The organism is Cellulosimicrobium sp. EB106-03-01-XG111 (assembly GCF_058792115.1).
In genome coordinates this window covers 1-56,587 of record NZ_JBYTEQ010000017.1, presented here as the reverse complement: position 1 = coordinate 56,587, position 56,587 = coordinate 1, and the positions used below count along the sequence as shown (strand labels likewise).

The following is a 56,587-nucleotide window of genomic DNA, read 5'->3' as shown; positions in this document are numbered from 1 at the left end:
GAGCTGCTCACCGAGCAGGGCGACGGCGTCTACACGCTGTCCGCGCTCGACACGCCCGGCGTCGAGATGCTCGTCCTCGACCCCGGCCGCTGGGTGCCCGGGTACTCCCCCGCGATCCCGTCGTCCGACCTCGCGCGCATCGGCGCCGAGGAGACCGACCCGCTCGTGCTCGTGGTCGCGAGCGTGCGCGCCGGCGGCGTGCACGCGAACCTCCTGGCGCCCGTGCTCGTGCACCCCGAGACGGGCGCCGCGGTCCAGTCCGTGCTCGAGGGGCAGGGGCTCGACCTGCGGCGGACCCTCGTCACGGCCTGACCTCGCGGAGGGCCTGTCCCCACCCCGACCACAGCCACCCCGGCGCCGCTCACGGCACCGGGGTGGCTGTCCGTCGTCGGCCCGGGCCGGGCCGACGACGAGAGGCCGGGCCCGGGGCATGCGCCCCTGGCCCGGCCTCCGCGCGGGTCGGTCCCGGTCGTCGTCAGGCGAGGACGACCGTCAGCGCCCCGCCGCCGTAGCCCGCGATGTCGATCTCCGCGTCGAGGCGGCGACCGGTGCTGCGCAGGAACGACACGGGTGCGCCCGGGAGCGGCCCGCGGGTCGAGTCGAACACCTCGGCGAGCTTGAGGTGCGGCGCACCCTCGGCGTTGAAGAGGGCGGCCGTGACGTTGAGGACCTCGGACAGGTTCTCGAGCAGGACGTCGCTCAGCGCGCCGTCGGCCGCCGCGTCCTGGGCGGGACCGGGCGGCACGAGGCCGATCGAGGCGCCGAGGTGGGCGCCGAGCGGGACGTCGACGGCGACGACCGCCTCGACCTGCGCCCGGTGGCTGACGTAGGTCGCGGCGATGACGCCCGGCCTCGTCTCGGGGGTCAGGAGCGCGCTCGCACGCACGGCCGTGCACCCGCGGCCGACCAGTCCCGCGTACAGGTCGCGGATCTCCTTGAGCTCGGGCAGGGGGGTCGTGGTCACAGGGGGTTCCTCCGGAGGGACGTGCGTCGGGTCAGCGGACGTGCGGACGCAGGACGTCCTCGAACGTGTCCGCGTCGAACGGCTTGGCGATGAGGAACAGGGCGCCCTCGGCGTCCGCGAGCTCGCGCATCTGCGGCGAGCCCTCGGACGTGACGAAGCCGAAGGGCACGGTCGACCCCGCGGCGCGCAGCGCGCGCAGGACGTCGATGCCGTTCATCTCCGGCATGTTCCAGTCGGACAGCACGAGGTCCGGCTGCTCCGCCTGGGTGAGGGCGAGCGCCTCGGCACCGTCCCCGGCCTGCAGGATCTCCCAGTCCTTGAACCCCGCCTGACGCAGGGTCCGGACGACGATCTGCCGCATCACGCGGCTGTCGTCCGCGACGACGACTCTCACAGCTGTTCTCCGTCCTTCGAGGTCCACAACGAGATGACGAGGGGTTCGCCGCGCCACAGCAGCGCCTGCGTGTGGTCGGCCGCCCGTGCGACCGCCGGCCCCGTGGTGTCGACCACGGGCAGGGTGAGCGACGAGCCGCCGTCGAGCATGCCCTTGAGGTTGCCGCCGACGACGTTGGCGACCTCGCCGAGCGCATCGCGCACGTCGTCGAGGCTCACGGTCTCGCCGTCGTCCAGCTGGAGGAGCGCGCGCGCGATCCGGTCCGCGGTCGGGCGGGCGGTCACGACGAGCGTGCGCCACGACGTCGGGCCGACGATGTCGACCCACGCGTGCACGGGGTCGGCGATCGGCGCCCCGAGGGCGTCGACGGGCTCGAGCAGGCCCGGCTCGCCGTCGACCATGGCGGCGAAGAGGTCCTGGGCGATGGGCAGGACGCTCTGGGTGAGCGTGTCCCGGGTGTCGATCATGCGAGCTCCTTGGTCGGCAGGAGCCCGAGCATGTCGAGCTTGCCCATGAGTGCGTCCGGCGTGAACGGCTTGATGAGGTACTCGTGGGCCCCGGCGGCGAGCGCGCGCACGATGCGCGACTGCTCGGACTCCGTGGTGATCATCACGAGCGTGAGGTCGCGCCACTCGCGGCGCGCGCGGACGGCCTGCACGAACTGCAGCCCGTCCATCACCGGCATGTTCCAGTCGACGCACGCGAGGTCGAAGCGCTCGCCCGCCTCGAGCAGGTCGAGCGCCTGGCGTCCGTCACCCGCCTCGGCGGTCTCGAAGCCGAGATCCCTCAGCGTCGTGGCGACGATGCGGCGCATCACGCGGGCGTCGTCGATGATCAGCGCTCTCATGCGCTGCCTCCTCGGAGTCGGTAGATGGAGCCCTGCGTGACGTCGACCCGTTCCCACGCGGGATCGACGCCGACGGTGGTCTCGGCGGCCCCCAGCAGGAGGAAGCCGCCCGGCCGCACCCGGCTGCGGAGCCGGGCGAGGATCGACTGCTTGGTCGGCATGTCGAAGTAGATGAGCACGTTGCGCAGGAAGACGATGTCGAACATCCGCGGCCCGGGCGGGGCCGTGAGCAGGTTGTGCTGCTGGAACGTGAGGTTCTCCCGCAGCGCCGGGTCGACCTCCCACTCGGCGCCCACGCGCCGGAAGTTGCGCACGAGCATGGGCGCGGGCAGGCCGCGGTTGATCTCGAGCTGGCTGTACCGGCCCGTCCGGGCCCGCTCGACGACCCGCGCGTTGATGTCCGTCGCGAGGATCCGGTAGCTCCGTACCCGCTCCTCGCGCAGGACCATCGCGATGCTGTACGGCTCCTGGCCGGTCGAGCACGCCGCGGACCAGATGCTGAGGTCCGCGCCCGCGAGCTCCGGCAGGATCGCTCGGCGCAGCGCGGTGAACGGCGAGGTGTCGCGGAACCAGGACGTCTCGTTGGTCGTCATGGCCTCGACGACGCGCACGGTCTCCGCCGGGGAGCCGCCCCGCAGGTAGCGGCGGACGTAGCTGTCGACGGCGTCGGGACCCTGCAGGCCCTTCTCGCGCGCGAGCGGCCCGAGCCGGGCCTCGACGAGGTACTCCTTGCCCGGCGCGAGCTGGATCGCGCTGTGCTTGCGGACCAGGTCGCTCACGTACGCGAACGACTGGGTGGAGACGGTCATGCGTGCGCTCCTTCGGCCGCGCCGACGACGGCGCGCGCGACCTGGTCGAGGGGAAGGACCGCGTGGGCGTGCCCCGCGGTCGTGACGGCTCCCGGCATGCCCCAGACGACCGAGCTCTCCTCGTCCTGGGCCAGCACGTGGCCGCCGGCGCGGGCGATCTCGCCCGCGCCGTCGCGGCCGTCGGACCCCATCCCCGTGAGGACGACGGCGAGCAGGTCGCCGCCCAGCGTGCGGACCGCGGAGCGGAACAGGACGTCGACGGCGGGCCGCGTGAAGTTCACCGGGGGCCCGTCCGTGACGAGGGTCGTCAGGTCCGCGCCCTGGCGGGCGAGCTCGAGGTGCCGGCCGCCGGGCGCGAGGTACGCGTGGCCGGGCCGGAGCACCTCGCCCCCGGCGGCCTCGACCACCGTGGTGGGGCCCGCGCGGTCGAGGCGCTCGGCCAGCTGGCGGGTGAAGACCGGCGGCATGTGCTGGACCACGAGCATCGGGACCGGCAGGGGCGTGGTCAACGACGACAGCACCGTCCGCAGCGCCTCCGGCCCTCCGGTGGAGGAGCCGACGACGACCGCGCGCACGGGTCGTGCCGGGGCGGGGCGGCGGGCCGGGGCCGCCGTCCGGGCGCTCCTCGCTGCCGGGACGCCGGGAGCGCGCGGGACGAGCGCCTTGATCTTGGGCGTGAGCTCCTGGCCGACGCGCTCGAGCGCCGTCTGGACCGAGCCGCTGCCGCTCGGCTTGGTGACGTAGTCCGTGGCGCCGGCCGTCAGGGCGTCGAGGGTCGCGGACGCCCCGCGCTCCGTGAGCGTCGAGAACATGACGACGGGCATGCGCCGGCCGGCCGCGCGGAGCGCCCGCACCGTCTCGATGCCGTCCATGACGGGCATCTCGATGTCGAGGGTGACGACGTCGGGGTCGAGCTGCTCGACCTTCGCGAGGGCGAGGCGGCCGTCGGCCGCCGTGCCGACGACGGTGATGTCGGGGTCCCGGTCGAGCGTCTGCGCGACGAGGCGGCGGATCACGACGGAGTCGTCGACGACGAGCACGCGGATCACCGTCGGCCTCCTCGGGCGCGGCACGCGCCGGCCGCGCGGGGTGTGGGCGTCATGGTCGGCGGTCTCAGAGCCGGAACCGCGAGACCTGGGCGTCGAGCTGCTCCGAGACGTGGGCGAGCTCGCCGACCGCGACGTTGAGCTGCTCCATCGACCGGGCGCTCTCCCGCGCGCCGGCGGCGATGCCGGTGATGTTGCCCGCGATCTCGCTCGACCCCGTCGCCGCCTCCTGCACCCCCCGCGACATCTCGTTCGTCGTCGCCGTCTGCTCCTCCACCGCCGACGCGATCGTCAGCTGGTAGTCGTTGATCCGCCCGATGATGTCCGCGATCTCCCCGATCGCCTCCACCGCACCCACCGTGTCCCCCTGGATCGCCTCCACCCGACGCGCGATGTCCTCCGTCGCCTTCGCCGTCTCCTGCGCCAGCTCCTTCACCTCGCTGGCCACCACCGCGAACCCCTTGCCCGCCTCACCCGCACGAGCCGCCTCGATCGTCGCGTTCAACGCCAACAAGTTCGTCTGCTCCGCGATCGACGTGATCACCTTGATCACGTCACCGATCTCCTGCGACGACGTCCCCAGCTTCTGCACCGTCTCGTTCGTCGCCGCAGCCCGCTCCGTGGCCTTGTTCGCCACCTTCGCCGCCTCGTTCGAGTTCTGCGCGATCTCCCGGATCGAAGCCCCCATCTCCTCCGCACCCGCAGCCACCGTCTGCACGTTCTGCGACACCTGCTCCGCCGCCGACGCCACCACACCCGACTGCGCCGCCGTCTCGTCCGACGACGCCGAGAACTGCGCACCCGCCGCAGACAGCTGCTCCGTCGCCGCAGCCACCGCCTCCGACGTCCCCGCCACCTCCGCGATGATCCCCCGCAAGTTCTCCTGCGCACTCGTCAACGCCGCAGCCATCTGCCCCAGCTCGTCACGACCCACCACCTCGGCCCGCACCGTCAGGTCACCGTCGCCCAGCGCCGTCAGGCTCCTCGACACGGCCCTGATCCGCAGGGCGATCCCGCGCGCCACGACGTAGGACAGCGCGGTCGCCGCGAGGGCGCCGAGCACCGCGACGAGGATCGTGGCGAGCAGCGCCCGTCCCGCGAGCGTGTCCGTCTCCTCGGCGAGCACCGCCGCCTCCTCGCCCTGGGACGCCGTCTCGACCTGCATCGCGTCCATGACGCCCGTCGTGAGGGGCCGGACGGTGTCGTCGAAGTACGCGGCGAAGCCCGCGGTGTCGCCCGCGTCGGCGAGCGGGAAGAGCTCGCCCTCGGCGGCCGCGTAGTACGCGTCCAGGGCGGCGACGAGCGCGTCGACGTCGGTCTGGCTCACCGCCTGGGGACGGTACGCCTCGATCTGGGCGTCCAGGTCGGCCTTGCGCTCCACCAGCTCGTCGAGGAGGCTCGCCCGGGTCTCCGCGTCCGCGATCCCGTACTGGATGACGCGGGCGCGGTCGCCCTGGAAGGCGCGCTGGATCTCCGTGAGCTGCTGCAGCGGCGTGACGTTGCTGCGGTACATCTCGTCGGCGTCCGAGCGCAGCTGGCGCATCGAGACGAGCGCGACGGTCGTGATGACGACGGTCACCACCACCATCACGAGGACCGACGTGAGGATCTTGACGAGGACGGGGCGGTCCCCCCACAGGCGTCGGGGCGCGTCCTGCTGCTGGTTCGTGGGCATCGTGGTCGTCTCTCTGCGTGGGTGCGCGGGTGCGTGGGGGTCAGGGGTCAGGGGGTCAGTAGGTGAACCGGGAGGCGCGGCTGCGGAGCTCGGCGGCCATGCGGGCGAGCTCGGCGATCGAGCCGTTCATCTGCTCGACGGCCTCCGCCGTCGACGACGCGCCGGCGGCGATGCCGGTGATGTTGCCCGCGATCTCGCTCGACCCCGTCGCCGCCTCCTGCACCCCCCGCGACATCTCGTTCGTCGTCGCCGTCTGCTCCTCCACCGCCGACGCGATCGTCAGCTGGTAGTCGTTGATCCGCCCGATGATGTCCGCGATCTCCCCGATCGCCTCCACCGCACCCACCGTGTCCCCCTGGATCGCCTCCACCCGACGCGCGATGTCCTCCGTCGCCTTCGCCGTCTCCTGCGCCAGCTCCTTCACCTCGCTGGCCACCACCGCGAACCCCTTGCCCGCCTCACCCGCACGAGCCGCCTCGATCGTCGCGTTCAACGCCAACAAGTTCGTCTGCTCCGCGATCGACGTGATCACCTTGATCACGTCACCGATCTCCTGCGACGACGTCCCCAGCTTCTGCACCGTCTCGTTCGTCGCCGCAGCCCGCTCCGTGGCCTTGTTCGCCACCTTCGCCGCCTCGTTCGAGTTCTGCGCGATCTCCCGGATCGAAGCCCCCATCTCCTCCGCACCCGCAGCCACCGTCTGCACGTTCTGCGACACCTGCTCCGCCGCCGACGCCACCACACCCGACTGCGCCGCCGTCTCGTCCGACGACGCCGAGAACTGCGCACCCGCCGCAGACAGCTGCTCCGTCGCCGCAGCCACCGCCTCCGACGTCCCCGCCACCTCCGCGATGATCCCCCGCAAGTTCTCCTGCGCACTCGTCAACGCCGCAGCCATCTGCCCCAGCTCGTCACGGGCCTCCACCTGCGCCCGCACGGTGAGGTCGCCCGAGGCGAGGGCGCCGAGCGCGTGCTGCACCGTGCCGGCGGAGCGCCGGATGCCGTTCGCGACGCGCACGCCCACGACGACCGCGAGCAGGAGCCCGACGGCGGCGACGACGATCATGAGGAGGAACGCCCGCGTGGCCTTCGCCGCGGCGTCGTCCGCGACGGTGTCGAGGTAGGCGTACACCGCGTCGCCGGACGCCGCCAGCGAGGTCCGGTACGACGCGATGATCTCGTCGTTGGCCGCCTGGATCTCGGGCGTCACCGCCTTGGCCTCCACGGCAGGCATGAGCGTCGCGTCGCGGAAGGCGAGCCACTCGGCCCAGCTCTCCTTGAACGCGTTCCAGTTCGGCTCGTCCACCCCGTCGGCGGACAGCACCGCGTCGATCACGCCGATCTGCTCCTCGACGAGGGCGTCCGTCGCGGCCATCTGCTCCACGGTCTGCTCGCGGGCCTCGCCCTGGACGATGTCGTACTGGTAGGTGAGCCGCCACGCCTCCTGGGCACCGTGGTCCACCTCCGCGTTGCTGCGCAGGAGCGAGCTCGCCACGCTCGCGACCGACGCCGTGTCGTCGGACGTCGACCGCAGGCTCTGCAGGGCGAAGGCCACGACGAGGACGAGCACGACGGCGAGCACGCCGAGCGCGGTGAGGATCTTCGTGCGGACGGAGAAGTCGGCGAAGCGACGCCGGCGCGTGGGCCGGGGGGTCTCGAGCGTGGACATCGGTGGCTCCTGAGGGGACGAGGGTCGAGAAGAGGGAAGGGCGAGCCCGGCGGGCTCAGGACGCCGCGGCGTCGACGTCGAGCGCGAGCAGCAGCCGGTCGGGGAGCTTGTACGCGCCGCGGATCACGGCGCGCAGCTCCTCGGGGAGCGTCTGGGGCGGCGTCTCGAACTGGTCGGCGTCGACCTCGAGCACGTCGCCGATCGTGTCGACGAGCAGGCTCACGGTCTCGTCGCCGACGAAGACGACGACCATCATCTGGTCCGCGTCGTGGGCCGCCATGCCGAGGCGACGCCGCAGGTCGACGGAGAGCACGACCTGCCCGCGGAGGTTGACGAGGCCCCCGACGTCGTCGGGCGCGAGCGGCACGCGCGTCCGGGCCCGACCCGGCAGGACCTCCTGGACCCGGTCGACGGGGATCCCGCACAGCCGGTCGGCCAGCGTGAACGTCACGAGCTGCTGCGTGGTCATCGGGCACCTGCCAGCGACAGGTCGGCGGCCGTCGCGTCGTCGAAGGGGTCGAGGTCGTCGTAGAAGCCGGGGTCCGCCGCCTGGACGGCGCTGCGGACGTCGAGCAGCTCCGTGACGCGGTCCTTGAGGACGGTCGACCCCGTGAGCCCGTGGCCGTCGATGTCGCTGCGCCGGCGCGCGTCGTCCTCGACGATGTCGAAGATCTCCGTGACCGCCATCGCGATGCTGCGCCCCGCGCGGGTGTACACGACGATGTCGAGCTCGTCCGCGGGCGGGCCGCCCGCCGCCCCCAGGAGCTGGTCGAGCCGCACGAGCGGCAGCAGCGCGCCGCGGTACTGGAGCACCTCGCGCGAGCCGACCTGCTCGATCGTCTCGGAGCGGATCCGTTCGAGCCGCGTCACCGCGGAGAGCGGGATCGCCACGCGGCGGTCCCCCGCCCCGACGACGAGCATCTGCTCGACGGTCGCGACGCTCTCCGTCGTGTCCTGCGCGTACGCGCGGGCCAGGTCCGCGGCGTCGGACGTGAGCACCTTGCGGGCGATCGCCTGGAGATCGAGGATGAGCGCCACCCCGCCGTCGCCGAGCACCGTCGCGCCGGAGTACATGCCGATCTGCTTGAGCCGGTTCGCGAGCGCCTTGACGACGATCTCCTCCATGTTGAGGACGCGGTCGACGATCACGCCGAAGCGCTGGTCGTCCGCCTCGACGACCGCGATGACACGGCCCTCGGACTCCGGGTCGAGCCCGAGCACCTCGGAGAGCGACAGCAGCGGCAGCAGCGTGCCCCGCAGCCGGAAGACGGGCGCGGTGCCGACGTGCTCGATCTCGCCGTGCTGGTCGCCGAGGGCGACGAGCTCGAGGAGGCTGACCTGCGGGATCGCGTAGACCGCCCCGCAGCACATCACCGTGAGCGCGGGCATGATCGCGAGCGTCAGCGGGATCCGCATGCGCCACGTCGTCCCGGTCCCGACCGTCGACTCGACGTCGACCGAGCCGCCGATGGCCTCGATGTTCGTGCGCACGACGTCCATCCCGACGCCGCGCCCGGACACGTTGGTGACCTTCGCGGCCGTCGAGAAGCCGGGCAGGAACAGCAGGTCCAGCAGCTCGGACGGGGCCATCGCGGCGACGTCGCCCGCGGTCCGCAGCCCCTTGGCCACGGCGGTGCGCCCGACCTTCTCGGGGTCGATGCCCGCGCCGTCGTCCGTGATCTCGACGACGACCTGGCCGTTCGAGTGGTAGGCGCGCAGCGTCACGAGCCCCTGGGGCCGCTTGCCGGCGCGGCGCCGGTCCTCGGGCGCCTCGATCCCGTGGTCGACGGCGTTGCGCACCAGGTGCGTCAGCGGGTCCTTCACCGCCTCGAGCAGGGAGCGGTCGAGCTCGGTGTCGCCACCCGTCATCTCGATCCGGACGTCGCGACCGAGCATCTTCGCGAGGTCGCGCACGACGCGCGGCATCTTGGACCACACGTGCTCGATCGGCTGCATGCGCGTCTTCATGACGCCCTCCTGCAGCTCGGACGCGATGAGGCTGAGGCGCTGCGCAGAGCGCTTGGTCTCCTGGTCCTCGCCCGCTCCGGCGATCCGGTCGATCTGGTTGCGCACCAGCACGAGCTCGCCGACCTGCCGCATGAGCGTGTCGAGGAGGTCGACGTCCACCCGGATCGAGCCGTCCGCGGCGTTGCGGGTGTGCGGCTCGGGCTCGGGTGCCGGCTCGGGCGCGGGCGCCGGTCCGACGGCGGGCGCGGGCGCCGGCTCGACGGCGGGCGGTGCCGCGACGGGCGCGGGGGCGAGGTCGGGCGCGGCTGTGCCGTCCGGTCCGAGGACGGGCGTGGGCTCCGGGTCGGTCTCGGGGGCGACGTCGTGCGCGACGTCGGTCGAGGCATCGGTCGCGACGTCCGGCTCCGGTGCCGCCGTACCGTCCTGGACGGCCACGATCCGCGCGACCATCGGGTCGACGTCGAGGTCGTCCCCGACGCCGGACTCGACCTTCGCGAGGATGGCGCGCAAGGTGTCGACGAGGGCGAGCAGGACGTCCGCCGTCAGCTGGTCCATCGCCCGCTCGCCGTCGCGCAGCTCCGACAGGAGCGACTCGCCCACGTGGGACACGCGCTCGAGGTTGCCGAACCCGAGGAAGCCGCTCGTGCCCTTGATCGTGTGCACCGTGCGGAAGATGCTGCTCAGCAGCGCGCGCGACGACGGGTCGCTCTCGAGCGCCACGAGGTCCTGGTCGAGCTGGTCGAGGTTCTCGTAGGACTCGACCAGGAACTCGTGGACGATCTCGTCCATCTCGTCCACGTCCGTACCTCCCCGCCATGTCTGGCGTGCGTCTGTCTCGTCGCCGGTCTCCGGCGTGCGGACCGGGTACCCCCGCGGGTGCCCGGGTGGCCGACCCGTTCGGCACGGGCGGTCATCGCGCACTGTCGGTACGCGGTGCCGCGTCGTGGGGCGCGGGTCGTCCTGGGTGGTGTCAGGCGGTCGCCTTCTGCGCGGCGCGGTTCACGAGCCCCGCGGCCTCCGGGCGCGTCATGCCCTGCAGGACGAGCTCCTCGACCAGCGAGGCGATGAGCTCGTGCACGTCGCGCGGGTTGAGCGGCGAGCCGGAGCGGCGCCGGGCGAGCTCCTTGTTCAGCGGGGCGCAGCGCTCCGCGATGGTCGTGCGCGGGCGTGCCGGGACGGCGGCCATGGGGTCTCCTCTCGGTGCCTCGCGGGCGAGGCGCGTCGGTGGTCGTGAGGTCCTATGCGACGAGCGACCGCTTCTGGCCACCCGTGCGTGCCGCGGCGACCAGGTCCGCGAGCGCGCGGCGCACGGCGAGCGGCGTCGCACCCAGGGGGGCGCCGGGCAGGGCCGCGGCCGCCGTCAGGGCGTCGAGGTACCGCGCCGCGTCGCGCGTCGACTCGCCGGACCCGTGGTCGGGGTCCCACGCGGAGCGCGCCTCGTGCTCGTGCTCGAGGAAGACGGCGGTGAGCTCGGTCACCCAGGCGGCGTCCGTACCGCAGCCCGCGACGGCCTGCTTGACGGCGACGCGGGTGCGGGAGACGGCGGGCCGGCCGGGCCGCGCGCGGTCGGCGAGCGCGTCGCGGACGAGGAGGTGCGCGATCCGCGCGCCGTACTCGTGGTCGGCGACGGTCTGCAGCCGGTCGCGGTCGAACGCCGCCCAGAGCCGGCCGAGCAGGACCGCACGGCGCTCGTCGGTCGGGGCGAGGAGCCCGACGACGGAGCGCAGGGCGAGGTCCTCGTCCTCCTCGACCCACCCGAGCATCCGGGCGCGCGCGTCCGGGTCGAGCGGACGGTCCAGCTCGGGCAGGTCGAACGCCTCCCGGATCGCGCCCGCGTCGATCTGGGTGCGGAGCACGCCACGCTGCCGCGCGGCCGCGCTCACGTGCGTCTCGTAGAGCTGCTCGAGCTGCGCGGAGCGGCCCGCGTCGACGACATCCGTCGCGGGGTCGGGGACGACCGGGAGCTCGTGCAGGAGGCCCGCGAGCCGGCCCTCGTCGTCGACGGTGCCCTCCAGCAGGTCGGTCGACACGATCTGCCCCACCCGGCGCGCGCTGCGGACGCTGCGCAGGAGCGTGCGGTGCATGAGCGTGTAGTCGCCGAGCGCCTGGCGGATCGAGCCGGCCGCGCTCGCGCCGTCGGCGAACACCTCGAGGTCGAAGAACTTGGTGCCGTTGCGCCCCGTCGAGTCGCCGGCCGCGCCGTCGGCGCTCGGGAGGTCGAGGAGCTTGCGGGTGTAGAAGTCGACGGCCGCCTCGACCATGTCGTCGTGCAGGAACCGCGCGACGTCGTGCCGGTGGCAGTACCGCAGCGTCTCGGACGGGATGATCCCGGTCCGGAAGACGGCCTCGAAGACCGCCATGCGCGCCTCGCGCTCGGGGAGCGTCCCGGAGCGCACGCGCAGCGCGAGGTCGGTGGTGAGGCGGTCGAGCTCGTCGCTCGCGCGGTCGTGGGTACGGGGGGCGGGGACGTCGGTGGCGACGGTCGAGGTGTGCATGGCGAGGGTGTGTGCGGCGCCCGCGCGAAAATCGGCCGCTCGCAGCCCCACGGCGACGTGATGTCCGTCACACTCGCCCGCGCGTGGTTCGAGGTCGTGCGCGCAGGTTGGCGCGCGCCCCCGCCGCATAGGCGTGGAGACCACCACGACGAGAGGACCCCTGTGGAGCACAGACGCCGGACGTTCGACGCCGGACCGGGAGCGGGCCTCCTGCTCCCCGCGTCCGCGATCGAGACGGTGGCCCGCCTGCACCGCTGGCAGGCGTTCGCCGGCCTGGCCGACGGCGAGCTGCTGCTCTCGCCCCTGTCCGCGTCACCGCTCCCCCTGCCGTGGACCGTGCCCGCGGGCCGGCGACGGTGGGCGACGGTGCGCCCCGAGGCGATGTGGCACCCGCTCCTCTGGCTGCCCGAGCGCCTGAGCACGCCGCGGGTCCTGCGCGACCCGGTGACGGGCGAGACGTGGGGCGAGACCTACGACGAGTGGGCGCTGCGCGTCGTGCTCGAGCTCACCGAGGCGAGCCCGGTGACCCTCGACGGGCAGGAGTGGGTCCTGCTGCACGACCCGGCGCACGACCGGTTCGTGCGCCCCGTCGGACCGGAGGACCACGACCTCGTGCCGCTCTTCGACGCACGGACCGGGACCTGGCTCGACGTGCTGTCGACCGTGGGGCTCGACGTCGACGACCCCGCGGACGTGGCGCGGGTCGAGGCGTGGCTCGCCGGCGGGGCCGACGCCGCGCTCGACGCGGTGGACCTCGACCGGCACCTGCGGGCCGACGGGCGCGACCCGGCGTGGTCGCTCGACCGGGTGCACCGGCCCCTCGCCGGGCCGGGCGAGTCCCGGACCTACGTCGAGGACCTGCGCGACGCGTCGTCGGCCCTCGTGGCCCGCGAGCTCGGCGAGCGCGCGGCCCGCCTGGGGCGCGGCCGGGCGGCCGCGCGCGAGCTCGGCCGGCAGGTCGGCACGCTCGCGCGCATCGCGTCGACGCTGCTCTCCCCGCGCGAGCTCGTCGCCGAGGACCTCGGGCTGGCGCTGTCGCTCGTCACGGCGAGCGCCGAGCGCGCGACGACGCGGCGGGCCGCGCTCGACGCCGTCGCGGACCTGCGCATGGTGCTCGGCCCGGTCGCGCAGGCGGCGGCCGTCGGGCTCGACCGCGTCGCGCTGCGGTCGGAGATCGAGACGGCGCAGGTGCACCGGCAGGTCGCGACGCTCTCGGGCCGGACGGTCGCCTGAGCGCGCTCGCCCGGCGTCCGGTCAGGCGTCCCGCGGGGCGTGCTTGGCGAGGAACGCGTAGACCTCCGTCGCGTCGACGCCGGGGAAGGCGCCGCTCGGGAGCGCGGAGAGCACGTGCTGGTGCATCCGCGCGCTGGGCCACGACGCGTCCTCCCAGCGCGCGGCCGCGTCCGCGGCCGGGCGACGGCAGCACGACTCGTCCGGGCACGACGACTGCCGCCGCACCGTCGTGTCGCGGCCGCGGAACCACTTCGCCGAGGCGAACGGCACCCCGACGGCGATGGAGAACTGGCCGGACGTCGTCGTGCCGGTCTGGGTGGAGCACCAGAACGTGCCCGCGGGCGTGTCCGTGTACTGGTACGACTCCTGCGCGCGGTCGCGGCGCGTGAACGCCTCGCGGGCGGCCCACTTGCGGCACACCATCTGGCCCTCGATCGAGCCCGTGACGTCGGCGGGCAGGGGCAGGCCGTCGTTCTCGTAGCCGCGGAACAGGGCGCCGTCGTCGCCGACGCGCAGGAAGTGCAGCGGGATGCCGAGGTGCACGGTCGCGAGGTTCGTGAAGCGCTGCGCGGCGGCCTCGTGGGTCACGCCGAACGCGTCGCGCAGGTCCTCCACGGCGAGGTCCTTCTCCCGCTTGCGCCGTTCCAGGAAGTCGACGGCCGCGGTCTGCGGGATGAGGCAGCACGCGGCGAAGTACGTGATCTCGACGCGCTGGCGCAGGAACTCGGCGTAGGAGCGCGGCCGCTCGTGCCCGAGCACGCGGTGCGCGATGGCCTGGAGGGCGAGCGAGCGCAGGCCGTGGCCGCCGGGGATCGACGCGGGCGGCAGGTAGATGCGCCCGTTCTCCAGGTCGGTGACGGTGCGCGTCGAGTGCGGCAGGTCGTCGACGTGCCAGATGGTGAAGCCGAGCTGCTCGGCCATGCGCGCGACGGTGCGGTGGGTGAGCGCGCCGACGGTGTACCCGGCCTTGCGCGTCATCTCCTCGGCGAGCGCCTCGATCTCCGGGTAGTAGTTGTCGCGCGCCTGGCGCTCGAGGCGCAGCTCGGTGTTGGCGCGGCGCGCCTCCTCGGGGGTCGCGACGGCCTCGGTCGCGCGGCGCTGGAGCTCGGCGTGCAGGCCCACGAGGTTCTCCAGCACCGGCAGGGGCAGCTTCTGGCTCGCCTTCACGGCGGGCAGCCCGAGACCCGCGAACAGGGGGCCGCGCTGGGCGCGGTCGAGCGCGATCTCCAGCGCGGCGCGGCGCGACGGCGGCTCGTCCGTGAGCAGGTCGGTGACCGGCACGTCGAGCGCCTGGGCGAGCTGCTGGAGGAGCGACAGCCGCGGCTCGCGGCGCCCGTTCTCGATCATCGACAGCAGGCTCGGCGCAGTGCCCACGGCCTCGCCGAGCGCGTCGAGGGTGAGGCCGCGCGCGGTGCGGAAGTGCCGCACGCGCCGGCCGAGCGTGATGAGGTCCGCCTGGGCCGCGGACGGCTGGGGCTCGGGGCAGTCCCCGGGGCGGCTGGACGACGTCGTGCTGGCCATGGCTTGACAGTACGTCAAGATCGGCGAATCTTCACAGCGTCCTGGTTCGAAATTCGCGCCGGTTCCGCGTGAGGCTGGAGGCACAGCACCGCCCACCCGCCGAGCGAGGAGAACCCCATGACCACCGCCGCAGGCCCCCGCCAGACCCGCCGCACCCGCCAGGCCGCGCTGCTCGACGACGTCGAGACCGACCTCGCCGGGCTGTCGACGGACCGGTCGCCGGGGCAGCGAGGCGACACGGCCGACCCTCGTCCGCGCGACGCGCGCGCCTGGGTGCGGGAGATCGCGACCCTCACCGAGCCGGACGCGATCGTCTGGTGCGACGGCTCCGCGGCGGAGAAGCAGCGCCTGACCGACCTCCTCGTGGACGCCGGGACGCTCCTGCCCCTCGACCCCGAGCTGCGCCCCGGGAGCTACCTCGCGCGCTCCGACCCGAGCGACGTCGCGCGCGTCGAGTCGCGCACGTTCATCTGCTCGCGCGACGAGGTCGACGCCGGCCCGACCAACAACTGGCGCGAGCCGGAGGCCATGCGCGTCGAGCTCCGCGGCGTGTTCGAGGGCTCGATGCGCGGCCGCACGATGTACGTCGTGCCGTTCTCGATGGGCCCGGTGGGCGGCCCCATCTCCCAGGTCGGCATCCAGGTCACCGACTCGCCGTACGTCGTCGTCAGCATGGGGATCATGACGCGCGTCGGGACCGCCGTCATGGACCTCATCGACGCCGGTGCCGCGTTCGTCCCGGCCGTGCACTCGGTGGGCGCGCCGCTCGTCGACGACACCGGGGCGGTCTCCGAGGACGTGCCGTGGCCGTGCAACGACACGAAGTACATCGTCCACTTCCCCGAGACGCGCGAGATCTGGTCGTACGGCTCCGGGTACGGCGGCAACGCCCTCCTCGGCAAGAAGTGCTTCGCGCTGCGCATCGCGTCCGCGATGGCGCGCGACGAGGGCTGGCTCGCCGAGCACATGCTGCTCATCCGCGCGACGTCGCCCGAGGGCCGGGCCTACCACCTCGCCGCGGCCTTCCCGTCCGCGTGCGGCAAGACCAACCTCGCGATGCTGCGACCGACGATCCCCGGCTGGACCGTCGAGACCATCGGCGACGACATCGCGTGGCTGCGCCCCGGCCCCGACGGCCGCCTGCGCGCGATCAACCCCGAGGCCGGCTTCTTCGGCGTCGCGCCCGGCACCGGCGTCGAGACCAACCCCGCCGCCGTCGAGACGTTCGCGCGCGACACGATCTTCACGAACGTCGCGCTCACCGACGACGGCGACGTCTGGTGGGAGGGCCTGACCCCCGAGCCGCCCGCGCACCTGATCGACTGGACCGGCCAGGACTGGACGCCCGACGCCGACCGACCCGCCGCGCACCCGAACTCGCGGTTCACCGTCTCCGCCGCGCAGTGCCCGACGATCGCCGACTCCTGGGAGGACCCCGACGGCGTCCCGATCGACGCGATCGTGTTCGGCGGGCGCCGCGCGACCAACGTCCCGCTCGTCGCGCAGGCGTACGGCTGGGAGCACGGCGTCTTCATGGGCGCCACCATCTCCTCCGAGCAGACCGCCGCCGCCGAGGGCACCGTCGGCGCGCTGCGCCGCGACCCGTTCGCGATGCTGCCCTTCTGCGGCTACAACATGGCCGACCACTGGGCGCACTGGCTCCGCGTCGGCGCCTCCCTCGACCCCGAGAAGCGCCCCAAGATCTTCCAGGTCAACTGGTTCCGCAAGGACGCCGGCGGTCGGTTCCTCTGGCCCGGGTTCGGCGAGAACGCGCGCGTCGTCGCGTGGATCGCGGCACAGGTCGACCGCTCGCGCGGCGTCCGCACCGACAGCGGCGCCGTGAAGAGCCCCGTCGGCCTGCTCCCCGCGCCCGGCGCGCTCGAGCTCGGCGGCCTCGACCTGGACGACGCCGACCTCGACGCCCTGTTCGACGTCTCGCCCGAGCAGTGGCTCGCCGAGGCCGAGCTGACCGCCGAGTTCTTCGACACCTTCGGCAACCGCGTGCCCGACGAGCTCTGGGCGCAGCTCGCGCGGCTGCGGGACCGGCTGGGCGCTTGACCGCGTGCGCCCGGGCCGGGCGCGGCTAGTGTCGGTCGCATGGTCGAACGACGCCCCTGGCAGTCCGAGGCCGACCTGCTGGGCAGGGCGGACGACGCCCACCCGACGGCCTGGTTCGAGCAGCTCTGGGCGTCCGCGGCGAGCGGCACCGTGACGACACCGTGGGAGCACGACGACCCGCACCCCGCGCTGGTGGAGCGGGTCGTCGCCCCGCCGGACGGGGAGCACCGCACGGCGGTCGTCGTCGGGTGCGGGCTCGGCGCCGACGCGGAGCACCTGTCCCGGCTCGGCTACGTCACGACCGCGTTCGACGTCGCGCCGTCCGCGGTCGCCGCCGCGCGCGACCGTCGTCCCGGGTCGGCGGTGACGTACACCGTCGGCGACCTGCTCGACCTGCCCGCTGCGTGGCGCCGGGCCTTCGACCTGGTCGTCGAGGTCTACACGGTCCAGGCCGTGCACCGGGTCGTCCGCGCCGAGCTCACCGCCGGAGTGCGCTCCCTCGTCGCGCCGGGCGGCACGCTCCTCGTGATCCAGGCCGTCGCCGACGAGCCCGACGACGACGGGCCGCCCTGGCCCCTCACCCGAGCCGAGATCGACGCGTTCGGCCAGGACGGGCTCGTCGCCGTCTCGGTCGAGCGGCTGGACCGGCCCGCGCCGGGCGGGCGCGGCCTGTGGCGCGCGGAGCTCCGCCGGGCGGATCAGTAGGCGGTGCCCATGAGCTCGCGGACCTCGGCCAGGGTGCGCTCGGCGGTCGCGTTCGCGCGGGCGTTGCCCTCGCGCAGCACGTCGAGCGGGTCGGGCCCGTCGCCCGCGGCGAGGGCACGACGGCGCGCCCGCAGGGGGCGCAGGTGCTCGACGAGCGCCTCGGTCACCACCTGCTTGAGCCGGCCCGCCCCGGCGGCACCGACCTCGTCCGCGAGGGCCTCGGGCGTCGTCCCGGCGGCGAACGCGCCCAGCGTGAGGAGGTTCGCGACCTCGGGCCGACGCTCGGGCTCGTACGTGACGTGCCGCTCGGAGTCGGTGCGGTGGCGGCGGACGAACCGCGCGGTGGCGTCCTCGTCGTCGCGCAGCTCGAGCGCGTTGCCCGCGGACTTGCTCATCTTGCGCCCGTCGGTGCCGAGCACGGTGGGCGCGGGGGCGAGCAGGACGTCCGGCTCGGGGAAGTACGGCTGCGCGGCGGCGTAGCGCTGGTTGAAGCGTCGTGCGACGGTGCGCGTGAGCTCGACGTGCGGGAGCTGGTCCTGCCCGCCGGGCACGAGGTTGCCGTGGCAGAACAGGATGTCGGCCGCCTGGTGCACGGGGTAGGTGAAGAGCAGGCCGCTCATGGGTCGGCCCTGCCGTGCGGCGGCCGCGACGGCCTCGGCCTTGACGGTCGGGTTCCGCTCGATCTCGGCGGTCGTGACGAGGCTGAGGAACGGCAGCAGGAGCTGGTTGAGCGCCGGGACCGCGGAGTGGGCGAAGACCGTCGTGCGGGCGGGGTCGATCCCGGCCGCGAGGTAGTCGAGGACGATTTCGCGCACGGTGGCGCGCAGGTCTCCCGCGTCGTCGCGGTCGGTGATGACCTGGTAGTCGGCGACGACGAGCACGACCTCGACGCCGTCGTCCTGCAGCCGGACGCGGTTCGCGAGGGTGCCGAGGTAGTGCCCGAGGTGCAGCGCGCCCGTCGGGCGGTCGCCGGTGAGGACGCGGAAGCCGGACGGGTCGGTCGCGAGCCGGGCCTCGATCTGCGCGGACCGCTCGCGGGCCGCCGCGACGGACGCGGTCGACGCCGACGGCCCGGAGGGCGTCGCGGACGGGAGGGCCGACGGCGCGGGGTCGAGGGTCGTGGTCATGGTGCTCTCCTTCGCAAGGAGCCACGCACCACGCCCGGTCGAGGACCGGACCGGCCCGGACATGACGACGTCCCGGCTGCGGCGCGCAGCTCGGGACGTGGGCAGGACTGGTCACGGCTGCGGAGGCAGCCACCACCAGCTCTGCGTGATCATGCGTCCACCCTACGCCCGCCGCGCGGGGCGACGGCCCTCGGTGAGAATGGTCGGATGCCTGAGATCTCCGTCGAGAACGTCACCGGTCCCGTCGCCTACCACGCGGAGGGTCCGGTGTGGTGGCCGGGCTGGGGCGGCCTGCGGTACGTGGACATGCTCGCGGGCGACCTCCTCACGCTCCGGCCCGACGGCGGCGTCGACCGCCTGCACGTGGGCGACCACGCGGCCGTGGTGCGGCCGCGGACCGGGGGCGGGTTCGTCGTCGGGCTCGCGCGGTCGGTCGCGGTGGCGGACGGCGACGACGCTCCGGTCCGCCCGCTCGCGACGCTCGTCGACGACCCGACGGTCCGCCTCAACGAGGGGGCGGCGGCGCCCGACGGCGCGTTCTACGTGGGCGGCCAGGCCGAGGGCGAGCGCACGAGCGCGCTGTACCGGGTGGAGGCGGACGGGTCGGCGCGCGTCGTGCTCGACGGCGTCGAGGTGTCGAACGGGCTCGGGTTCTCGCCGGACGGCTCGCGGGCCTACTACGTCGACTCGGCGACGCGGCGGATCGACGTGCTCGACGTCGTGCCCGCCGCGGAGGACCCGCGCGGGCTCGTGCGGCGCCGCCCGTTCGTGGCGATCGACCCCGACGACGGCCTGCCGGACGGCCTCACGGTCGACGCGGAGGGCGGCGTCTGGGTGGCGCTGTGGGGCGGCGGCGCGGTCCGGCGCTACTCCCCCGACGGCACGCTCGACGCCGTCGTCCCGCTCCCGGTGTCGCAGGTGAGCGCGTGCACGTTCGGCGGCGACGAGCTCGACCGGCTGTTCGTCACGACGTCGCGCCAGGGGCTGGACGACCCCGACGCGGACGAGGCCGCGTCGGGGTCGCTGTTCGTGGCGGACCCGGGGGTCCGGGGCCTCCCGGCCCTGCCGTTCGCGGGCTGAGCGGCCCCGCAGGTCGTCAGCGGACGGCGTCGCGCACGCGCTGCTCCGCGCGGCCCAGGCCGTCGATCTCGAGCGCGACGACGTCGCCCGACCGCAGGTAGGGGAAGCGCCCGGACAGGGCGACTCCCTGCGGGGTGCCGGTGTTGATGAGGTCGCCCGGCTCGAGGACCATGTACTGCGACAGGTGGTGCACGAGGTACGCGACGTCGAAGATCATGTCGGCCGTCGACGAGTCCTGGCGGGGCTCGCCGTTGACCCAGGACCGGAGCCCGAGGTTCTGGACGTCCACCTCGTCGGCGGGGACGAGCCACGGGCCGAGCGGGTTGAACGTCTCGCAGCTCTTGCCCTTCGACCACTGCCCGCCGGAGACCTTCATCTGGTAGTCGCGCTCGGAGACGTCGTGCGACAGGACGTAGCCCGCGACGTGGTCGAGCGCCTCCTCCGGGGACGACAGGTAGCGGGCCCGACGGCCGATCACGACGCCGAGCTCGACCTCCCAGTCGACCGTCGTCGCGCCGGGCGGCACGAGCACGTCGTCGTGCGGGCCGACGACCGTGTTCGAGTGCTTCCAGAAGACGATCGGGACGTCGGGCGGCGTCGAGCCGGACTCGGCGGCGTGCTCGGCGTAGTTCATCCCGATGCAGACGACGGCGGTGGGCCGGGCGACGGGCGCGCCGACGCGCAGCTCGTCCGCGCCGTCGAGCACGGGCAGCGCGCCCGCGGCGAGCGCCGCACGGACCCGGCCGACGCCGTCGGCCGCGAGGAACGCGCCGTCGATGTCGCGGGTGAGCGGGTCGAGGGAGTACACGACCCCGTCCTCGCGGACGGCGGGACGCTCCTGGCCGAGGGGGCCGAGTCGGACGAGCTGCACGGGTGGGTCTCCTAGGTCGGGGCGGGTGGCGCGGGTCCTCAGGCGAGGGCGCGCGCGTGGTCCGGGTTGACGATCGACGGCACGGGGCGGCCCGCGAGGAAGTCGACGGCGTTGCGCGCGGTGTGCACGGGGAGGTCCTGCATGGCCTCGGGCGAGAACCACGCGGCGTGCGGGGTGAGCAGCACGTTGTCCAGGGTGCGCAGGCGCGAGTCGGCGGGCAGCGGCTCGGTCGCGTAGACGTCGAGCGCGGCCGAGCCCACGTGGCCGGACGCGAGCGCGTCGGCGAGCGCGTCCTCGTCGATGAGCGGCCCGCGGCACGTGTTGACGACCCGCACGCCGGGCTTCGCGGCCGCGAGGGTGCGGGCGTCGAGCAGGTGGCGCGTCGACTCGGTGAGCGGCGCGTGCAGCGTGATGACGTCGGCGCGCGCGACGGCCTCGTCGATCCCCACTGCCTCGTGCCCGTCGGACGCCACGGCCTGCGGGTCGACGAACGGGTCGTGCACGAGCACGCGGTAGCCGAGCGCGCGGGCGGAGCGCGCGACCTCGGAGCCGATCCGCCCGTACCCGATGACGGCGACGACGGTGCTGGACAGGCGCGCGGCGTGCTGCGCCGTCGGGGCCCACGTGCCGGCGCGCAGCGCGCGGTCGTAGGCGACGAGGCCGCGGTCGAGCGTGAGGATCATCGCGACCGTGTGGCTCGCGACCTCCTCGATGCAGTAGGTCGGGGTGTTCGCGACGGCGACGCCGCGCTCCGTGGCGGCCGCGACGTCGACCATGTCGTAGCCGATGCCCATGCGCGAGACCATGCGCACCCCGCCCGGGCCGGCGACGGCGTCGAGCACGCGGGCCGTGATCGGGGCCCACTGCACGACGAGCGCGGAGGGCGCGGACCCGCTCGCGGCGGCCTCCTCGACGGCGGCGATCACCTCGTCCTCGGTGCGCGCGGCGGCGCGCACGGCCCGCAGCCCGGCGGCGGTCAGGGTGTCCTCGCACGCGGTCCCGGGCAGGTCGCAGTCGGTGATGACGACGGTGTCGGCTGTCATGCGAGGAATGCTATAGCAAATAGCACCCTCGACCAACCCTCGGGCCGGTCGGATGCTATAGCGTGGGCTCATGACCCTTGCCCCGGACGGCGCCCGTCGCCGCCTCGCCCTCGTCACCGGCGCCAGCTCCGGCATCGGCGCCGCCACCGCCCTCCAGCTCGCGCGCGACGGGCACGACGTCTGGCTCACGTACACCGGCGGCGAGGCCGGCGCGCGCGCCACCGCCGCCCGGTGCGAGGCGGAGGGCGCCGCGACGCGCGTCTCGCGCCTCGACCTGCGCGACACCGCGTCCGTCGAGGCGCTCGTCGCCGAGGTGACCGACGCGTGGGGGCGCCTCGACGTGCTCGTCAACAACGGCGGCGTGTGCCCCTACCGCGCGCTCGACGACATCGAGCTCGACGAGTGGGACCTCGTCATGGAGACGAACGCGCGCGGCACGTTCGTGATGTCGCGCGCCGCGCTCCCGCTGCTGCGCGCGCGCCGTCCGTCGCCCACCGGGGCCACGGTCACGCCGGACGAGCGGGCCGCGCGCGACCGCGCGATCGTCAACCTCTCGTCCATCGCGGGCGAGCAGGGCGCGCTGAAGACCGGCGTGCACTACGCCGCGAGCAAGGCCGCGATCCTCGCGATCACGCGCTCCTTCGCGCGCATCCTCGCGAGCGAGGGCATCCGCGTGAACGCCGTGACCCCCGGCCCCGTGACGAGCGCCATCACCGACCAGCTCGCCCCCGACGCCCGCGCCGGGCTCACCGCGTCCATCCCCCTCGGGGACTTCGGCACGCCCGACGACGTCGCCTGGGTCGTCGCGTCCCTCGCCTCCCCGCGCGCCGGGTTCGTCACCGGCGCGACGTACGACGTCAACGGCGGCGTCCGGATCGACTGACGCCGGTCCACCGGCCCGCCCCGACACTCGCCCACCCCCTGCCCGAGGAGGCACCCATGAGCACGTCCCCGTCCGCCGTCGTCACCGCCCAGGTCGACGCCTTCAACGTCCGCGACCTCGACGGCTTCTGCGCGACCTACGCGCCCGACGCCGTCGTGAGCGGCGTGACCCCCGAGCCGATCGTCGGCCGCGACGCCCTGCGCGCGTTCTACGCGAGCCGGTTCGAGGACCCGGCGCTGCACTGCGTCATCGACGCGTCCGTGACCTTCGGCGACCGCTGGCTCGTCGCGCGCGAGCTCGTCACGACGTCGAACGGCACCGGCGAGACCATCGCGACGTTCGAGGTCCGCGACGGTCTCATCACCCGCGCGAGCATGGTCAAGGGCTGACGCCGGGGCCTCGACCTCGTCGCGAGGTCTACCGGTAGACGTCGCGACGATGTCCCACCGCGACGACAAAGACAAGGAGCACGCCGTCGTCGATCGAGTAGACGACTCGGTAGTCGCCGGTGCGCACCCGCCACAGGTCGCCCTCGCCCACCAGCTTCTTCGCTCCGGCCGGGCGGGGCTCCTCCGCGAGAATCTCGATGGCCGCCTGGACGCGACGTCGCGCCGACGGGTCGAGCTTCTTCAGTTGCCGGACGGCGGCGGGCGCGACCTCGATACGGTGCGTCATGCGAGGCCGAGGTCGGCCTTGACCTGCTCCCACGGGACAGCGCCCCCCGCGTCGTCCAGCTCGTCGCGCGCAGCCTGCGCGGCGCGGAGGTCCGCCAGATCCTCGGCGGCCTCGATCAGGCGGTCGAGGTCGTCCGCGTCGATCACGGCGGCCACCCGACGGCCGCGGCGCGTGAGGTAGACCGGGTCGTGCCCGACGCGCGCCTCGTCGACCACGTCCGCGAGACGAGCGCGCGCCTCAGTCACCGTCAGTTCGCTCATCCCGTCACACTAGCGTCGAGATCGCTGAAATGTACATCTCCGCCAGAATGCTGCAGACGCTCCCTGGGCTACCCGGTGGGCCGACGTTCCAGCCCGGCGGCTCCGTGGGCCCTCCGCTCGGTCGCCGCAGCGAAGACGGACGAGAGGCGAGAAATGGCCCCTGTCGCCGGCCTGCCAGGGGCCACAACTCACTTCTCGCGGCGACGCTGCGGGGGCTCGTCGGGTTTCCTGTACCCCAGGTCAGGTGAGGCCGTACCGCGCGTCGAGGTCGGGGTCGTGGGGCGGGTTGCCGAACGACGCGGTCCAGCCGCCGTCGGCCGCGATCGACTGGCCGGAGACGTAGCCCGCCTCGTCGGACAGCAGGAACGCGACGAGGGCGGCGATCTCCGCGGACTCGGCGATGCGGCCGAGCGGCGGACCCTCGGCGAGCGCCCGCTCCTCGGCGGCCGGGTCGGCGGCGCGGGCGATCTGCGCGTCGAGGTGCGGGGTGCGCACCCCGCCCGGCGCGACGGTGTTGGCGCGGATGCCGTACCGCCCGTACGTCACGGCGACGGAGCGCGCGAGCGCGTCGATGCCGCCCTTCGTCAGCTCGTAGGCGGCGTGGTCGGCGAACGCCGCGCGGCCGTGGATCGAGCCGATGTTGACGATCGACCCCCCGCTCACCTGGTCGGTGAAGGCCTCGACGGCGGCGGCGCAGCCCCAGAGGTAGCCGAGACCGTTGATCTCGACGACGTCGCGCGCGTCCTGCTCGACCTGCGCCGCCCGCTCCGGGTCGGCGAGCGCGTGCAGCGGCGTGCGGACGGTGATGCCCGCGTTGTTCACCCACCCGGCGAGCGGTGCGAGGTCGCGCGCGGCCCGCGCGGCCTCGCGGTGGGTCTCGCGGTCACGCGAGTCCCCCAGCACGACGCCGGCGCACACCCCCTCCTCGACCGTCCCCGAGCCGGGGGTGCGCTCCAGCCCGACGACGGTCCACCCGTCGGCGGTGAGGCGCGCGGCCACGGCGCGGCCGATGCCCTTGCCGCTGCCGGTGACGACGACGCTGCGCTGCTTGCTCACGGGTCCAGCCGACGGTCCGGTCACGGGGCTGCCTCCAGGTCGAAGCGGTCGGGGTCGAGCGTGAAGCCCAGGCCGGGGCCGTCGGGCGGGGTCGCGTGACCGCCGTCGAACACGGGACCGCCGCGCACGAGCAGCGGCGCGGGGTCGTAGGGGTTGCCCGCGGGCGAGCGGTCGAACGTCTCGACGCCGATGCCCGCCGCTCCGCCCAGGTGCACGCTGACCTCCGGGTACACGTGGCTGGACACGACCTTCCCCCGCGCGGCCCACGCGCGCACGAGCGGGTCGGCGGGCGTGATGCCGCCGATCGCGACGACGTCGACGCGCGGCACGTCGAGCGCGCCCTGCGCGTCGAGCCGGGCGAAGACCTCGGGGTCGGTCACCTCGTCGCCCACGGAGAGCGGCAGCCCGGACGCGTCGCGGACGCGCGCCGCGCCGGCCGCGTCCTCGGGCAGCAGCGGGTCCTCGAGCCACGCGAGCGCGGGCGCGCTCTCCCCCGCCGCACCCGTGACGCCCCACGCGTCGAGGTCCGCGAGCGCCTCGTCGGCGTCGCGCCAGCCGAAGCCCACGTCGACGACGACGCCGCTGCGCCCCGCGACGGTCGGACGGCCGGTGACGTCGGGCAGCTCGGCGCGCAGGATCGCGAGCAGGTCGCGCATGAGCGCACGGTCGGGCGAGCGCGAGATCTTCAGCAGCGGCCACCCGGCGCGCGCGTGCGCGAGCACCTCGTCCGCGACGTCGCGCGCGGTGCGGCCGGGCGTCGGGTACGCCGCGACGAGGATCGCGGGGCGTGGCACCGCGACGGCCACGGGCGAGACGTCGCGAGGGCTCCCGGCGACAGCACGCGACGGAGCGTCCCTGTCGCCGCCGACACCCGGCTCCGCGGACTCGGCGAGGTGCTGGCCGTCGTCGAGCAGGGACCACACCGGACGCCCGGCGAGCCGGCCCGCGAGGTCCCACAGCGCGACGTCGACCAGGCCGATCGCGCGCCGCACGAGGCCCACACGGCCGACGATCGCGGACCCGCGCAGGGCCGCGTCCCACGCGGCGCCGACGCTCTGGCGCGCGGCGACGCCGTCGGACGCCACGATCTCGCGGCCCACCGCGTGCGGGGCGACGAGCCGGTCCACGAGCTCGGCCATGGGCGCCTCGCGCGTGAGCGCGTACGACTCCCCGGCGACGGTGCGGCCGTCGTCCGTCTCGGCGACGACGCGCACACCGACGTACTCGCGGCGCTCGACCGTCATCGCGCCGAGGCGCAGCGGCTGCGGCAGCGGGACGACGGTCGTCGCCGTGCGGACGGCGACGACGCGCGCGGCGGGCACCGCGCTCACTCCGGCTTCTTGGCGAGCGGCACGCCGTAGTCGACGAGGAACCCGCCGTCGACGTAGACGGTCTGGCCGACCATGTACGCGGCCTGGTCGGACACGAGCCAGCTCACGGCGTTCCCGATCTCCTCCGGCTGGGCGAGCCGGCGCGCGGGGATGCGCGCGAGGATCGTCTCCTCCGAGAGCGTGCCCTGCGCGACGCCCTGGCGGAACACGCCCGTGTCGATGTAGCCGGGCGCGACGGCGTTGACCCGCACGCCGCGCGCGGCCCACTCGGCGCCCGCGGTCGCAGTCAGCCCGATGACGGCGGCCTTGGTCGTGGAGTACGGGGCCCGTCCCGCGGAGCCGCGGGCCGAGACGGATGAGATGTTGACGACCGCGCCCCGGCCCGCCGCGAGCATGTGGCGACCCGCGGCCTGGAGGCACGCGAAGACGCCGTGCAGGTTGACGTCCACGACGGCCGACCACTCGTCCCACGTGAGGTCCTCGAGCGCGCGGTGGCGCTGGATGCCCGCGTTGTTGACGAGCGCGTCGATCCCGCCGAACGCGTCCGCGAGGTCGTCGAACGCGGCGCGCACGGCGGCGTGGTCGGTGACGTCGAGCGAGGCCCACACGAGTCCGGGCGCGTCGGGGATGGCGCCGAGGTCGAGCGCGGGGAGGTCGTGCTGCACGACGTCCGCGCACACGACCCGGAACCCGTCGGTCGCGAGACGCTCGGCGACGGCACGGCCGATGCCGGCCGCTCCCCCGGTGACGACGGCGAGCGGGACGCGCGGGGCGTCGAGGGCGGGGGTGGTCACTGGTCCTCCTCGGGGACGGGACGGGTCGGGGGTGCGGCGGTTCGTGGTGCGCCGACGCCGGGGGGCCAGGCGGCGGTGCCGGCGAGCACGTCGTCGACGACGGCGCACGCGTGCCGCTCCAGCCGTTCGAGCGAGCCCGGCGCGAGCGGCGACTGCCACGCCTGGTAGGCGCCGACGTCGTACGCCTCGCGCGTGGGCAGGTAGACGAAGCCGGGGCCGTTGGTGAGGTTCGCGACGACGACGGGCCGCGTCCTGGCGTGGGCACGCACCGTGCGCTGGAGGCGCGAGTACGCCTCGCCCGGGTGCGCGACGAGCAGCGCCTCGCCGACGCGCCACACCCACGTGGGGTGCTGGACGGTCGGGCCGGTGACGTAGCCGTCGCGCAGGTTCCGCGCGCGGCGCAGACGCTCCTCGCGCGAGCGCGGGTCGATGCCGGCCCACTCAGTCTCGAGCTCGTCCCACGTCGGGAGGTCGCGCAGGTCGAGCGTGACGGGCTCCGCCACGGCGGCGAGCGTCCGTGCGTCGGGCCGGGCGGCTGTGCCGGTGCCGGTGCCGGTGCCGGTGCCAGGGAGCGCGGCCGACGGCGCGGGCTCCCAGACCGCGAGCGGCGCGCCGGACTCGACGACGTGGGTCAGCTCCAGCTCCGTGCCCGGCGGCGGGAGCTCCGCGAGCGCGGCGAACACCGCGTGGCCGAGCGAGGTGCCGTGGCGGTCCGCGACGGCGGTGTCGCCCGTGTACTGCTCGCGCGGGGCGAGCTCGCCCGACGCTCCCTGGAGGAACGCGACGGGGGCGCCCGTCTCGCGCTCGACGAGGTCGCGCATCGCGCCCACGTAGTCGGGCGAGACGAGCCGGTTCTGCCACGCGAGCGTCGTCGGGTGGCACGCGTAGTTGACGATCGTCGCGAGGGTGACATGCTCGCCCACGGGCGCGGCGCCGTCGGGCCGGGTGTCCGCGACGGCCGCGGGGCGCGCCGTGAGCCGCCCGACGACGACCGTGTCGTCCGCGGGGTCGGCACCGGGCGAGCGCGGGGTGCCGGCGTCGGGGTTGAAACCGACGAGGGGCCGGGGCGGCGTGCTCTCCGCAGCTGCTCCCGCGGCCGTCCCCGCCTCCCCGCCGGCGCAGCCGTCGAGCAGCGCCTCGCGGTTCGACGCGAGGCCGCAGCGGCCGGTCGTCCACTCGAGGGTCGCGGGCCGGAGGGAAGCGATCGCCTCCACGGCGGCGTCGGCCGCTGCGCGGGCGAGGTCGTGCAGGTACTCGACGCCGCGGTCGCCGCCGGCGAGGTCGGCGTCGCCCGAGCACAGGACGGGCCCGGCGTGCGTGTGGGAGAGCGAGACGAGCAGGCGCTCGACGGGCAGCCCGGTCGCGTCGAGCACGGTCGTGCGCAAGGTCGCCTCGTCGTCGACCCGGCGCCACCACGTGCCGTCGATGGTCACGAGCACGAAGGGCTCGGCGGCGGCCCCGCGGTCGGGGCGCTCCTCCGCGAGCGCGACGGCGGTCAGCGTCATCGCGCGGTGGGCGCCCTCGGAGACGTCCCAGTCCGCCGGGCCCCAGTTGCGCGCCCGGACGCCCGGGGCGGGCGTGACGTCGCGGACGGCGACGCCGGCCAGGCCGACGAACGCGGGGACGGGGGCCCGCGTGTGCAGGGCGACCATCGCACCTCCTCTGGGCTCGGGAGTGCCGATGCTATAGCATGTTGTCTTGTCGAGACGCCCCCGGGACGGCACCGTGGCCGCTATCCTTCAGCGGCGCCCGACCCTCGACGATCCGAGCCCGCCGCCCCCACGACACCACGGAGAAACCATGGCGCTCAAGAGCGTGCCGGACCAGAACGTCGCCGACCGCGTCACGGTCGAGCTGCGCGAGGCGATCTTCAGCGGCGACCTCGCGCCGGGCGAGCGGCTCGTCGAGCGCAAGCTCGCCGAACGCCTCGGCACGAGCCACATCCCGGTGCGCGAGGCGCTCACACGCCTGACCCAGGAAGGCCTCGTCGAGCGGCTCCCCCACCGCGGCGCGCGCGTCGCCGCGCTCACGAGCCGCGACCTGGAGGAGATCTCGAGCCTGCGCACCCTGCTGGAGCAGTTCGCCGTCGTGCGGGTCCAGGACGCCTGGGACCCGGCGAAGGAGGCGAAGCTGCGCAAGACGGTCCAGCAGATGGTCCAGGCGGCGGAGAAGGGCAGCAACGCCCGCGTGTTCGAGCTCGACCGGCGCTTCCACGAGCAGCTCTGGGAGATGGCCGACCACCGCATGCTCATGACGCTCAACGCCCAGCTCCGCAGTCGCATCACCGGCTTCCTCCGCGCCGCGAACGCCGCGCTCGAACCCGAGGCGCGCGTCGCGCACGCGCGCACCCACGACCTCATCGTCGACGCCATCGCGGGCGGCGACCCGGACACGGCCCAGCGCGTCATGGCCGAGCACATCGGCGAGGCCGCCGCGCGCCTCGCGAGCCACACGGACGACGAGGCCGAGCCCGCCGCGGCGAACGGCTGACCGCTCGCTCTCGCAGGAGGAGCCCGGATGGCGGCACCGCCGCCATCCGGGGCGTTCGTGCGCGCCCAGCCCGGCCCGCACGGTCCGTCGCGTCGCACGCCGACGGTCGTCCCGTGACCCTACTTTTGCTATAGCATCCCGTCAATACCGGCACGGACCCTGGGATCCTGATGCACCTGCGCACCGCCACGCCCGACGACGTCCCCTCGCTCTACGCCCTGTGGGGCCGTGCGTTCGACGCGCCGCTCATGGTGCCGGTCTACGAGACGGACGACGGCCGCCTCGACCGCACGCACGTCGCCGTCGACCCGCTCGACGGCGGGGTGGTCGGCTCGGTGTACTGGACGCCGCGCGAGCTCGGCGGGCCCGACGGCGGCACCCTCCGGGCGGGCGGTGTCGCGAACGTCGCGACCGCCCCTGAGGCGCGGGGCCGGGGCCTCGTCCGCGCCCTGCTCGCGCGGGCCGTCGAGCAGATGGAGCACGACGGCGCGGACGTCGCGCTGCTGTTCACCGGCACCCCGGACGTCTACCGGTCGAGCGGCTTCGAGACGTTCGACGTGCCGCTCCTGCGCGGCGCACCGCGTCCGGTCGACGACGCGGCAACCCACGCGGTGAACGGCCTCGCTGCCGACTCGTTCCGCCTTCCCACCCCAGGCGACGCGCCGTCCAGGCCGGGGGTGCCGCCGTCGGGCTCGGCGGACGACGCACCCCTGACCGTCCGCACCGACCGCCTGCCCGGCGTGCCGTGGCCCGCGTGGTCGATCGCGCTGGGGTGGGAGCAGGTCGCCGTGCTGCACGACGCGTTCGACACGGTGGCCGACGGACCTCGCCCCCTCGCCACCCGGCGCACCGCCGAGCACTGGGAGCGGCGCATCCCGCTCTGGTACTCCGGCGCCGAGGTGTTCACCGCACGGGCCGCCGACGGGCAGGTCATGGGCTACCTCGTCCTCGAGCCCGAGCCAGGCGTGCTGAAGGTCCGCGAGCTCGGCGTCGACCCGACGTCGGACCGCGCGCGCGACATCGTCGACGCCCTCGCGCGCACCACGCTCCACCGCGCGCACCTGCACGGCTCCGCCACGGTCGAGGTGCGCCTCCCCGCGCACGCCCTGACCGACCGCTTCGCCGCCGCCGTCCTCGACGCGCCCGTCGTCGCGACCGACACGACCGGCATGCTCCGGCCGGTCCGCGCGCCGGCCGACGTCGTCGCGCACCTCCGTGACGCCGCCGCGGCCGGGGTGGCCTTCCACTGGCCCGGCGACTACCTCTGACCCCCCACGCCGAGGTAGACCCCTGGCCTGCCGAGGTAGAGCCATGGTGGGCCGAAGCGGAGAACCCCGCCCTGGTGCCCGACGGCGCGCTCAGGACGGTGGCCTTGGTCCGGGTTGTGGCCGTGCACCGCACGCGACACTCCCGTGTCCCGACACGTGGCGCCGCCACCGGGGAGCCCCCGGGCCCGGCGGTCGCCGAGCGGCGGGCGGGCATGGAGGTGAAGAGGCGACCGAGCCAGGCTTGCCCGGCCCACGACCGCCAGGCCGACCGACGGCGCGCCGACCCAAGCCCGCGCGCGCCGCAGGTCACACCGCGGCTCTACCTCGCGTGACCGGAGCTCTACCTCCCGCGGCCACGGCTCCACCTCGGCGCGGCCGGCGTGCCACCTTCCACAGAGGTTCGCTTGCTATGGCAATTGTTCTTGCTCGATAACCTATCTGACCTGCGCTGACGTCTTTCGCGCTGCTCTTGACGATGCCATAGCATCCAGCTACTCTCCGAGAGTCCGGTTCACCGTCGCAACGACGCGCACGAACCCGCTGACCCCCTACCCAGCACCGGAACCGCACGACCCCCGCAGCACCGCTCCCCCGGAACACCCCGCAGCCCCGGGCCGCCGGAGCCATGGCGTCGCTCGCCCGCACGGCGTCCTCCCGACGTCACGAAGGGTGCCCCCGTTGTCCACTCCCCGATCCCACACCCGCACCGCGTCCGGCCATCCCGGCGCGACCGAGCCCACGCCCACCGAGGCGGCGGCGTCGCCCTCGCGCCGACACCTGCTGCTCGTCGCCGGCATCGCCTCCCTCGCCGCGGGCGCCGTCGCGCTCGGCAGCACCAGCGCGCACGCGGCGCCGCTCGCCGGAACGCTCGCCACGGGCAAGAACGACACGCCCGACACCGAGGTCCCCGTCGCCGCCACCGTCGCCCAGCTCACCGGCTGGAAGGCCAAGAAGCTCGACGACGGCGCCGTCGTCCAGCTCCTCGGCCACGCGGCGCCGGGCGACGGCGCTGCCCGCCTCGTCCGCTACGACGCGAGGTCCACCGCGACCCCGAACGGCGGCACCGTCCTCGCCCCCACCGACGCCGGTGCCACCGGCCGCTGGCACACCCTCCACACCGGCACCGCGGACTTCCGCTGGTTCGGACTCTTCGGCCCCGAGAACCCCGCCGACGACGCCCTCGACGCCCTCGTGAACGACCCCGGCATCAGCCGCATCGAAACCCGCACAGACCTCAACTTCACCCGCCGCCACACCTACACACGCTCGGACCTCGAGCTCGACTTCGGCGGGCACACGGTCACGACGGAGGGCATCGAGCGCAACGCCCACGACAACCCGTTCGGGGCGGTCCTGTTCTTCCAGGGCCGCGTGACGGACGAGACGCAGCAGCGCACCCTCGCCGCGACGCTCCCCGACCTCACGGACGTCTTCGAGGTCGCGGACGCGGGCGCGTTCGCCGTCGGGCAGTGGTGGGCGCTGCGCTCGGACGAGCGCCCGGGCGGCGGTGGGGACGAGCGCGAGCTCCAGCGCCTCGTCCAGATCACGCAGATCGTCGACGCCACCCACGTGCGCGTCGACTACAAGAACGGCTGGGAGCTGCCCGCCGGGCGGGTGCTCACCTGGACGCGCGTCGAGCCCGTCGAGCAGGTGCACGTGCGCGCGATGACGTTCCACGGGTCCGGGCCCTTCGACGGCCCGGCGAACGGCGAGCTGCCCGACGACCGCGAGATGACCGGCTCCCACCCCGTCGCGTTCGAGTACGCGGTGCGCTGCGACGTCTCGGACGTGCACGGCCACCGCACGTGGTGGCCGGTGATCATGCGGCGTTGGAACACCCACTTCGTCACGGAGCGGTGCTCGGTCGCCAACCCGCCGACGGTGTTCTACGGCGGCGCCGGCTACCTCACGCAGCAGATCTACTGCCTGTACGGGCGGGTCTCCGACTGCACGAGCCACAACGCGCGGCACCTCAACGACCTCACGGCGTCGGCGTACTGCCTCGTGGAGAACTGCCACGGCGACGGGGACGACCAGGGCGGCAACCCCTTCACGACCCACGGCCAGTACGAGCACGACCTCGTGTTCGTCGGCAACAGCGGGCTCATGGACATCGCCAACTCGGGCGGCCAGTGGGGCACGGCGGCCAAGCGCATCACGGTCAAGCACCACACGTGCTCGTGGTTCGTCGCGGGCACCAAGATCACGGACCTCACGCTCGAGGACGTGCACGTCGTCGCACGGTCGACGTTCGACCCGCAGGCGACGCTCACGATCAACGCCGACGGCGCACAGGTGCGCGGCTGCACGGCCGGCTTCTTCGCCGTCGGGCAGCGGTCGTCGCTGTCGCGGCGTCCGACGGTCGTCGAGGACTGCGCGTTCGCGCTGCCCGCGGGGTCGGTGCTGCACCAGACGCCGGTGACGGCCCCCGTGCACTTCGTGCGCACCCGCATCACCGGCGTGGACGGCACGATCCTGCGCGGCGCCGGCCCCGTGACGTTCACCGACTGCGAGCTCGTCGGCGGCACGGACGACGTCCCGGCCGCGCCGGTCGACCTCGGCTCGGCGGACGTCACCGTCACGGGCGGGTCGTGGCAGGGCGTGGGCGTGCGGCTCAGCGGCGCGCGCGACCAGCGGCTCGTGCTCGACGGCGTCCGGGCCGCGGGCACGACGACGGCCGGGGCCCTCGTCTCGCGTGGCACCGGCGCGGGCGCCGTGGACGTCACGCTCCGCGGCGCCGACCTGCGGACTGCCGACGGCACCGCGCACGTCGCGCTGCGCCCCGGCGACCGCTACGCCGCGACCGGCTCGCGGTTCACGGGCGGTCGCCTCGACCTGCCCGACGGCGTGCGCGTCCTCCATGCGCGCAACGTCGAGACCGGCGTCGACCGCGCGGGCCTGCCGACCGCGGGCGACGGCGTGCTCGTCGACGCGAACCTCACCGTGTGACCCGCCCGGGCGGCGCCCGGGCACCCTGATCCAGCCTCCCCACCGACACCCGCGCCGTCGCGCCGGGCCGACGAAAGGACACCCCATGACCCTCGAGACCACGACCGAGCCGACGACGGCCGCGCCGGGCGAGGCCGCCCAGGCGCCCTCGCGGCGCAACCTGCTGCGCGTCGCCGGCATCGCCTCCCTCGCCGCGGGCGCCGTCGCGCTCGGCAGCGGCAGCGCCCACGCGGCGCCCCTCCCCGGCGCACCGCTCACGGCGAAGAAGGACGACAAGCCCGACGACGAGGTCCTCGTCGCCACCACCGTCGCCCAGCTCACCGGCTGGAAGGCCAAGAAGCTCGACGACGGCACCGTCGCCCAGCTCCTCGGCCACGCGACCGCCGGCGACGGCGCCGCCCGGCTCCTGCGGTACGACGCGAGGTCCACCGCCGCCGCCAACGGTGGCACCGTCCTCGCCCCGCAGGACGCGGGAGCCAAGGGCCGCTGGCACACCCTGCACACCGGCACCGCGGACTTCCGCTGGTTCGGCCTCTTCGGCCCCGACACCCCCGCCGACGACGCCCTCGACGCCCTCGTGAACGACCCCAGCATCACCCGCATCGAGGCCCGCACGGACCTCAACTTCACCCGCCGCCACACGTTCACGCGCTCGAACCTCGAGCTCGACTTCGGCAACCACCTCATGACGACCGAGGGCATCGAGGACGCCGGGCAGGACGACCCGTTCGCGGCCGTGCTGTTCTTCCGTGGGAAGGTCACGGACGACGTCCGGAAGAACACCCTGACGGCGACGATGCCGGAGCTGCGCGACGACTACGAGGTCGCGGACTCGTCGCAGTTCGAGGTGGGCCAGTGGTACGCGGTCGAGGTCAACGCGCTGGCCGGCCGGTGGGAGCGCGAGCTCCAGCGCCTCGTCCAGATCACGCAGATCGTCGACGCCACCCACGTGCGCGTCAACTACAAGGCGGGCTGGTCGCTCGCGAAGGGCCGCACGCTCACGTGGACGCGCGTCGAGCCGGTCGAGCAGGTGCACGTGCGCAACCTCGCGTTCCGCGGCCGGCCCGACGGCGACCAGTACACCGGCTCGCACCCGATCGCCTACGAGTACGCGGTGCGCTGCGACGTGGAGAACGTGCACGGCGTCGCGACGTTCTGGCCGCTCGTCATGCGCCGCTGGAGCACGTTCTTCCGCACGGCGGGCTGCTCGCTGACCAACCCGGCGTCGGTCACGTGGGGCGGCGCGGGCTACCTGACGCAGCAGATCTACTGCAACTACGGGCACGTCGTCGACTGCCACACGACCAACGCGCGGCACCTCAACGACTGGACCGCGTCGTCGTACGGGCTCGTGGAGAACTGCCACGGCGACGGCGACGACCAGGGCCCGTTCGTCACGCACGGCCAGTACGAGCACGACCTCACGTACGTGGGGAACTCGGGCCTCATGACGTTCGCCAACTCGGGCGCGGCCTGGGGCGGCGCGGCCAAGCGCATCACGGTGACGCGGCACGTGTGCTCGTGGTTCGTCGCGCGCGTCAAGGTCACCGACCTCACGCTCGAGGACGTGCAGGTCATCCGCAAGGACGGCCTCGCGGGCTCGGGGATGCTGTGGGTCAACGCCGACGGCGTGCAGCTCCGCGGCTGCCAGGCCGACGACACCCTGATCATCTCCCAGGCCTCGGCGCTGTCGAAGCGGCCCAACGTCATCGAGGGGTCGCGCTTCGCGGTCCTGCCGGACACCGCGATCACCCAGGCGAACGTCACGAACCCGGTGCACCTCGTGCGCACGACCCTCGACGGGCTGAAGAACGCGTCGTTCGCCGGGAAGGGCGCCGTCGTGCTGGACGCGTGCACGCTCGAGGCGGCCGAGGGCGAGGGGACGGTGACGGCGAGCGGCGACCTCACGGTGCGCGGCGGCGTCGTGCGCAACGTCGCCCTCGTCGCGGCGGGCGCGGCCGACCAGACCGTCCGGCTCGACGGCGGCGCGCGGCTCGAGGGCAAGCCCGCGGGCGGGAGCTTCCTGCGCCGAGCGAAGGCGGACAAGCCGGTCACCTGGGCGCTCGACGGCGTCCGGAGCACCGCGCCGTCGGGCGACACTGGGCACGTGAACCTCGACGCCGGTATCAACAGCTGGTCCGCCACGGGCTCGACCTTCGCGGGCGGGACCCTGGCGCTCGCACCGTCCGCCCTGGGCGGCGACTCGTACGTCCTGCACAGCGGCAACGTCGAGCAGGGCGTCACCCGCACGGCGTTCCCCGAGGACGGCGACCGCGTCGTCACGACGGGCAACCTCGTCGCCTGACGAGCCCCCTCGTGCCGCTCTCCGCACCGGGCGCGACCCGGCGCGGTGAGCACCGCACGAGGCGAGACGACGAAGGGGCCGGGGGTGGTGAGTGCGGGTCGTGGCGGGCCTGGCGGGAGCGCCGCGAGGAACGAGCCGCGCGGATGGTAGACCCGCACTCACCACCCCCGGCCCCGACCCACGTCGACCACCGCGCCGGTGCCGCAGCCGCGACGCGAAAGGTCACAACTCCGCATCGCGTCGTGCGCGAGTTAACACGAGCGCCGATCTGGCGTAACATCGGCATGGCAGGCTTGCTATAGCAAATAGCAAACGAGGCCTGCCAGGGGCGGGAGACCCCCGCCCCGCAGGACCATCGCAACGGAGCAAGGACCGCACACGTGACCCCCACCCCCCAGCCTGTCACCGTCGCCCTCGTCGGCGCCGGGAACCGCGGACAGACGTACGCGCGCTGGATCGCCGAGCACCCGGAGCGCGCCCGTCTGGTCGCGGTCGCCGACCCTCGGGCGCACCAGCGCGGGCTCGTCGTCGACCAGGCCGTCGCGGCCCAGGCCGACGTCCCCGCCGACCCGGGTGCCGCGCTCGCCGTCGACCCGGCTGCCGTTCCCGCCGCCGCCCCGGGTGCCGGGCGCGCCGTCGACCCGGGTGCCGCGCGGCCGCAGGTCGCGGAGTTCGCGACCTGGCGCGACCTCGTCGCCGCGGGCGACGCCGACCGGGCCGCAGGGGGCACGGGCCGGCTCGCGGACATGGTGATCGTCGCGACGCAGGACCGCGAGCACCGCGACCCCGTCGTCGCGCTCGCGCCGCAGGGGTACGCGATCCTCGTCGAGAAGCCGCTCGCGCCGAGCCCGGAGGAGTGCCGGGACGTCGTCGACGCGGTCGAGGCGTCGGGCGTGCTCTTCGGCGTCTGCCACGTGATGCGCTACATGCCGTACACGGACCTCGTGAAGTCCGTCGTCGACTCCGGCGTCCTGGGCGAGATCGTCAACGTCCAGCACCTCGAGCCCGTCGGCTGGTGGCACGACGCCCACTCCTACGTGCGCGGCCCGTGGCGCTCGGAGAAGACGTCGAGCCCGATGCTCCTCGCGAAGTCGAGCCACGACCTCGACTGGATCCGCTACGTCACGGGCAAGCGGATCGCGACGGTCGCGAGCTTCGGCTCCCTGAAGCACTTCCGGCCCGAGGAGCGGCCCGCGGGCGCGGCGGACCGCTGCCTGGACTGCCCGCTCGAGCCCACGTGCCCGTACTCGGCGCCCCGCCTCTACCTGACCACGCTGCGCGAGAAGGGCCCGATCTGGCCCGTCTCCGTCATCACGGACGCGACCGACGAGGCGGGCGTCGTCGAGGCCCTGCGCACCGGCGACTACGGCCGGTGCGTCTACGCCTCGGACAACGACGTCGTCGACCACCAGGTCGTCGCCATGGAGCTCGAGGGCGGCGGCGCGGCGACGTTCACCATGACCGCGTTCTCCGAGCAGGACCACCGCAAGACCCAGATCTTCGGCACCCACGGGTGCCTCGACGGCGACGGGGAGAAGGTCCGCGTGACCGACTTCCGCGACGGCAGCGTCACCGTGCACGACGGCGGCCACCACGGCGCCACGAACGCCGCCGACGACCACGGCGGCGGCGACTCGGGGGTGATGGACGCGTTCGTGCGCGCCGTCGCGACGGGGGACCCGAGCCACGTCCGGTCGGGCGCCGTCGAGTCCTTGCAGAGCCACCTCGCCGTGTTCGCGGCCGAGGAGTCGCGCCACCGGCGCACCGTCGTCGACGTCCCGGCGCGCTGACGCGCCGGGCCCGACGACCGCACCACCACAGCACCAACCGCCCAGCAGCACCCCCACCCCCACCCGCCCACCCGGGCGGGACCTCACCAAGGAGACACGTCGATGACCCTGCGCACGACGAAGCGCCTCTGGACCGCCGCGCTCGCGGTCGGCACGCTCGGCGCGCTGAGCGCCTGCGCCGGCGGTGCCGGTGCCGGCAGCTCCACCCCCACGCCCGAGGACGGTGCCGCGTCCGGCTCCGTCACCATGTGGACCTACCCCGTCATCGCCGACGAGGCCGCCCACAAGGCCTTCTGGGACGAGCAGGTCGCCGCGTTCCAGGAGGAGAACCCCGACGTCGACGTCAAGGTCGAGATCTACCCCTGGGCCGGCCGCGACGAGACGCTCGCGACCGCGATCGCGGGCAACAAGGGCCCCGACGTCGTCTACCTCATCCCGGACCAGATCCCGAAGTACGGCAAGTCCCTCGCCGCGGTGGACAACTACGTCACGGACCAGGTGGGCGACCTGCGCGAGAACGCGTCGAAGGCCGTCACGGTCGACGGCGCGATGCTCGGCTCGCCGCTGATCATGAACAGCAAGCCGCTCGTGTGCAACGCCGCCGCGTTCGAGGCCGTCGGCGAGGCGGGCAACTACCCCGAGACGTGGGACGACCTCATGGCGCTCGCGCCGACGTTCCAGGCCGCCGGCTACGACGTCACCAACTACTGGGGCTCGGTCGACGCGACGCTCAACGAGTCCTTCTACCCGCTGCTGTGGCAGGCGGGCGGGTCCGTCTTCTCCGAGGACGGCTCGTCGGTCGCGTTCGACTCCCCCGAGGGCGTCGAGGCGCTGCAGTTCGCGGTCGACCTCGCCGAGGGCGGGTACATCGAGAAGGACCTGCTGACGACCATCCCCGCGTTCGAGCAGACGAACACCGCCAAGGGCAAGATCGCGTGCACCTGGCAGCAGGGCCCGGCGGACGTCGCGGGCTTCTGGGGCGAGGAGAACGTCGTCGTGCTCCCGCCGCTCAAGGAGGCCGAGGCGGTCGCGTTCGGCACCGTCGGCTCGCTGTCCGTGCTCAAGACGGCCGACAGCCTCGACGCCGCGGGCAAGTGGGCCGCGTTCGCGACCTCGCCCGAGGTGAGCGCCGAGTACGCCAAGGCCGCCGGCTGGTTCTCGCCGTACGAGAGCGAGTCGGGCCTCTACGCCGACGACGCAGTGCTGTCCGCGCTCGAGGAGACGCTCCAGTACACGACGGCCGGCGAGGTCAACGAGAAGTCCCGTGAGGTCATGGGCGTGCTCGCCCCGGAGCTCCAGGCCGCGCTCATCGGCGAGAAGACGCCGGAGCAGGCCCTGAAGGACGCGGCCGCGGCGGCGAACCCGCTGCTCGGCTGACCGACGCCGCGGCGCGGGCAGCCGTCCCCCTGCTGCCCGCGCCGCGGTACCTCGCGGTACGAGAGGAGAACCCATGACCGCGACCGCCCCCACCTCGGACGGGCTGACCGCCGACGGGGCCGACCGGCGCCCGGCGCCGAAGCCCCCGCGCGGCACGACCCGCCGCGTCCTGGAGCGCCGAGAGGCGAGGATCGGCCTGCTGTTCGCCCTCCCCGCGTTCCTGCTGTTCCTGCTGTTCCGCTTCGGCCCGGCGATCGCCGGCGTCGCGCTGAGCTTCTTCGACTACACCATCGGCGTCGGTGCCGAGTGGACGGGCGTCGAGAACTTCCGGCGCATGGTCGACGACCCGATCTTCTGGTCGGCGCTGCGCGTCACGGTCGTGCTGAGCGTGCTCATCGTCCCCGTGTCGCTCGCGATCTCGACGTTCATGGCGCTCATGGTGCGCCGCTCGTTCCGCGGCTCCGGCTTCTACCGCTCGGTGTTCTTCCTGCCCGTCGTCACGAGCCTCGTGCTCGCCGCGACCGTGTTCACGTGGGTGTTCTCCACGAACGGCCCGTGGTCGAAGCTCATGGGCGCGCTCGGGTTCTCGACCGACTCCTGGCTGGGCGACACGCTGCTCGTGCTGCCCGCGCTCGCGATGGTCGCGATCTGGTCGCGCTTCGGCTACGGGATGCTCATCCTCCTCGCGCGCATGCAGGACCTGCCGCGCGAGCTCGAGGAGGCCGCCGCGATCGACGGCGCCGGGCCGTGGAAGCGGTTCTGGTTCATCATCGCGCCGCAGCTCAAGCCGACCCTGTTCTTCCTCGCCGTCATCGAGACGACGGCGTCGTTCCAGATCTTCGACCTCGTCTACGTCATGACGGCGGGCGGCCCCGCCCGGGCGAGCTACAACCTCGTCTTCTACATCTACGACCAGGGCTTCAAGTACTTCGACCTCGGCTACGCGAGCGCGCTCGGCGTCGCGCTGTTCGTCGTCACGCTGGTCGTCGCCCTGATCCAGCGCTACGCCATCGGGAGGGACAAGTGACCGCCGTCGACCCCACCACCACCGGGCGGGTGCTCGAGGGCGCCGCGATGCCCGTGCGCCCCACCGCGACCCGCCGCCGGCGCGGCCGCAAGGGCGCGAGCGACCTGTCGCTGCGCGGCAAGGTGCTGCGCTACGCCGTGCTCTCGCTCGCCGCCGTCGTGACGATCTTCCCGTTCTACGCGATGGTCGTGCTGTCGCTGAAGCCTGCCGCCGCGATCGACTTCCCCGCGTCGCTCCTGCCGACGAACCTCACGACCGAGGCCTACGGCCGCGTGCTCGGCGCGGGCAACATCGGCACCTGGCTCGTCAACACGCTCGTGTACTCCGTCGTGTCCGTCGTCGCGGTGCTGCTGCTCGCGTCGATGGCCGGGTACGCGTTCGCGAAGAAGAAGTTCCCCGGGCGCGAGGCGATGTTCTGGTCGTTCCTCGCGATGGTCATGGTCCCGTACCACGTGACGCTCATCCCGACGTTCATCCTCATCGCGCAGGCGGGCGGGCTCGACACGTACTGGGGCCTGATCCTGCCGACGCTCGCGAACGCGCAGGCCGTGTTCCTCATGCGGCAGTTCATCCTCGACCTGCCCGACGAGCTGTTCGAGGCCGCGAAGCTCGACGGCGCCTCGGAGTGGCGCATCTTCCTGCGCATCGTGCTGCCGCTGTGCAAGCCGATCCTCGCGACGCTCGGCACGTTCGTCTTCCTGTGGCACTGGAACGACTTCCTGTGGCCGCTCATCATCGGCCAGGGCACCGACCACTGGACGCTGACCGTCGGCATCGCCTCGCTCCAGCAGCAGGACGTGCCGCTCAACATGGTGCTCGCGGGCGCCACCATCTCGTTCGTTCCGATCTTCGCCTCGTACCTCGTGGCCCAGCGCTTCTTCGTCGAGGGCGTCACCTCGTCCGGCATCAAGGGATGACTCACCACATGACCACGCAGACCAGCACCACCGCCCTGAAGGCCCCGACGTCCGTCGCGGAGCTCGAGGAGCTGCTCACGACGCCGTCGCCCGCCCTCGTGGAGGACCTGGCCGCCCGCTCGGGCGACCTCGTCATCCTCGGCGCGGGCGGGAAGATGGGCCCGAGCCTGACCGTCCTCGCCCGCCGGGCGCTCGACGCGGCCGGGCGCACGGGCGACGCCGTGCACGCCGTCTCGCGGTGGTCCGACCCCGAGCAGGCCGACCGCCTGCGCGACGCCGGGGTGAACGTCGTCGCGGCCGACCTGCTCGCGCCCGACGCGGACCTCGCCGCCCTGCCCGACGGCGCCGACGTCGTCTACATGGTGGGCGCCAAGTTCGGCACGTCGTCCGCGCCGTCGCTCGCGTGGGCTGCGAACGCGGCCCTCGTGCACGACGTCGCGCGCCGCTACGCCGACTCCACGATCGCGGCGTTCTCCACCGGGAACGTCTACCCGCTCGTGCCCGTCGAGTCCGGCGGGTGCTCGGAGGAGCACCCCGTCGGGCCGGTCGGCGAGTACGCGATGAGCTGCCTCGGCCGCGAACGCGTGCTCCAGCACGCCGCGCTCTCGCGCGGCACGAAGGTCGTGACGATCCGCCTCAACTACGCCGTCGACCTGCGCTACGGCGTCCTGTTCGACGTCGCGTCGCCGATCCTCGCGGGCGAGCCCGTGGACCTCACGACCGGGCACGTCAACGTCGTGTGGCAGGGGTACGCGAACGAGGTCGCGCTGCGCTCGCTCGCGCTCGCGTCGTCGCCCGCGACGGCGATCAACCTCACCGGCCCGGAGACGGCGTCGGTGCGGCGCCTCGCGGAGCTCCTCGGCCGCGGCCTCGACCGCGAGGTGTCGTTCACGGGCGAGCCCGCGCCGACGGCGCTGCTCAACGACGCGACCCGCTGCCACGAGCTGTTCGGCTACCCGCAGGTGCCGCTGCGCACGCTCGTGGACTGGCAGGCGCGGTGGCTCGCCGCCGGGCTCCCGACGAGCGGCAAGCCGACGAAGTTCGCCGTGCGCGACGGGGCGTTCTGATGACGGCCCCCAGCACCCCCGCCGCGGCGCCCGCGACCCCGCGCCTCGCCGACGACGTCGCCGCGCTCCTGCGCGCGGGGACCGTCATCCCGGCCCAGCCCCTCGCGCTCGACGCCGACCGCCGCCTCGACGAGCGCCGCCAGCGCGCGCTCACGCGGTACTACCACGCGGCGGGCGCGGGCGGCGTGGCCGTCGGCGTCCACACGACGCAGTTCGAGATCCGCGAGCACGGGCTCCTGCGGCCCGTGCTCGAGCTCGCGGCCGAGGTGTCGCGCGCGACGATCGCGGGCGACGCGCCCGCGGGCTCGCTGCACACCGGGCCCCGCCCGCTCGTCCAGGTCGCGGGCGCGGCCGGCGACGTGCGGCAGGCCGTCGCGGAGGCGGAGCTCGCGGCATCGCTCGGCTACGACGCGGTGCTGCTCGCGCCGCGCGTGCCCGGTCTCACCGGCTCGCGCGAGGAGGTCGAGCGCGTGCTGCTCGACCGCGCCCGCGCCGTCGGCGAGGTGCTGCCCGTCATCGGGTTCTACCTCCAGGAGGCGATCGGCGGCCCGCGCCTGTCCGTCGGCTTCTGGCGCGAGTACGCGTCGATCGAGGCGGTCGTCGCGATCAAGGCCGCGCCGTTCCACCGCTACCGCACGATCGACGTGCTGCGCGGCGTCGCCGCGTCGGGTCGCGGCGACGAGATCGCGCTGTACACGGGCAACGACGACGCGATCGTCGCCGACCTCACGCAGCGTCTCGACGTCCCCGTGACCGACGCCGAGGGCCGCGCCTCGACCTTCACGGCCCGGTTCGTGGGCGGCCTGCTCGGGCAGTGGGCGGTCTGGACCCGGGGCGCGGTCGAGACGCTCGCGCTCGCGCACGCCGCGCACGGCGTCGGTCCCGACGGCGGGGCCACCGTGCCCGACGCCGCCGCCCTCGCGACCCTCACCGCGCGCGCGGCCGGCCTCACCGACGCGAACGCGGCCGTCTTCGACGCGGCGCACGACTTCGCGGGCGTCATCGCGGGCGTGCACGAGGTGCTGCGCCGCCAGGGCCTGCTCGACGGCATCTGGTGCCTCGACCCGGACGAGACCCTCTCCCCCGGGCAGGCCGACGAGCTGACGCGCGTGACGGCGTCGTACCCGTGGCTCGCGGCCGCAGACGACGCGCTCGTCGCGGAGCACCTCGAGGACTGGCTGCGGTGACCGGCGCGCCCGGCCCGGAGACCGTCGCGGGGCCTGGCCCGGGTGCCTGGGCCGCCCGCGCGGTCGTCGCGGTCGCGCCGTGGCTGCGCACCGAGCTGTTCGCCCCCGACGTGTGGGAGCGCCTGGCGGGCGCGGGACCGTTCGACGTCGTCGACGACCCGCGCGCGCTCGGCGCCGCGCTCGACCGGCTGAGCCCCGCGGCGCGCGAACGCGTCGACGCGCTCGTCGTCTCCTGGGGCACGCCGCCCCTGGACGCGGACCTCCTGGACCGGCTCCCCGGTCTGCGGCTCGTCGCGCACACGGGCGCCTCGGTCAAGCCGTTCGTCACGCCCGCGCTGTGGGAGCGCGGGGTCCGCGTGACGCAGGCGGGCCAGGCGATGGCTCGCCCGGTCGCCGAGGTCTCCGTGACGTTCGCGCTCGCGCTGCTCCACCAGGTCCCCGCGTTCCACAACGCCCTGCACGACGGCGTCCCCTGGGCCGACGCGGAGGCCGCGCCCCCGCGGTACGAGATCGCGGGCACGCGCGTCGGCGTGGTCGGGGCGTCGCGCACCGGGCGCGCGGCGATCGCGGTGCTGCGCGCGCTCGGCGCGGAGGTCGTGGTCGCCGACCCGACCCTCTCCCCCGCCGACGCCGCCGCGCTGGGCGCGACGCTCGTCGGGCTCGACGAGCTGCTCGCGACGAGCCGCGTGACGATGCTGCACGCGCCCGTGCTGCCCGAGACCCACCACCTGCTGGGCGCACGCGAGCTCGCGCTCCTGCCCGACCACGCCGGGCTGGTCAACACCGCACGGTCGTGGCTCACGGACGAGGACGCGCTCGTCCGCGAGCTCGCGAGCGGGCGGATCAGCGCCGCCCTGGACGTCTACGACGCCGAGCCGCTGCCCCACGACCACCCGCTGCGCCGCCTGCGGAACGTGCTCCTCACCCCGCACCACGCCGCCGCGACCGTGCAGGGCCGGCTCGCGCAGGGCGCGATCGTCGTCGACGAGCTCGTGCGCTTCCGCGCGGGCGAGCCGCTCGTGCACGAGGTGCGTGAGGCCGACCTCGACCGCATGGGCTGAGCCCGCGGCGGGCCGGGTCGGGGCGTGTCGCACCGGGCGGGCAGGGTACGTCGGGCCGGGTCGTACCGGCCGGGTCTGGGTCAGGCTCGCGCGGCCGGCACCGGGGGCACCGGGGCGACCCGCCGCCGCGGGAGCGTCGCGACCGCGACCCCGGCGAGGCACAGCGCGCCGCCCGCGAGCGTGACCGCCGCAGGGACTTCCGCGAGCACGAGCCACGACAGGACGACGACGAGCGGCGGCACGAGGTACGTCGTCGCCGCGGCCCGGCCCGCGCTGAGCCGCGAGAGCGCGTAGCCCCACGTCGTGAAGGCGACGGCCGTCGGGCCGAGCCCGAGCAGCACGACGGCCCACGTCGACGACGGCGGTGCGGCGGCGGCGTCGGCCGCGAGCGCCGGGGCGAACGGCAGGAGGGCGACCGTGCCCGCGAGGCACCCGACCCACGTCATCGTGAGGGCGTCGACGTGCGCGAGGAGCCGCTTCTGCGACGTCGCGCCCGCGGCGTAGAGGACGGCGGCCGTGAGCCCGAGCGCCACGCCGAGGACGTCGCGCTCGCCGGACGACGTCGCGGCCGCGATGATCGCGACCCCCGCGAACGCCGAGGCCATGCCGACGAGCAGACGCCGGGGGAAGCCCTCACCGAGCAGGACGCCCGCGAGCACCGCGACGAGGACGGGCGCGACGTTGACGAGGAGCGCCGTCGTGCCTGCGTCGAGGTGCTGCTCGGCCGCGTTGAGCGCGAGGTTGTAGAGGCTGAACCAGCCCACGCCCCACGCGAGGACGCCCGCGAGCACCCGCCTGCGGGGCAGCACGGGCCTGTGCCCGCTGCGGAGCCACCGCACCGCGACGATGGCGGTGAGCCCGAGGCTGCCCGCGAGCTGGCGGCCCAGCGCGAGCGACCCGGGCGCGTAGTCGTGCCCGGCGGCCCGCACGCCGATGAACGCGGACGCCCACAGGACCACCGTGACGCCGACGGCCGCGACGACGAGGGCCGTGCTCCTCGTCGGGCGGGCGCGTCCCGGGGTCCCGGGCGGGAGGAGGGACGGCGCGGCGGTCTCGGGTGCGGTCACGGGTCGATCGTCGCCCCGCCGCACCGTTCAGCACCAGCACGTATTCCTACCGTTCGATGCAGTACGGCTGTAGCGTGAAGGGATGCTGGACGTGCACCGCCTCCGGATCTTCCGCTCCGTCGTCGCGAGCGGCTCGGTCCAGGCCGCCGCCGCCAACCTCGGCTACACGCCGTCCGCGGTGAGCCAGCACGTGGCCGCCCTCCAGCGCGAGACCGGGCTCGCGCTCCTCGAGCGCGCCGGGCGCGGCGTCCGGCCGACGGCCGCCGGGCTCGAGCTCGCCGCCCAGGCCGACCGCGTGCTGGTGCGGCTCGGCGAGGTCGAGGCCGTCGTCGCCGACCTGCGCGCCGGGCGGACCGGGACCCTCTCGCTCATGTACTTCGCCTCCGCGGGCTCCGCGTGGCTGCCGCGCGTCGTCCGACGGCTCACGACCGAGTTCCCCGGGGTCCGGCTCGACCTCTCCCTGGGCGAGGCCATCCCCGACGACCCCGACGCCCGCGCCGACGTGCAGATCGCCGTCGCGTCGCCCGCCTTCGTCCCCGGCACCGGGTTCCGGGCGCACCACCTGCTGGACGACCCGTACGTCGCCGTCCTCCCCGCCGACCACCCGCTCGCCGGGCAGCCCGAGGTCGAGATCGCCGCGCTCGCGACGGAACGCTGGGTCGACAACGACTTCGCGCGCGGCTGGTGCCGCCGCAACCTCGTCGAGGCCTGCACCGCGGCGGGGTTCAGCCCGCCGTTCCACGTCGAGGCCCACGACTACCCCACGGCGGTCGCGTTCGTCGGCGCGGGCATCGGCATCACGGTGCTGCCGCGGCTCGGCGCGGTGCACCTACCGCCCGGCCTCGTCGCGGTCCCGGTCGTGCGGCCCGCGCCCGTCCGGTCGGTCTACGCCGTCGTGCGTGACGCCGCCGCGTCGACGCCGCCCGCCCGGGCGGTGCTCGACGAACTGCGCGCGGTCGCGCGCGCGGGCGCCGCCGAACCGGCCACGCGCTGAGGCCCGACGTCGCCCGTCACCCGGCGCTGTACGAGCGGCCGGGCCAGTAGGCCCACTCCTCGAAGTGCTCGACGCGGCCGTCGGGGGCGAACCGCAGGACCCACAGGTCGCGGTACTCCTGCTCGCGCGGCGCGAGGTAGCGGACCTCGAGGCGCACGACGGCGTCCGGGCCGTCCACCGCGACGGGCTCCGCCGTCACCGTGAAGCGCGCGTCCTCGTCCACGCGCCAGAACCCCCGGATCTCGTCGTGTCCGTGCAGGGGCTCGTCGTCGTAGGGCGAGCGCAGGTACGTCGCCTCCGGGGTGAAGAGCCGCTCGACGGCGTCGGCGTCGCTCGTGCGCCACGCCTCCTCGTACGCGGCGACCCACGCCATGACCTCCTCGCGGCCGCGCTCCCCGGTCATCGGTGGCCCGCCGCAGGGCCAGCAGGGACGGTCTGGTGCACGAGAACCTCCACGGTGGTCGTCGTCGACCCTACCGAGGTCGAGCCGAGGTCCGCGAGGTAGAGCCCAGGTCCACCGAGGGAGAGCCCAGGTCCGCCATGGCTGGCTACCACGCCGCTACCTCGGCGAGACAGCCCTCTACCTCGGCAGGGCGCGCCTCGTGCCGCAGGGCGCACCCCCCTCGCCGCGCTGCGAGAATCGGGGGCGTGAGCGAGACCCCCGACCCCCGCACCGACTGGCGGCCGCACGTCGCCGACCCGGCCGCCCGACCGCCGTCGACCCTGCCCCACGTGGTGTTCTTCGAGCCGCGCATACCGGGGAACACGGGCAACGCGATCCGCCTCGCCGCGGTGACCGGGGCGCGTCTGCACCTGGTCGAGCCGCTCGGGTTCGACCTGGACGAGCCCAAGCTGCGGCGCGCGGGGCTGGACTACCACGACCTCGCGAGCGTCGAGGTGCACGCGGACCTCGACGCCGCGCTCGCGACCCTCCCGGGCCGGGTCTTCGCGTTCACGACCCGCGCGACGACGTCGTTCACCGACGTGACGTACCGGCCCGACGACGTCCTGCTGTTCGGCCCGGAGCCCACCGGCCTGCCCGACGACGTGCTGGCCCACGAGCGGATCACGGACCAGCTGAAGATCCCCATGCTGCCCGGTCGCCGGTCGCTCAACCTCACCAACGCGGCGTCGATCGCCGTCTACGAGGCGTGGCGCCAGACGGGCTTCGCGGGCGGCACATAAGGGAAAGCACGTACCTGGTGAGAGTCAAATTTACGTAGTCCTCGAGTTGCTGACAGTGCCGCGCTACGGTGAACTGTGGCCGGGCCGATCACGGCCCCCCAGACCTGAGCAAAGGAGCTCTATGCGAACTCTCCGACTGCGCGCCCTGGCCGTCTCCGCCCTCGCTGCCGCTGCCGTCGCGATCGCACCCTCGGCGAGCGCGGCCCCCTACGACGGCGGCGTGTGCACGTTCGACGTGACCCGGACCGGGAACGTCTTCACCGTCAGCGCGGGCACGTGCGACTGGGTGCTGCTCGAGGTCTACGGCAACGCGTACGGGACGAACCTCAACCGGTCGGTCTCGACGACGTCGGTCGCGTCGGTGGAGATCGCCGGACCGGTCTGGGGCGTGACCGGCGCCGCCGCGGTGGGCCGCAAGGCCGGCGTGACGGGCCCCGTCGTCCGCGTGCTCTGACCGCTCCTGCCCACCGCCGTGGGTGCACGAAGGGCCCGACCCCCTCACGGGGGGCCGGGCCCTTCCCTGCTGTCGCGAGGTCGTGTCAGACGAGGTCGCGGACCGCCGCGTACTGCTCGCGGACGGCCGGGACCGGGTCGCCCTCGACCACCGTGGCCGACGACGCGGCCCAGGTGGGCGGGGCGACGTCCGCCCCGGAGCCGCCCGCCTCGTGCGCGGCGAGGACCCACGCCGCCTGGCGCGCGGCGCCGTCGGCCACGTACTCGCCGGGCTCGGGGACCGTGACGGGCAGGCCGAGGACCTGCGGCGCGATGCGCCGGACCGCCTCGGACTGCGCGCCGCCGCCGATGAGCTGCACGCGCTCGACCCGGACGCCGAGCGCCCGCAGCGCATCGAGCCCGTCCGCGAGGCCGCACAGCATGCCCTCGACGTACGCGCGCGCGAGGTGCTCCGGCGTCGACGTGCCGAGCCGGATGCCGTGCAGCGTGCCCGACGCGTCGGGACGGTTGGGCATGCGCTCGCCCTCCAGGTACGGCACGAGCACGAGCCCGTCCGCGCCGGGGGGCGCCTGGAGCGCGAGCCGCGACAGCCCCGCGTGGTCGACGCCGAGCACGGCACGCGCCGCGTCGAGCACCCGGCTCGCGTTGAGCGTCACCGCGAGCAGCAGGTAACGGCCCGTCGCGTCGGAGAACCCGTTGACGAGGCCGGAGCCGTCCGCCGTGCGGTCGTCGGTCACGGCGGACACGACGCCCGACGTCCCGATCGACACCGCGACGTCGCCCGCGACCATGCCGAGGCCGAGCGCCGCACCGGCGTTGTCGCCCGCGCCCGGGCCGAGCAGCGTGCCGCCCTCGACCGCGCTCCCGGCGACCGAGGGGTGCGCGACGCCCGCCGTCGCGGACGGCCCGACGACGCGCGGCAGCACGACGTCCGTCCGTCCGAGCGCGAGCTCCAGCAGGTCGAGGCGGTACGCGCCCCGGCCGTCGGAGCCGCCGTCCCTGGTCGCGTCGTAGTAGCCGGTGCCCGACGCGTCGGACGCGTCGGTGACGAGCGCGTCGAGGTCCGGCCCGAGCGGCGCGGACTCGTCGCCCGCCGGGCCGTACCCCGCGATGCGCCACGTGAGCCAGTCGTGCGGCAGCGCGACGGCGGCGACGCGCGCCGCGTTCTCCGGCTCCGCGTCGCGCAGCCAGCGCAGCTTCGTCACCGTGAGCGACGCGACCGGCACGGACCCGATCGCGTCGGCCCACGCCTGGGCGCCCGCCTCGGTCGCGGACTCGACCCGGTCGTGGGCGTCGGGGACGCCCTCGGCGAGGCGCGCCTCGCCGAGCTCCCGGATCAGGTCGCGCGCCGCGGGCGCGGAGCGCGTGTCGTTCCACAGGAGCGCGTCGCGCACGACGTTCCCCGCGGCGTCGAGCGCGACGAGACCGTGCTGCTGGCCGCCGACGGCGAGCGCCGCGACGTCGTCCAGGCCGCCCGCCGCGGACGCGGCCTCGCGGAACGCGTCCCACCACGCGTCGGGGTGGACCTCGGTGCCGTCGGGGTGCTTGGCCGAGCCGGTGCGCACGAGGGCGCCCGTCCCGGCGTCGCGCACGACGACCTTGCAGGACTGCGTGGACGTGTCGACGCCGGCGACGAGCACGCGCTCGCCGCCGGCGTCGGACGTCCTGGCGTCGGTGGCCACCTCAGCCGATGAGGTGCTCGAGCGCGAGCTGGTTGAGGCGCACGAAGCCGAAGTCGCGGTTCGCCGCGGCGTCGACGTCGAACTCCTCGTACGCGCTGCGGTCCGCGAGCAGGTCGGCGACGGACTCGCCCTCGCCCAGCGTGGACTGGCCGAGCTCGAACACGCCCGAGTGCGCGAACGCCTCCTGGACGCGGCTGTCGGCGCGGTACGCCGCGGCCTTGCGTGCGAGCAGGCGGTAGGTCTCCATGTTGGCGCGCGCGGAGTCCCACACGCCGACCTCGTTCTCGGTGCGCGACGGCTTGTAGTCGAAGTGGCGCGGGCCCGTGTACGTGGGGCCGCCGTTCGGGAAGCCGTTCTCGAGCAGGTCGACCGTGAAGAACGCGGAGAGCAGGTCGCCGTGGCCGAACACGAGGTCCTGGTCGAACTTGATCGAGCGCTGGCCGTTGAGGTCGATGTGGAAGAGCTTGCCCGCCCACAGCGCCTGCGCGATGCCGTGCGTGTAGTTGAGGCCCGCCATCTGCTCGTGGCCCGTCTCCGGGTTGAGGCCCACGATGTCGCCGTTGTCGAGCTTCGCGATGAGGCCGAGCGCGTGGCCGATGGTCGGCAGGAAGATGTCGCCGCGGGGCTCGTTCGGCTTGGGCTCGAGCGCGATCTTGAGGTCGTAGCCCTTCTCCTTGATGTACGCCGCGGTGAGGTCGATGCCCTCGGCGTAGCGCTCGTGCGCGGAGTGCAGGTCCTTGGCGCCGTCGTACTCGGTGCCCTCGCGGCCGCCCCACATGACGAACGTCTTCGCGCCGAGCTCGGCGGTGAGGTCGACGTTGCGCAGCACCTTGCGGAGCGCGTAGCGGCGCACGCCGCGGTCGTTCGACGTGAGGCCGCCGTCCTTGAAGACGGGGTGGCTGAACAGGTTCGTCGTCACCATCTCGATGACGAGGCCCGTGTCCTCGGCGGCCTGGCGCACCGCGCCGAGGCGCTTCGTGCGCTCCTCGTCGTCGGAGCCGAACGGGACGACGTCGTCGTCGTGGAACGTGAAGCCCCACGCGCCGAGGTCGGCCAGGCGACGCACCGACTCGGCCGGGTCGAGCTCCGGGCGGCTCGCGCTGCCGAACTGGTCCTGCGCGGTCCAGCCCACGGTCCACAGACCGAAGGAGAAGTTGATGTCTGCGTCGTGTCGGGTGGTCTCGTCGGCCACGGTGGTCTCCTCGTCGAGAGGGCCGGAGCGACGTCGGTCGACCCCGGCCTATTTATGTCTTACGGCTGAACTTATCCGCACAGGTCGGTAAGGTCAAGACCGTGAACCGCAGCGTCGCGACCCGGACGGGTCCCCCAGCAGCCCGCCAGGCCACGCTGCGCGAGCACAACCTCGCCCTGGTCGCGCGAGCCGTGTTCGAGGCGTCGCACCCGTGCTCGCGCGCCGACATCGCGGGCGCGAGCGGGCTCACGCGCGCTACCGTCTCGACGCTCGTCGACCGGCTCGTCGCCGCCGGCATCGTGGCCGAGCTGCCGCCCGCCACCCCGCAGCGCGCCGGGCGGCCCGCCGTCCCGCTCGCCCCCGCGCCGCGCACCCTCGTCGGGCTGGGCCTCGAGGTGAACGTCGACTACCTCGGCGGCCGGGTGCTCGACCTCACCGGCGCCGTCGTCGCGGAGCACGTCGACCCGGACGACCTCCACGACAGCGACCCCACCGCGGTGCTGTCCCGCCTGGGCCGCATCGCGCACGACCTGCTCGCGCAGGTCCGCGCCGACGGCATGACGGTCGCGGGAGCGCGCCTCGCCCTGCCCGGCCTCGTCGACCCCCGCGCCGGGCGGCTCGAGGTCGCGCCCAACCTCGGCTGGTCCCATCTCGACCCCGTCCGCCTCCTCGGGCTCGGCCCCGACGTCGCCGTCGAGATCGGCAACGAGGCCAAGCTCGCCGCGCTCGCCCAGGCGAGCCACGGCGTCGTGCCCGACGACGCGACCGGCCCTGCGCCCTCGACGTACCTCTACGTGTCGGGCGACGTGGGCATCGGGTCCGCGATCGTCGTCGACCGCCGCCTGTTCCACGGCCGCCACGGCTGGACGGGCGAGGTCGGGCACGTCGTCGTCGACCCGCGCGGCCCCCGGTGCCGCTGCGGGGCGACGGGCTGCCTCGAGCAGTACGCGGGCAAGGACGCGCTCCTGCGCGGCGCGGGCCTGCCGGTCGACGCGCCCACCGGGGCGCTCGTCGCCGCCCTCGACGCCGGCGAGCCGGACGCGCTCGCCGCGGTCGAGCGCGCCGGGACCGCGCTCGGCAGCGCCCTCGCCGACTACGTCAACCTCGTGGACATCGACACCGTCCTGCTGGGCGGCATCTACCCCGTGCTCCTGCCCTACCTGCGCGCCCCCGCCGAGGCCGAGCTCCGGGCGCGCGTCCTCGCCGCCCCCTGGACCGACGTCGTGCTGCTGCCCGCGCCGGTCGGCGACCACGCCGCGCTCACGGGCGGCGCGCGCGAGGTGCTGCGCGGCGTCGTCGAGGACCCGAGCGCCTGGGTCGCCGACGACTGACCAGGCGATCCTGGCGGCCCGAGCAGGCCGTCCGCGCGCGTCCGGCGACCGGGACGAGCCCGGACCACCTGCTCGGCGGCGGGACGAGCCGAACCGGGGTCTATGTCGGGGGCGGGGCGGTGCTCGCTCGCTCGACGAGGCGGGTCGGGACGAGGCGGGTGCCGGCCTCGTGGACGTTCTCGCGCACCTGCCGGAGCACCTGCTCGACGAGCCGGCGCCCGACCTCGACGAAGTCCTGGTGGACGGTCGTGAGCGGGGGCAGGAACTCGCTGGACTCGGGCAGGTCGTCGAACCCGACGACGCTCACGTCCTGCGGGACCCGTCGGCCGGAGTCGTGCAGGGCCCGGACGAGCCCGAGGGCCATCTGGTCGTTGGCGACGAACACGGCGGTGAGGTCGTCGCGACGGGCGAGGCGCAGCCCGGCCTCGTACCCCGACGACGGCGACCAGTCGCCCCGCTCGATCGGCGGGACCTCGCGGCCCGCCTCCTCGAGCGTCGCTCGCCACGCGGAGGTGCGGCGCTCGGCCGCGAACGAGAGCGCGGGCCCCGCGAGGTGGTGCACGGTCCGGTGCCCGAGGTCGAGCAGGTGGCGCACGGCCTGGCGGGTGCCGTCGGCCTGGTCGGTGTCGACGACGGCGTAGCTCTCGCCCGCGTCGGAGTCCGCCACGACGACCTGCACGCCGGGCGGCAGGCTGACCTTCGCGACGTCGAGGAGGTGCACCTCCATGAGCAGGATGATCGCGTCGACCGCAAGCTCGCCGAGGCGCGTGAAGGCGCCGTGGACGCCGTCCTGCGTGGGGGCGGCGACGGGGATGACCGTGATGGCGTAGCCCTCGGCGGCGGCCGAGGTCGCGATGGCCTCGAGCGTGCGGACGTTGCCCGTGGTCGCGAGCGAGAAGAGGATGACGCCGATCGTGCGGAACGACCCGCTCTTCAGCGCGCGGGCCGCGCTGTTGGGCCGGTAGCCGAGCTCGGCCATCGCCTCGAGGACGCGCGAGCGGGTGGCCTCGACGACGCCCGGGTGGCCGTTGGAGACGCGTGAGACGGTCTGCGCGGAGACCCCGGCGACGCGCGCGACGTCGGCCATCGAGACGCGCCGTGCCGTGCGGACGGCAGCCCCCCCGGTGCGCGTCAGGGCGGGGGCCTCGTCGTCGAGCCCGTCGGTCATGGCGTCCTCGTCCTCGTGGTGTCGGCACAGTACCCGTGCCGGACCGGCGTCGTGGCCGGTCAGGACCCACACTAGGCGATGTTTGCGCAAACACCGAACCTCGTGCCATGCTCATGTTTACGCAAACAACGGCGACGACGGACGTCGCCGTCCCCCGATGACGAGGACCACAGCATGACGACGACGTCCCCACCCGTGGCAGCGCTCCGGCCACCGGTCGGCGCTCCTTCGTCCCTCCCGGCGCGGCGCCGACGGCGCTCGTGGACCGGCTGGGGCTTCGTGGGGCCGTTCATGGCGGTCTTCGCGCTCGTGTTCCTCGCACCGATCGCGTACTCGATCTACCTCAGCCTGTTCCGCACCCAGATGGTGGGCGGCACGCAGTTCGTCGGGTTCGAGAACTACGCCCGCGCGTTCTCGGACCCGCAGTTCTGGTCCGGGGTCTCGCGCGTCGGTCTGTTCCTCGTGGTCCAGGTCCCGATCATGCTCGGCATCGCCCTGCTCGTCGCGCTCGCGATCGACTCCGGGCGCCTGTACGGGCGGAACTTCTTCCGGATCTCGATCTTCCTCCCCTACGCCGTCCCGGCCGTCGTCGCGACGCTCATGTGGGGCTTCATGTACGGGACGCGGTTCGGCCTCGTCGCGAACATCAACGACGCGCTCGGCACGGCGATCCCGAACCCGCTCTCCCCCGACTGGGTGCTGCTGTCGATCGGCAACATCGTGACCTGGGAGTTCGTGGGCTACAACATGCTCATCTTCTACTCGGCGCTGCGCGTCGTGCCGACCTCGCTCTACGAGGCGGCCGAGCTCGACGGCGCGTCCCAGTGGCAGGTCGTCCGGGCGATCAAGATCCCCGCGATCCGCGGCTCGCTCGTCATCGCGACGATCTTCTCGATCATCGGCTCGTTCCAGCTCTTCAACGAGCCGAGCATCCTGCAGAGCCTCGCGCCGAACGCGATCACGACGTACTTCACCCCGAACCTGTACGCCTACTCGCTGTCGTTCTCCGGCCAGCAGTACAACTACTCGGCGACCGTCGCCATCATCATGGGCGTCCTCACGATGATCGTGGCCTACGTCGTCCAGCTGCGCGGCATGCGCAAGGAGGCCTGACGATGACCGCCACGACGCCCTCGACCCCGGCGGTCCCCGCCGCGTCCCGCACGACGACGAGCGCCACGACGCGCAAGCCCGTGCGCCTGCGCTCGCGCGCCCCGCACAGCGTCGCCCGCCCGCGCCGCAGCGTCCTGCTGACCGTCCTCACCGGGATCGTCCTGCTCTACGCGCTCGTGCCGCTGTTCTGGCTCGTCGTCAACGCGTCCAAGACGCAGTCGAGCCTGTTCTCCTCGTTCGGCCTGTGGTTCAGCGGCGACTTCGCGCTGTTCGACAACATCGCCCGGACGCTCACCTACGACGGCGGCATCTTCGGCCGCTGGTTCGCGAACACGCTGCTGTACGTGGTGGTCGGGGCGGGCGGCGCGACGTTCCTCGCCGTGCTCGGCGGCTACGCCCTCGCGAAGTTCGACTTCCCCGGCAAGCGCGGCGTGTTCGCGACGGTCATCGGCGCGGTCGCGGTACCGGGCACGGCCCTGGCCGTCCCGACGTTCCTCATGTTCAGCCAGATGGGGCTGACCAACACCCCGTGGGCCGTCATCATCCCGTCGCTCATCTCGCCGTTCGGCCTCTACCTCATGTGGGTCTTCGCGGCCGAGTCCATCCCGACGGAGCTGCTCGAGGCCGCGCGCGTGGACGGGTCGAGCGAGGGGCGCACGTTCTTCCAGGTGTCGCTGCCCCTGCTCGCGCCCGGGATCGTCACGGTCCTGCTCTTCACGATGGTCGCGACGTGGAACAACTACTTCCTGCCGCTGATCATGCTCAAGGACCCCGACTGGTACCCGCTGACGCTCGGCCTCAACGCGTGGAACGCGCAGGCCGCGACCGCCGGCGGCGAGGCGATCTTCGACCTCGTGATCACCGGCTCGCTGCTCACCATCCTGCCGCTCGTCGCGGCCTTCCTCCTGCTCCAGCGCTACTGGCAGTCCGGCCTCGCGGCCGGGTCCGTCAAGGAGTGACGCCCGCGCAGCGCCGCACGACGCACCGCGCAGGCCCGTCCACCACCCCCGCACCCACCCCGCCCGATCCGTCTGACGACGAAGTGAGAGGAACCCTCATGTCCATCCGCACCACCCGCGCCCTGCGCGCCGTCGCCGCCACCGGCGTCGTCGCGCTGGCCCTGGCCGCCTGCAGCTCGGGCGGCGGCAACGACTCCGGCGGGGACGCCGGCTCGGCCGACGACGTCGCCGCGGCCCTCGAGGAGGGCGGCAGCCTCACGGTGTGGGCCTGGGAGCCCACGCTCGAGCAGGTCGTCAGCGACTTCGAGGCCGAGTACCCGAACGTCGACGTCGACCTCGTCAACGCGGGCACCGGCAACGACCAGTACACCGCGCTGCAGAACGCGATCGCCGCCGGCAAGGGCGTGCCCGACGTCGCGCAGGTCGAGTACTACGCGCTCCCGCAGTTCGCGCTCTCGGACGCCGTCGCCGACCTGTCGTCGTTCGGCGCCGACGAGCTCGACGGGACGTTCACGCCCGGGCCGTGGAACGCCGTCCAGCAGGGCGAGGGCGTCTACGGCCTGCCCATGGACTCCGGTCCCATGGCCCTCTTCTACAACGAGGAGGTCTTCACGCAGCACGGCATCGAGGTGCCGACGACGTGGGACGGCTTCGTCGAGGCGGCGCGCGCCCTGCACGCGGCCGACCCGAACGTGTACATCACCAACGACACGGGCGACGCCGGCTTCACGACCTCGCTCATCTGGCAGGCCGGCGGCCAGCCGTTCCAGGTCGACGGCACGGACGTGACGATCGACCTCGCGGACGAGGGCAGCACGCAGTTCGCCGAGACCTGGCAGACGCTCATCGACGAGGACCTGCTCGCGCCCGTCAGCTCGTGGAGCGACGAGTGGTACCAGGGCCTCGGCAACGGCACGATCGCGACGCTCGCGATCGGCGCGTGGATGCCCGCGAACCTCGAGTCGGGCGTGCCCGACGGTGCTGGCAAGTGGCGCGTCGCGCCGCTCCCCCAGTGGGAGGAGGGCGCGTCCGCGAGCGCCGAGAACGGCGGCTCCGCGCTGTCCGTCCCGGCCGCGAGCTCGAACCAGGCGCTCGCCTACGGCTTCCTCGAGTACGCGAACGCGGGCGACGGCGTGCAGACGCGCGTCGACGGCGGCGCGTTCCCGGCCACGACGGCCGAGCTGGAGTCCGACGAGTTCCAGGGCTTCGAGTCCGAGTACTTCGGCGGCCAGAAGATCAACGAGGTCCTCGCGCAGTCGGCGTCCGACGTCGTCGAGGGCTGGTCGTACCTGCCGTTCCAGGTCTACGCGAACTCGATCTTCAACGACACCGTGGGCCAGGCCTACGTCTCGGGCACGACCCTCGCCGACGGCCTGAAGGCCTGGCAGGACGCGTCCGCGAAGTACGGCACCGAGCAGGGGTTCACCGTCACCGAGTGACCCGGCCCCGCCGGGCGCCCGCCAGGGCGCCCGGCCCTGCCCCGACGGCCGCGTGGTCGCGC

At 74.2% G+C, this 56,587-nt stretch carries 52 protein-coding genes (1 of these 52 cut by a window edge); 25 read left to right on the top strand and 27 right to left on the bottom strand.

Annotation, left to right across the window (positions count from 1 at the left end; genetic code table 11):
• Positions 1-312, top strand: the 3' portion of a protein-coding gene (gene fliW / locus AC3WT4_RS14020; RefSeq protein ID WP_074808602.1) for a flagellar assembly protein FliW. It extends 54 nt beyond the left edge of the window; only the last 312 of its 366 coding nucleotides appear in the window; the start codon falls outside the window, past its left edge; the stop codon is at positions 310-312.
• A gap of 163 nt (positions 313-475) precedes the next feature.
• Here the strand turns inward: fliW and AC3WT4_RS14015 are convergent, their stop codons facing one another.
• The 12 genes from AC3WT4_RS14015 to AC3WT4_RS13960 form a co-directional block, all read right to left on the bottom strand.
• A complete protein-coding gene (locus tag AC3WT4_RS14015; RefSeq protein WP_074808599.1) occupies positions 476-964 on the bottom strand; it encodes a hypothetical protein in 489 nt (162 codons plus the stop codon).
• Between the two features lie 31 nt (positions 965-995).
• On the bottom strand, positions 996-1,358 hold the full coding sequence (locus AC3WT4_RS14010; RefSeq protein ID WP_021482435.1) for a response regulator: 363 nt from the start codon (positions 1,356-1,358) through the stop codon (positions 996-998).
• Positions 1,355-1,825 carry a chemotaxis protein CheX gene (locus AC3WT4_RS14005; RefSeq protein ID WP_492315723.1) on the bottom strand — a complete coding sequence of 157 codons (471 nt, stop codon included), beginning with the start codon at positions 1,823-1,825 and terminating at the stop codon, positions 1,355-1,357. The genes AC3WT4_RS14010 and AC3WT4_RS14005 overlap by 4 nt, the downstream gene beginning before the upstream one ends.
• Entirely contained in the window at positions 1,822-2,205 is a 384-nt protein-coding gene (locus AC3WT4_RS14000; protein WP_074808593.1) for a response regulator, read from the bottom strand. The genes AC3WT4_RS14005 and AC3WT4_RS14000 overlap by 4 nt, the downstream gene beginning before the upstream one ends.
• Positions 2,202-3,014 (bottom strand): CheR family methyltransferase, encoded by an 813-nt coding sequence (locus tag AC3WT4_RS13995; protein ID WP_492315722.1) that lies wholly within the window; start codon positions 3,012-3,014, stop codon positions 2,202-2,204. The genes AC3WT4_RS14000 and AC3WT4_RS13995 overlap by 4 nt, the downstream gene beginning before the upstream one ends.
• Positions 3,011-4,063 carry a protein-glutamate methylesterase/protein-glutamine glutaminase gene (locus AC3WT4_RS13990; protein ID WP_074808590.1) on the bottom strand — a complete coding sequence of 351 codons (1,053 nt, stop codon included), beginning with the start codon at positions 4,061-4,063 and terminating at the stop codon, positions 3,011-3,013. Before AC3WT4_RS13990 ends, AC3WT4_RS13995 begins: the two co-directional genes overlap by 4 nt.
• A gap of 64 nt (positions 4,064-4,127) precedes the next feature.
• Positions 4,128-5,735, bottom strand: a complete 1,608-nt coding sequence (locus AC3WT4_RS13985) for a methyl-accepting chemotaxis protein (RefSeq protein ID WP_400111030.1) — start codon at positions 5,733-5,735, stop codon at positions 4,128-4,130.
• A gap of 55 nt (positions 5,736-5,790) precedes the next feature.
• Positions 5,791-7,404: a methyl-accepting chemotaxis protein gene (locus AC3WT4_RS13980; RefSeq protein WP_492315721.1), complete on the bottom strand. Its 1,614-nt coding sequence runs from the start codon at positions 7,402-7,404 to the stop codon at positions 5,791-5,793.
• Positions 7,405-7,459: 55 nt separating this feature from the next.
• The gene (locus AC3WT4_RS13975) at positions 7,460-7,873 is read right to left on the bottom strand and encodes a chemotaxis protein CheW (RefSeq protein WP_043660141.1); all 414 of its coding nucleotides are present in this window, start codon (positions 7,871-7,873) and stop codon (positions 7,460-7,462) included.
• Positions 7,870-10,161 (bottom strand): chemotaxis protein CheW, encoded by a 2,292-nt coding sequence (locus tag AC3WT4_RS13970; protein ID WP_492315745.1) that lies wholly within the window; start codon positions 10,159-10,161, stop codon positions 7,870-7,872. Before AC3WT4_RS13970 ends, AC3WT4_RS13975 begins: the two co-directional genes overlap by 4 nt.
• Before the next feature lie 181 nt (positions 10,162-10,342).
• A complete protein-coding gene (locus tag AC3WT4_RS13965) occupies positions 10,343-10,558 on the bottom strand; it encodes a hypothetical protein (RefSeq protein ID WP_043653789.1) in 216 nt (71 codons plus the stop codon).
• A gap of 52 nt (positions 10,559-10,610) precedes the next feature.
• Positions 10,611-11,867 carry a hypothetical protein gene (locus AC3WT4_RS13960; RefSeq protein ID WP_492315720.1) on the bottom strand — a complete coding sequence of 419 codons (1,257 nt, stop codon included), beginning with the start codon at positions 11,865-11,867 and terminating at the stop codon, positions 10,611-10,613.
• A gap of 162 nt (positions 11,868-12,029) precedes the next feature.
• Between AC3WT4_RS13960 and AC3WT4_RS13955 the strand changes: the two genes are divergently transcribed.
• Positions 12,030-13,100, top strand: coding sequence for a hypothetical protein (locus AC3WT4_RS13955; RefSeq protein ID WP_400111037.1), 1,071 nt, complete (start codon positions 12,030-12,032; stop codon positions 13,098-13,100).
• 21 nt (positions 13,101-13,121) lie between these two features.
• Here AC3WT4_RS13955 and AC3WT4_RS13950 read toward each other — a convergent pair whose 3' ends face one another.
• A complete protein-coding gene (locus AC3WT4_RS13950; protein WP_492315719.1) occupies positions 13,122-14,621 on the bottom strand; it encodes a helix-turn-helix domain-containing protein in 1,500 nt (499 codons plus the stop codon).
• Positions 14,622-14,738: 117 nt separating this feature from the next.
• Here AC3WT4_RS13950 and AC3WT4_RS13945 point away from each other — a divergent pair, with 117 nt between their 5' ends.
• Together AC3WT4_RS13945 and AC3WT4_RS13940 are read left to right on the top strand one after the other, a co-directional pair.
• On the top strand, positions 14,739-16,679 hold the full coding sequence (locus AC3WT4_RS13945) for a phosphoenolpyruvate carboxykinase (GTP) (RefSeq protein WP_492315718.1): 1,941 nt from the start codon (positions 14,739-14,741) through the stop codon (positions 16,677-16,679).
• A gap of 39 nt (positions 16,680-16,718) precedes the next feature.
• Positions 16,719-17,384, top strand: a complete 666-nt coding sequence (locus AC3WT4_RS13940; RefSeq protein ID WP_492315717.1) for a class I SAM-dependent methyltransferase — start codon at positions 16,719-16,721, stop codon at positions 17,382-17,384.
• Here the strand turns inward: AC3WT4_RS13940 and trpS are convergent.
• Positions 17,378-18,511 (bottom strand): tryptophan--tRNA ligase, encoded by a 1,134-nt coding sequence (gene trpS / locus AC3WT4_RS13935; protein ID WP_492315716.1) that lies wholly within the window; start codon positions 18,509-18,511, stop codon positions 17,378-17,380. The two genes, AC3WT4_RS13940 and trpS, sit on opposite strands and share 7 nt — an antisense overlap.
• A gap of 207 nt (positions 18,512-18,718) precedes the next feature.
• On the opposite strand from trpS, the gene AC3WT4_RS13930 reads away from it, so the two are divergent.
• Complete coding sequence (locus AC3WT4_RS13930; RefSeq protein ID WP_492315715.1) at positions 18,719-19,591, top strand: SMP-30/gluconolactonase/LRE family protein; 873 nt, start codon at positions 18,719-18,721, stop codon at positions 19,589-19,591.
• 16 nt (positions 19,592-19,607) lie between these two features.
• On the opposite strand, the gene AC3WT4_RS13925 is transcribed toward AC3WT4_RS13930, so the two are convergent.
• Both AC3WT4_RS13925 and AC3WT4_RS13920 read right to left on the bottom strand, forming a co-directional pair.
• A complete protein-coding gene (locus AC3WT4_RS13925; RefSeq protein ID WP_492315714.1) occupies positions 19,608-20,462 on the bottom strand; it encodes a fumarylacetoacetate hydrolase family protein in 855 nt (284 codons plus the stop codon).
• Positions 20,463-20,500: 38 nt separating this feature from the next.
• Complete coding sequence (locus tag AC3WT4_RS13920; protein WP_108048980.1) at positions 20,501-21,505, bottom strand: C-terminal binding protein; 1,005 nt, start codon at positions 21,503-21,505, stop codon at positions 20,501-20,503.
• Positions 21,506-21,575: 70 nt separating this feature from the next.
• Here AC3WT4_RS13920 and AC3WT4_RS13915 point away from each other — a divergent pair, with 70 nt between their 5' ends.
• Together AC3WT4_RS13915 and AC3WT4_RS13910 are read left to right on the top strand one after the other, a co-directional pair.
• Complete coding sequence (locus AC3WT4_RS13915) at positions 21,576-22,388, top strand: SDR family NAD(P)-dependent oxidoreductase (protein WP_492315713.1); 813 nt, start codon at positions 21,576-21,578, stop codon at positions 22,386-22,388.
• 56 nt (positions 22,389-22,444) lie between these two features.
• A complete protein-coding gene (locus tag AC3WT4_RS13910; RefSeq protein WP_257416454.1) occupies positions 22,445-22,777 on the top strand; it encodes a nuclear transport factor 2 family protein in 333 nt (110 codons plus the stop codon).
• A gap of 28 nt (positions 22,778-22,805) precedes the next feature.
• Here AC3WT4_RS13910 and AC3WT4_RS13905 read toward each other — a convergent pair whose 3' ends face one another.
• The 6 genes from AC3WT4_RS13905 to AC3WT4_RS13880 form a co-directional block, all read right to left on the bottom strand.
• Positions 22,806-23,063, bottom strand: a complete 258-nt coding sequence (locus AC3WT4_RS13905; RefSeq protein ID WP_257416453.1) for a type II toxin-antitoxin system RelE family toxin — start codon at positions 23,061-23,063, stop codon at positions 22,806-22,808.
• Entirely contained in the window at positions 23,060-23,323 is a 264-nt protein-coding gene (locus AC3WT4_RS13900) for a type II toxin-antitoxin system Phd/YefM family antitoxin (RefSeq protein ID WP_257416452.1), read from the bottom strand. The genes AC3WT4_RS13905 and AC3WT4_RS13900 overlap by 4 nt, the downstream gene beginning before the upstream one ends.
• Before the next feature lie 240 nt (positions 23,324-23,563).
• On the bottom strand, positions 23,564-24,379 hold the full coding sequence (locus tag AC3WT4_RS13895; RefSeq protein ID WP_492315712.1) for an SDR family NAD(P)-dependent oxidoreductase: 816 nt from the start codon (positions 24,377-24,379) through the stop codon (positions 23,564-23,566).
• Positions 24,380-24,399: 20 nt separating this feature from the next.
• Positions 24,400-25,710 carry an enolase C-terminal domain-like protein gene (locus AC3WT4_RS13890; RefSeq protein WP_492315711.1) on the bottom strand — a complete coding sequence of 437 codons (1,311 nt, stop codon included), beginning with the start codon at positions 25,708-25,710 and terminating at the stop codon, positions 24,400-24,402.
• Positions 25,707-26,504 (bottom strand): SDR family NAD(P)-dependent oxidoreductase, encoded by a 798-nt coding sequence (locus tag AC3WT4_RS13885; RefSeq protein WP_492315710.1) that lies wholly within the window; start codon positions 26,502-26,504, stop codon positions 25,707-25,709. Before AC3WT4_RS13885 ends, AC3WT4_RS13890 begins: the two co-directional genes overlap by 4 nt.
• Positions 26,501-28,156, bottom strand: a complete 1,656-nt coding sequence (locus AC3WT4_RS13880; RefSeq protein ID WP_492315709.1) for a hypothetical protein — start codon at positions 28,154-28,156, stop codon at positions 26,501-26,503. The genes AC3WT4_RS13885 and AC3WT4_RS13880 overlap by 4 nt, the downstream gene beginning before the upstream one ends.
• Before the next feature lie 148 nt (positions 28,157-28,304).
• On the opposite strand from AC3WT4_RS13880, the gene AC3WT4_RS13875 reads away from it, so the two are divergent.
• The 11 genes from AC3WT4_RS13875 (at position 28,305) to AC3WT4_RS13825 (ending at position 43,942) form a co-directional block, all read left to right on the top strand.
• Positions 28,305-28,994: a GntR family transcriptional regulator gene (locus AC3WT4_RS13875; protein ID WP_043653767.1), complete on the top strand. Its 690-nt coding sequence runs from the start codon at positions 28,305-28,307 to the stop codon at positions 28,992-28,994.
• Between the two features lie 170 nt (positions 28,995-29,164).
• Positions 29,165-30,262 carry a GNAT family N-acetyltransferase gene (locus AC3WT4_RS13870; protein WP_492315708.1) on the top strand — a complete coding sequence of 366 codons (1,098 nt, stop codon included), beginning with the start codon at positions 29,165-29,167 and terminating at the stop codon, positions 30,260-30,262.
• A gap of 678 nt (positions 30,263-30,940) precedes the next feature.
• The gene (locus AC3WT4_RS13865; protein WP_492315707.1) at positions 30,941-33,211 is read left to right on the top strand and encodes a peptidase C14; all 2,271 of its coding nucleotides are present in this window, start codon (positions 30,941-30,943) and stop codon (positions 33,209-33,211) included.
• An 85-nt stretch (positions 33,212-33,296) separates the two neighbouring features.
• A complete protein-coding gene (locus AC3WT4_RS13860) occupies positions 33,297-35,516 on the top strand; it encodes a peptidase C14 (protein WP_492315706.1) in 2,220 nt (739 codons plus the stop codon).
• A gap of 380 nt (positions 35,517-35,896) precedes the next feature.
• Entirely contained in the window at positions 35,897-37,306 is a 1,410-nt protein-coding gene (locus AC3WT4_RS13855) for a Gfo/Idh/MocA family protein (protein ID WP_108048964.1), read from the top strand.
• 102 nt (positions 37,307-37,408) lie between these two features.
• Positions 37,409-38,683: an ABC transporter substrate-binding protein gene (locus AC3WT4_RS13850; RefSeq protein WP_074810197.1), complete on the top strand. Its 1,275-nt coding sequence runs from the start codon at positions 37,409-37,411 to the stop codon at positions 38,681-38,683.
• A gap of 73 nt (positions 38,684-38,756) precedes the next feature.
• The gene (locus AC3WT4_RS13845; protein ID WP_083385437.1) at positions 38,757-39,710 is read left to right on the top strand and encodes a carbohydrate ABC transporter permease; all 954 of its coding nucleotides are present in this window, start codon (positions 38,757-38,759) and stop codon (positions 39,708-39,710) included.
• Complete coding sequence (locus tag AC3WT4_RS13840) at positions 39,707-40,627, top strand: carbohydrate ABC transporter permease (RefSeq protein ID WP_228485232.1); 921 nt, start codon at positions 39,707-39,709, stop codon at positions 40,625-40,627. Before AC3WT4_RS13845 ends, AC3WT4_RS13840 begins: the two co-directional genes overlap by 4 nt.
• Before the next feature lie 8 nt (positions 40,628-40,635).
• Positions 40,636-41,694 (top strand): NAD-dependent epimerase/dehydratase family protein, encoded by a 1,059-nt coding sequence (locus tag AC3WT4_RS13835; RefSeq protein ID WP_074810200.1) that lies wholly within the window; start codon positions 40,636-40,638, stop codon positions 41,692-41,694.
• Positions 41,694-42,881, top strand: coding sequence for a dihydrodipicolinate synthase family protein (locus tag AC3WT4_RS13830; RefSeq protein WP_492315705.1), 1,188 nt, complete (start codon positions 41,694-41,696; stop codon positions 42,879-42,881). Before AC3WT4_RS13835 ends, AC3WT4_RS13830 begins: the two co-directional genes overlap by 1 nt.
• Complete coding sequence (locus AC3WT4_RS13825; protein WP_492315704.1) at positions 42,878-43,942, top strand: hydroxyacid dehydrogenase; 1,065 nt, start codon at positions 42,878-42,880, stop codon at positions 43,940-43,942. The genes AC3WT4_RS13830 and AC3WT4_RS13825 overlap by 4 nt, the downstream gene beginning before the upstream one ends.
• 80 nt (positions 43,943-44,022) lie before the next feature.
• Here the strand turns inward: AC3WT4_RS13825 and AC3WT4_RS13820 are convergent, their stop codons facing one another.
• Positions 44,023-45,009, bottom strand: a complete 987-nt coding sequence (locus AC3WT4_RS13820) for a DMT family transporter (protein WP_108048958.1) — start codon at positions 45,007-45,009, stop codon at positions 44,023-44,025.
• A gap of 82 nt (positions 45,010-45,091) precedes the next feature.
• Between AC3WT4_RS13820 and AC3WT4_RS13815 the strand changes: the two genes are divergently transcribed.
• A complete protein-coding gene (locus AC3WT4_RS13815) occupies positions 45,092-46,003 on the top strand; it encodes a LysR family transcriptional regulator (RefSeq protein ID WP_492315703.1) in 912 nt (303 codons plus the stop codon).
• Between the two features lie 16 nt (positions 46,004-46,019).
• On the opposite strand, the gene AC3WT4_RS13810 is transcribed toward AC3WT4_RS13815, so the two are convergent.
• Entirely contained in the window at positions 46,020-46,406 is a 387-nt protein-coding gene (locus AC3WT4_RS13810) for a YybH family protein (protein WP_257416436.1), read from the bottom strand.
• Between the two features lie 320 nt (positions 46,407-46,726).
• Between AC3WT4_RS13810 and AC3WT4_RS13805 the strand changes: the two genes are divergently transcribed.
• Both AC3WT4_RS13805 and AC3WT4_RS13800 read left to right on the top strand, forming a co-directional pair.
• Positions 46,727-47,188, top strand: coding sequence for a tRNA (cytidine(34)-2'-O)-methyltransferase (locus AC3WT4_RS13805; protein ID WP_076404033.1), 462 nt, complete (start codon positions 46,727-46,729; stop codon positions 47,186-47,188).
• 121 nt (positions 47,189-47,309) lie between these two features.
• Complete coding sequence (locus tag AC3WT4_RS13800; RefSeq protein WP_492315702.1) at positions 47,310-47,642, top strand: hypothetical protein; 333 nt, start codon at positions 47,310-47,312, stop codon at positions 47,640-47,642.
• 85 nt (positions 47,643-47,727) lie between these two features.
• On the opposite strand, the gene AC3WT4_RS13795 is transcribed toward AC3WT4_RS13800, so the two are convergent.
• Together AC3WT4_RS13795 and xylA are read right to left on the bottom strand one after the other, a co-directional pair.
• Positions 47,728-49,323: a xylulokinase gene (locus AC3WT4_RS13795; protein ID WP_492315701.1), complete on the bottom strand. Its 1,596-nt coding sequence runs from the start codon at positions 49,321-49,323 to the stop codon at positions 47,728-47,730.
• 1 nt (position 49,324) lies between these two features.
• A complete protein-coding gene (gene xylA, locus AC3WT4_RS13790) occupies positions 49,325-50,515 on the bottom strand; it encodes a xylose isomerase (RefSeq protein WP_257416433.1) in 1,191 nt (396 codons plus the stop codon).
• A 101-nt stretch (positions 50,516-50,616) separates the two neighbouring features.
• Here xylA and AC3WT4_RS13785 point away from each other — a divergent pair, with 101 nt between their 5' ends.
• Entirely contained in the window at positions 50,617-51,846 is a 1,230-nt protein-coding gene (locus AC3WT4_RS13785; protein ID WP_074810208.1) for an ROK family transcriptional regulator, read from the top strand.
• A 100-nt stretch (positions 51,847-51,946) separates the two neighbouring features.
• Here AC3WT4_RS13785 and AC3WT4_RS13780 read toward each other — a convergent pair whose 3' ends face one another.
• Positions 51,947-53,014 (bottom strand): LacI family DNA-binding transcriptional regulator, encoded by a 1,068-nt coding sequence (locus AC3WT4_RS13780; protein WP_492315700.1) that lies wholly within the window; start codon positions 53,012-53,014, stop codon positions 51,947-51,949.
• 174 nt (positions 53,015-53,188) lie between these two features.
• Here AC3WT4_RS13780 and AC3WT4_RS13775 point away from each other — a divergent pair, with 174 nt between their 5' ends.
• The 3 genes from AC3WT4_RS13775 to AC3WT4_RS13765 all read left to right on the top strand — a co-directional run bounded on the left by AC3WT4_RS13775 (position 53,189) and on the right by AC3WT4_RS13765 (position 56,525).
• Complete coding sequence (locus tag AC3WT4_RS13775) at positions 53,189-54,127, top strand: carbohydrate ABC transporter permease (protein ID WP_108048950.1); 939 nt, start codon at positions 53,189-53,191, stop codon at positions 54,125-54,127.
• Between the two features lie 2 nt (positions 54,128-54,129).
• Positions 54,130-55,086 (top strand): carbohydrate ABC transporter permease, encoded by a 957-nt coding sequence (locus AC3WT4_RS13770; protein ID WP_074810214.1) that lies wholly within the window; start codon positions 54,130-54,132, stop codon positions 55,084-55,086.
• Between the two features lie 98 nt (positions 55,087-55,184).
• On the top strand, positions 55,185-56,525 hold the full coding sequence (locus tag AC3WT4_RS13765) for an ABC transporter substrate-binding protein (protein ID WP_074810217.1): 1,341 nt from the start codon (positions 55,185-55,187) through the stop codon (positions 56,523-56,525).
• The last annotated feature ends 62 nt before the right edge of the window (positions 56,526-56,587 follow it).

Coding starts and splice junctions, on each gene's coding strand:
- AC3WT4_RS13850 (WP_074810197.1), top strand. CDS start 37,409: ATGACCCTGCGCACGACGAAGCGCCTCTGGACCGCCGCGCTCGCGGTC.
- AC3WT4_RS13920 (WP_108048980.1), bottom strand. CDS start 21,505: ATGACAGCCGACACCGTCGTCATCACCGACTGCGACCTGCCCGGGACC.
- AC3WT4_RS13915 (WP_492315713.1), top strand. CDS start 21,576: ATGACCCTTGCCCCGGACGGCGCCCGTCGCCGCCTCGCCCTCGTCACC.
- AC3WT4_RS13930 (WP_492315715.1), top strand. CDS start 18,719: ATGCCTGAGATCTCCGTCGAGAACGTCACCGGTCCCGTCGCCTACCAC.
- AC3WT4_RS13900 (WP_257416452.1), bottom strand. CDS start 23,323: ATGAGCGAACTGACGGTGACTGAGGCGCGCGCTCGTCTCGCGGACGTG.
- AC3WT4_RS13965 (WP_043653789.1), bottom strand. CDS start 10,558: ATGGCCGCCGTCCCGGCACGCCCGCGCACGACCATCGCGGAGCGCTGC.
- AC3WT4_RS13970 (WP_492315745.1), bottom strand. CDS start 10,161: ATGGACGAGATCGTCCACGAGTTCCTGGTCGAGTCCTACGAGAACCTC.
- AC3WT4_RS13945 (WP_492315718.1), top strand. CDS start 14,739: ATGACCACCGCCGCAGGCCCCCGCCAGACCCGCCGCACCCGCCAGGCC.
- AC3WT4_RS13995 (WP_492315722.1), bottom strand. CDS start 3,014: ATGACCGTCTCCACCCAGTCGTTCGCGTACGTGAGCGACCTGGTCCGC.
- AC3WT4_RS14000 (WP_074808593.1), bottom strand. CDS start 2,205: ATGAGAGCGCTGATCATCGACGACGCCCGCGTGATGCGCCGCATCGTC.
- AC3WT4_RS13810 (WP_257416436.1), bottom strand. CDS start 46,406: ATGACCGGGGAGCGCGGCCGCGAGGAGGTCATGGCGTGGGTCGCCGCG.
- AC3WT4_RS13960 (WP_492315720.1), bottom strand. CDS start 11,867: ATGCACACCTCGACCGTCGCCACCGACGTCCCCGCCCCCCGTACCCAC.
- AC3WT4_RS13870 (WP_492315708.1), top strand. CDS start 29,165: ATGCACCTGCGCACCGCCACGCCCGACGACGTCCCCTCGCTCTACGCC.
- AC3WT4_RS13985 (WP_400111030.1), bottom strand. CDS start 5,735: ATGCCCACGAACCAGCAGCAGGACGCGCCCCGACGCCTGTGGGGGGAC.
- AC3WT4_RS13835 (WP_074810200.1), top strand. CDS start 40,636: ATGACCACGCAGACCAGCACCACCGCCCTGAAGGCCCCGACGTCCGTC.
- AC3WT4_RS13875 (WP_043653767.1), top strand. CDS start 28,305: ATGGCGCTCAAGAGCGTGCCGGACCAGAACGTCGCCGACCGCGTCACG.
- AC3WT4_RS13905 (WP_257416453.1), bottom strand. CDS start 23,063: ATGACGCACCGTATCGAGGTCGCGCCCGCCGCCGTCCGGCAACTGAAG.
- AC3WT4_RS13860 (WP_492315706.1), top strand. CDS start 33,297: ATGACCCTCGAGACCACGACCGAGCCGACGACGGCCGCGCCGGGCGAG.
- AC3WT4_RS13765 (WP_074810217.1), top strand. CDS start 55,185: ATGTCCATCCGCACCACCCGCGCCCTGCGCGCCGTCGCCGCCACCGGC.
- AC3WT4_RS13950 (WP_492315719.1), bottom strand. CDS start 14,621: ATGGCCAGCACGACGTCGTCCAGCCGCCCCGGGGACTGCCCCGAGCCC.
- AC3WT4_RS13830 (WP_492315705.1), top strand. CDS start 41,694: ATGACGGCCCCCAGCACCCCCGCCGCGGCGCCCGCGACCCCGCGCCTC.
- AC3WT4_RS13845 (WP_083385437.1), top strand. CDS start 38,757: ATGACCGCGACCGCCCCCACCTCGGACGGGCTGACCGCCGACGGGGCC.
- AC3WT4_RS13910 (WP_257416454.1), top strand. CDS start 22,445: ATGAGCACGTCCCCGTCCGCCGTCGTCACCGCCCAGGTCGACGCCTTC.
- AC3WT4_RS13880 (WP_492315709.1), bottom strand. CDS start 28,156: ATGGTCGCCCTGCACACGCGGGCCCCCGTCCCCGCGTTCGTCGGCCTG.
- AC3WT4_RS13775 (WP_108048950.1), top strand. CDS start 53,189: ATGACGACGACGTCCCCACCCGTGGCAGCGCTCCGGCCACCGGTCGGC.
- AC3WT4_RS13975 (WP_043660141.1), bottom strand. CDS start 7,873: ATGACCACGCAGCAGCTCGTGACGTTCACGCTGGCCGACCGGCTGTGC.
- AC3WT4_RS13800 (WP_492315702.1), top strand. CDS start 47,310: ATGCGAACTCTCCGACTGCGCGCCCTGGCCGTCTCCGCCCTCGCTGCC.
- AC3WT4_RS14005 (WP_492315723.1), bottom strand. CDS start 1,825: ATGATCGACACCCGGGACACGCTCACCCAGAGCGTCCTGCCCATCGCC.
- AC3WT4_RS13815 (WP_492315703.1), top strand. CDS start 45,092: ATGCTGGACGTGCACCGCCTCCGGATCTTCCGCTCCGTCGTCGCGAGC.
- AC3WT4_RS13980 (WP_492315721.1), bottom strand. CDS start 7,404: ATGTCCACGCTCGAGACCCCCCGGCCCACGCGCCGGCGTCGCTTCGCC.
- AC3WT4_RS13770 (WP_074810214.1), top strand. CDS start 54,130: ATGACCGCCACGACGCCCTCGACCCCGGCGGTCCCCGCCGCGTCCCGC.
- AC3WT4_RS13940 (WP_492315717.1), top strand. CDS start 16,719: ATGGTCGAACGACGCCCCTGGCAGTCCGAGGCCGACCTGCTGGGCAGG.
- trpS (WP_492315716.1), bottom strand. CDS start 18,511: ATGACCACGACCCTCGACCCCGCGCCGTCGGCCCTCCCGTCCGCGACG.
- AC3WT4_RS13780 (WP_492315700.1), bottom strand. CDS start 53,014: ATGACCGACGGGCTCGACGACGAGGCCCCCGCCCTGACGCGCACCGGG.